The sequence below is a fragment of the Paraburkholderia sp. BGA-UO-ETr-F12 genome, from assembly GCF_059567945.1.
Genome location: NZ_JCAQOZ010000024.1, coordinates 1 through 55,839, shown reverse-complemented (window position 1 = coordinate 55,839; position 55,839 = coordinate 1). Strand labels below are relative to the sequence as shown.

Below are 55,839 nucleotides of genomic sequence, written 5' to 3'. Positions count from 1 at the left end.
CGCGCGGCAGTCGCCGCGGGGGTTTCAAAGGGGCGCTCGCCCCTTTGGCACGAGATATTTTACTCAATGCGTAGCGTTGTGTAAACATATCCGACGTGCCTCGCTTCGATATCAACTTCGTTTAGATACTGCTAACATAACGCGAAACTGCGCAAATAGCTTCCAGGAAAACGCGAACTATTGCGATCACACGCGAAACTGGTTGAAGCACACGCGAAACCCCGATAATCTTCTGGCAATGTGGTCACTGCCCCCGGTCATCCCATGAAAACCGCCGAATATCTCAAAAGCATCAAACCCGGATCGCATCTATCGTCCCTTCGGGCCTTCCACACAGACATCGTCGAACTACGCGTGGCGGGATGCACGCTTGCTCAAATCGTCGAATTTCTTCGCCTTAATGGCCTGACCATCACGCTCTCCAGCGTCGGCAAGTACCTTCAGAAACACGCTGTCGCTGCAACGTCACCATCAGCCCCGCCTCGCGCGCTTCCCCAAAACACCCGAACACCGCCCGCCGCCCAGCAATCCGGGCCGCATAATCTAGGCGCTTCCGAACCACCCGGCTTCAAAAGCACCGAACAGTTGAGGGCGGAGAATCCAACCCTTCCCCGTACGCAGATCAACAAGCTGTACGCGCAGCAGTACAACCAGCCTGTACTGACTGCCGACGAGATAGAAGACCTTAAAAGGAAATATCCACCGCCCGCACCCCGGACTGCGGGGACATGAACCGTATCGCCCCGCCGCGCTGCGTCGGGGCGGGCCGCTCCCCACGCCTACCGGCGCAGGTCCCCGTGGCCCTCGATCCGGGCGCGCAGGCGCGCGCCAACGTGTCCGGCGGTCACGACGCGCCTCAGAAAGCTGGCAAAAAGGGCGGCATTCAGGCATGCGCGGCCACGCCGTTAATACAGGAAGCCGGCTGATCGCCCGATCCGTCGGCGTGTGTTTGCGCAGCCAGGCCGTGACCGGCCTCGGCTGCCTTTTTGCCCACACACGCAGAACGCAAAAAACCGCCCAGGCCTGCGCCCGGACGGCTTCATGCGCGATGACTACGGTCGCTTACGCGGCTTCGGCCAGCCCTTCGTCGTCGCCAGCTTCGGGCCCGGCATCATCCGGATCCTCGCCCGCTTCACCGTCTGCATCATCGCCATCCCACACATACGACCGGAATTCCGGCACCGCGCGGTTCGCGAGCACTTCCGGCAGCCAGCCCGAGTCGGCCATCCGCACTTCGGCGGCAGCCGCCGCCGCGTCCTTCTTCATGCCCTGCACCTCGGCGGCGGCCTGCGGTGAAACGTGCTCGCGCAGCACGTCCGCGATGCGCGATTTCGATACGTGGTCGAAGTAGCTCGCGCGCGTGGGCTTCCAGTAATACGACAGGTCCACATTCAGCACGTCAGCAAGGCTGTTGACGGCGTGTTCGCCGTCACATCCGTCGATACCATCGACGGTGGCCGCCACGCAGAACGCAAACAGGTTCGACTGGATATCGGAACCCTGGTCAAGCAGCCACGGCAGCAGTGCATCCGCGCGCGCCGGAAGCATGCGCATCCACTTCGCGCGCTCGGCCTCGGTCTCCTTCCACGCCACGCTGTCGGCCATGTCGTCGGCGTGCTTCACCAGGGCGTTGCGTGACGTGCGCAGGTCAACCTGGATCGCGTGCTCCGGATACTGCCGTTCATAGTGTTCTTCGAACACGACCGGAATCATGCGGCTCATCAGCACCGCGAGCGCGACGTTCGGATGTCTCGCCAGTTCGGTCTGGATCGCCGCCGTGCGGTGTGCTGTCAGGCGACGGCACAGCTTTTCGTTGTGCAACGGCGTCACACGCGCAGGCTTGCCGGATTGCTCCGTTGCCGTCACCGGCAAGGCATCGCCACCGCGTGCGGCGGCCCTCTCCTCGGGCCGGATCAGACCGCGCTCGATGGTCACGAAACCATCGTCATCGAGATAGACAAACGCCCCGGCGCGCTGCGTGTCCTCCGGCGTGAACACTTCGAAGCGTTCGGCGTACTGGTCGACCGCGTGCGTGGCAACATCGACGGCCGTACTCAGGTGGTCGTGTCGTGCCTCATCTTCCTCGCCGTCTTCGTCGTAATAGGCGTTCAGTTCCATGTGCGCCGCGTCGCGTGTCGCGACCAGTGCCGCAAGCTCGGCCTTTTCATTCTTCGTCGGCTTGCGCGTGGTCGAATGCACGCGACCATAGCGGATCAGTTCGTTTGCGTCGCCTCGGGTCCGGGTCTCTATCCAGTTCCAGCCCTGGGCGGCGACGGCCTGGGAGATTTCAATCAGGCGGTCGGTCGCGAGCCGGTGCAGCAGGTCGGCATCCGCGATGTATCCGGCGTTATCGCCGTCGCTAAACAGGTCCCGACGAACGAACCCGCCTGCCGCCTCGTACGCGTCCAGCCCGACGAACTTCGCGAGCGCATTGTCGCGTGCATCGATTTCGGCCTTCGTGATCGCCGCGCGCAGCTCGGACGGGCGGCGTTGCCACGCGTTGTGCGCGTCGTTCCACACGTGCTCCTGCGTTGCGTGATCGTCGGCCAGTGCAAGCATCTTCGCCTGTTCGTAGTCCAGCTTGTCCTCGCGCAGCAGATCGAGCAGCACCGGCGACAGGCTTGCGATCTTGAGCGCGCGGCGCACGACCATTTCCGACACCTTGAACAACGCCGATACGTGCGCAATGCTTTTACCCTCCTCGGTGAGTAGCCGGAAAGCGACGCTTTCATCTGCGATCGACATGGCCTCCCGCTCGCGGTTTTCGATCAGCGACACGGCCACCGCCTCGCCCTCGCTGACGATCAGCACGGGCACCTGGTAGTCCTTCGTAATCCGCCCCTGCGAAAACAGCAGGTCCAGCGCGGCGAGCCGCCGCTGTCCGGCGCATACGCCGAGCTTCGGCTGCTTGCCACGGCCCTTCATGGCGTGCACAACGAGGTTCTGCAGGATGCCTTTCTGAAGGATCGTTTCGGCCACCGCCTCAAGGCCAGTCGGCGCTTTGCGGCGCACGTTCAGATCAGAACGCTGCAGGCGCGCATACGCCACATATTGAATGCGGATCGCGGCAGCGGAATTATCACGGTTCAGTTCAAGCTTGTTCACAGAGCTTCCTCCGGTTGGAGCCTCAGCAACGTGCTGGGCAATCAAATACAGTATAGGTGTTTTAAACCTAAACATCAATAGAAAATATTCTATATTTTTATTTTAAATTCACTTGCACATTAGGTTTAAAACACCTAATATAAAAGCGTTGCCCGGCACGTTGCTGAGGCTCCAACCGGAGAAAACCGTGAGTACTACTGATCTCAAGATTACTTCCAGTGTCGTCCCTGAAGAACTGCGCCTGAACGTGCTGCCCCGCTACCTGGGCCGCCACTACCTGACTGGCGAGTCCTACGTCTATGACTGGGCGGCTCGCCTTGACCGCAGCTATCAGGGCGGCCTGTGGCACTTCTTCACGCTGTCCAACGGCGGCTTCTACATGGCCCCGGCTGACGCCTCGCGCGTGCATGTGCGCTGGCATCTGAACGGCTACAGCGACATGATGGGCGCGGACGCCTTCGGGATCGTCGTCACGCTGTTCGCCCTGTGCCATCTGGCGGAAAAGTGCGGCGATGACAGCATCATCGAGCACTACCACGAACTGCGCGCCTACGCGACGCAGCACGTAGAGGCCGCGAACATTCTCCGCGCTATCGACTAATCAAGCAGCCCCGGCCTGCGGGCTGGGGTCTTTCGCTCGACCTGAAAATCAGTGAGGAAGAAATGGACCTGACGCAAATTCGCCCAACCTGGCTGACCGCACTTCTGCCTTTGCTGGCCGTCTACCAGTACGGGGACCGTGAAATCGTACGTGCTGAACTGTTCCGTATGGCGCTGTCGGCGGATGCGGCGGCGAAGACAGCCGACGCGCTGCACCGCATCGCCAACATGCTCGACCGGGACGGTCATGCGATCGACATGCACCGCGAAGAGCTTCGCGCGATCGCGCGTGCCGCGCTTTCGGAGTTTGACCGCGTACCGCCCCGCGCACCTCTGGTAGCGGTTCACGAAGCAGTCCGCCGCACTCGCGAGCGTGTCGCATGACGACAGAACTGAAACGGGGTTGCGACCTGAAGCGCGGCGACGTGCTGCGTACATGGTTCGGCAACCAGACGATTCTTCAGGTGCTGCCGTACAGCGGCCCGTTCGACTTCATCTGTGGTGTAGCGAAGTTCCCGGGCGCTGAAATGTCGATTGTCCGCGCCGGGCGTTACGAAGTGCTGTTCACCCGATAACCGGAACTGCCCGCGCGTACCGCGCGCGGGCTATGGAGCCTGACATGCCAACCTTTACAATTGCCGAAATTGAGCAGGCGATCAACGTGTGGCGAAACCGCCAGGCGTCAGGAGAAGACGCGGCGCTGTGTCCGAAAGCGCGTCGCCTTGCCGATATCTATGGCGAGATGATCTATACGCACGCAACGACCATTGACGTGTCCTCGCTGTCTGCCGAGCAGGTGGAAGCTGTGACCACTGCCCTTTATCAACAGGAATTGCCGCTATGACCGACGAATCGAAGTTTCCCCCCGAAGTGCTCGAACAGTTTCGCCGCGAGCAGGAGGAAAGCGACGCCCACTTTACTACCGCGCCTGCGCGGTTTTTTGAGGCATGGAAACAGGCTGTCATGCTGGCCGGTCCCGTATATTTCGGCGATGGCACCAGAGAGGCCGTTGAGAACGCTAAAGACAAATGGGCGCTCGCGCCCAATGGCGCGGTCATTCTCGACGTCTTCGGTGTTCTCAGCAGCGGCGAGCGGACCTTCCTTGCCGCGCTGTATTCGTTCTACAACACGCACGATAGCGTTCTTCTGTGGGAGAAAGCGGGCATCAGGGGCTTCGCCGATCTGTCGGGGCTGGACCTTGTTCGCCGCAGGCTAATCGCGGAGCTTTTGCTCAACTACGTTGGCTGGTGATGGCCCGGTGTGTCTGTGTTCGAGGCTGACAGGCTCCCCCTCGCCAGTCTGATTGCAGACACCTGTGCCGAGCCCCCTTCCTGCTAAACCAGGACTCGTAATTGACCGGGAGCGCATCGCGCGCGCCTGCGCGCCCGGATCGAGGCGCACGGGGACCTGCGCCGGTAGGCGTGGGGAGAGCGCCGGCGCGGCGCAGTGGCGCCGTGACGATCCGGCTCGGGCGCGTGCGTACCGCTGGCCGGGGTCGTCAAGCGCCGTCAGGCGCGTGAACTCCCTGCGGCGAAGCCGTGGGGACTGGATAACAATGAGAGGAAAGCAATGAGTGATCGACAAGTTGTCGAAATCCGCGAGGAATGTCTGCGACCGGCAATCCACTGGAGCAAACCAACGGGTGCGGAAGTGCAGGAGGTTTTGCAGCGCGCGGGGTTCACGGGCAGGCTCGCGGCCGATTATCTTGACCTCGCCGACAAGAGCGGGCGTCAGATTCGCAAGTGGATTAGCGGAGAAACAAGGATTCCGTACGCCGCATGGGCACTCCTTTGCTACGCAGCGGACCTGGGCAACATATGGGAAGTGGAAATAGACGAAATGCGCGCGTTCAGACGCGCGCATCCCGTTGAAAAAAAACTTCTCGACGGGTCCGAGGATAGCGACAATACGACCACCCCTTGACGTCGCCGGCCGCTCAGGCGCTCCGGTCATGCGTCTAGCTATAGCGGACCGCCCTGCCCGTCCATCATGCTTCATTCCCAACCGCTGCCGATGTTCGCGAGCCGCGCATTCACTTCGGCGACGCGAAACGCATCCGGATCGAACGGCCCGCCGAGCCAGTCGAGCAGCTCGCGCCGGGCGCCCGACCTCCGGCCGGCGAGCGTACGCAGCAGATGCGCGTAGCCGGGCGGCCCGCCACAATCTTCCGGCGGGCAGGCGCGCCGACCAGCGACGCAGCGCGGATACCTGATGCGCGACGAGGGCTGCACTTCCGCCTCGATCTCGACCGCGTGATGCCAGTCGTCGCCCATGTCATACGTGTAGCCGATCGTGTCGCCCGGCTGACAGACGTTGAGCAACCGCACGCCGTCGGCGCGATCGACGTCAAGATCGACCCGGTCGAGGAAACCGTACAACCCGAATCCGTACCGGTGCATGTCGCCCCACCCCATCGCTGCCTGGAGAATCCCGTGCAGCCCGGCCAGACTGGTATCGGCGGGGATCTCGATGCGCCGCCAGATCTCCGGCGCGACGCCGAGCAGGCTCACACGCAGCCGCCAGATGCGCGGTGGCGACACCGCAGGCTTCCCTGATTCCGGGAACGGGATCACGTCTATACAGGGGGACTTCCTGCGGGGCCCGCTGTCGACCGTTCATCAGGCAACCCGGAGTGCGTCCAGCGGCGCTCGCCCCACTGCGCGTTGATCGCGCAGGTGCAGTTCCGGTCCTGCGCCTCGATCGAGATGTCGTCCAGCCACGCCTCGACTTCCATATCGAGCAGGATCTCCTGCTCGTAGGGGATCGTCAGCAGGACCACGCCCGGTTCGACGGTCTCGGCATCACCGACCTCGAGGATCCAGCGTTCGAGCTCGCCGCGCACTCGCCCGGCCCGACGATCGGATGACGCCTGAACCTGCAGCGTCATCCGGATCTTGGCAATCGGTCCGGCGACCGGAGGAAGTCCCTGCGCCGCGAAGGAAGTGCCCTTGGGGCATGGGACCGGCCCGGTATCCCCGGCTGGAGCCGCCGGTGGTGGTGGCGTTGCCTCGTGGCCCGATGCCAGCGCGTCTTCCACGGATCCGGCCGTCGCCGTCGCCGATGTCGTCAGCGCCTGCATCTGCTCAAAATACCCCGCCAGTTCGCGCCGGACCCGCCGCGTCTCGGCCTGCGCATAGATCGTGGTGGTCGCGAGCGACGCGTGGCCCAGTACTTTCTGCGCGACATCGAGCGGCACGTTGGCCGCGACCGCCTGCGTGCCGAACGTGTGCCTCAGCGCGTGCGGCGTCGAACTGGCCAGGTGCCGGCGCTCGTCGTCGGTCAGGTCGAGCGTTCCCTGCAACTGTCCGAACGCCCAGCTCACCAGTCCGCGTAGTCCATTGCTCGAGTAGCCGGCCGGGTTCGCCGACCCGACATCGTGCCGGCGCCGCGCGGCCGGCGTCGGCGGAATGTCGACCGGTTTGATCAGCGGCGCCGTCGCCGGCGGGTCATTGAAATTGAGTCCGCGGTCGGCCCAATGCGCGCGCAGCGCGGCCAGCGTCGCGGTGCTGACCGGCACGCTGCGCTGCTTCCTGCCTTTCCCCAGCACACCCAACGCCCAGCCGGCGGGCGTATCACCGTCGGCTGGCAGGTAACCCAGGCGTTCACGGCGTGCGAGCGTCGCCTCGGTGATCCGCAGCCCCGAATCGCCCATGAGCAGGATGGCCGCTTTTGCGGCACGCCATTGCGAACCAGGCGACCCCAGGCTCTCGCTGCGGTCGTCGAGGCCCACGCGCACTTTCGTCCAGAGCTGCAGCGGCAGCGCCCGATCGATGCGTATCGCGTATTCCGGCGTATCGGTGGCCGGGTCGGTCACGGCCACCCACGGATTGCCGGCCAGATAGCGGACCTTCACGAGCCAGTCGAACGCAGCGCGTAGCACCAGGACCGCGTACTTCTGGCTGCCCGGTGTCAGCCCATCCGGGGCAAACGGGCGCCAGCGCGGCGAATTTCGCGCCGTGCGCGGTCCGGTGAAGCGTTTGGCCGGCGCGGCGAGGAACGCCTTGTACGCGTCGCAGTCGTCGACGGACAGCGACGACAGTGCCGCGCCGCGTTCCGTGACAGCCCACAGCAGCAGTCGTTCGAGCTCGCGCGTATACGCGCGCAGCGCCTGCGGCCGGTCGGTATAACGGTGCAGATACGAGCGAATGGCATCCAGGTCGTGCTGCGCCTGCAGGTAACACAGGCCCGGCGCGCGATTCACGCCGGCGGCGCCGGACAGCAGGTTCGGTAATTCGATCCGTTCGAGCGGCGCGAGCGGGCCGGATGATGGCCCCGCCGGGCCGGCGGGCACGAGCGCGACGTGGGTGGCCATCGGCGCGGCGAGCGGTTCGGTGGCATCGACGTCGGCGTCGACCGTGACCGCCAGCGAGCCGGCGTGCCGGCGCAGCCAGGCGACCAGGATCCGCGCGCGCAGGAGGCCAATGCGCGGCACCGGGCGCCACCAGCTGCCGCCGTGCCGGTTGCAGAACGCAACGAGCCCGCCGAGCGTCGTAATGCCCTCGCCTGTGAGCCGCCTGGCGATCAGCGGCCGGAACCACAGCCCGACCGGGTGATGCGCGAGCGGCACGGCCACGGCAAGCCGTGAGGCCTGCTCGACCATGCGCAGGCTCACGGCGGTCAACTGCGCGCTGCCGTGCCGGCGGATCGACGCCTTGAGGTGGTCGGCCAGCACGGATGAACCGTGCAGCAGTGCGAGCTGCACGAGCCCATCGCGCATCGTGCGCAGGTGGTGTTCGAGCCGGGCGGGATCGTCGTGGTACGGCGTCGTATCGGAATCGAAGTACAGGCGCGCGATCGTCGGCAGCGGCACGCGCTGCACCCAGGCGCGCAGCGCCGCGAAGTCGGTGCGCGTCCAGGTGCGCAGGGGTGGCTGGATCAGTTGCTCGGCCATGTCGGATCGGCCCCGGCTCAGCGGAAACCGCGGAAAGGCGCGCGGGCGACGCGTGCCCAGCCCGGCGCGTCCGCGAGGCAAACCAGCCGGGCGAACGTGCTGCGGCCAGCGGCCGTGATCTGCGCGACCTCGGCCGGCGCATGGTAGAACGCCGAGTCGGGCGAAGACAGCTGCTGCGAGGCGCGCACGGGCTGACGGGTCCATTCGATCAGGCCCAGTGCGTGCAGGGCGTCGAGCACCCTGCCGTGCCGGTAGCGGACCACCTGCCGTTGCCGCACGTGGCGCAGCGCGTCCAGCACCGCGGTGTGGGTGACGGTGATTGAACGGGGCCCAGGCGTCTCAGCCATCGCGCGCATGGTCAGTGTGCCCCGCTATTCGTCGAACAGATCGGCGTGCGTGCCGGTGCGCTCCAGACGCAGCACGCTACCGTCGATCTTGTAGAGCAGCAGCCAGTCCGGTTCGAGATGTGCATCCCGGAAGCTGGCCCATTCTCCCTTGAGCGGGTGATCGCGATAGGGCGCCGGCAGCGGGCCACCCGCGAGCAGCAGGGTGATAAGCGCCTTCAGCTTTTCCATGTCCTTGCGGCGTTTCTGCGCGCGCTTCACGTCGCGGTGAAACTGGTTTGAATAAACCGGTGTGCGCATCAGATGCCGAGTTTCTGGAACAGGTCATCGGCGTCATCGGCGCGGTTCAGCTCCTCGCCCCGCTCGCTCCTGCGCAGGGTCTCGGCGGTCACGGCATTGGGCACCTCGACCGCGAACGGCACGGCCCGGTCGCGCGCGACGCGCACCAGGGCCATGCGGATGTAGTCGGACACCGATAGCCCCATTGCGGCAAGCGCATCGGCCGCCTCGCGCTTGAGTTCGGGCGAGACACGGGCGCGCACCACGGTATCGGTGGGCGCGGCGGAATGGGTGGAGTGGACGGACATGGCAGCCTCCATGGGCGATGATTCGCTTATTGTAGCTACAAACGGCCACAAATTCAACTCGCGGCGGCGGCGCAGCGCGATTTCACGGATTCTGGCCCATCAACCACAATGTTGCTAATAGCAATTAGCAACATTAATAAATAAGGGCCTGAAACATGCGCGCGACCAGATGGCGTCCGGATTTCACCAGATGCCGCGTTCGTCGACGCGGACCATGCGATGACTGCGGGCTGCCGCCCTGTGACGCAAGCCGCGCTGCGGCCCGGCCACCCGCCCGCCGGCGGCGTCCGGACGGCAGAGCCATCGAGCCGGGCGACTGGCGTCAAGCATCGCGCGATGAACCGGGCACCCGCCCTGCCCCGCCGGGTTCGCGCTCCGCGCCGGTCGTGCCGGACCTCTCCGTCGGCATGCTCATGCACGCGCTGGCGCGGTACAACGGCCGGGGCCAGCTGGCGTGGGCCGGCGCGCGCCGACCAGCCGCGCGAGGATGCCCAGCTGGGCGTCGCCGACCCGGCTCAGCACGCGACTATCCGGCTGGCTGTCCTGCGGGGCGATGGCCGGCGCGTGGGCCCGCTGGTGCTCACGACGCTGCGCGGCGAACTGCTCGTCGAGCTCGGCCGTCGCTGGCTGCAGCCGGCCGGCGCGCAGCGCGTCGATAAAGCCGGCCTGCCAGGCGCCGGCCATCACCCGCGGCTGCGCTTCACGGACGTCGTGCGTGGTCGAGACGTCCGCGGCAATGACGATCCGGCGGGTGCCGGTCGCATCGAAAAAGGTCTGGCCGGTGCAGCGCGACAGCGCGGCCTGCACCTCATGCGCGTCGTGTTGGGCCTGCTGCACGGCGGCGATCGCGGCCTGGCGGGCACGGCGCTGGTGCGCGAAGTCGGTGGGCGTCGTGAGCAGCCTGCGCAGGTAGTTGATCGGCCGGTGGGCGGCCTTCAGGTGCTCCCACACCACGGCGACCACGTCGGAGAGCAGCTTGCCGTGCTGGCGGGCTTCCTTCATCAGCCTGAAAATCAGGAATTCATGAAAACCCAGGGACCGCAGGCGCTGGAGGTCCGCTGGCAGTTGCCCCGGTTGTCTCTTTTGAAAAGCAGCAGGGAGAAGATCCTTATATATAGCACCGTCTGCCATGCTGGCAGACGGTGCCGGCAAGGAAAGGTCCGCCGTGTTGTCTGCCGCATGGTGCTCCGGTGCCGGAGCTTTGCTGACGGTGCTCGCGGGCGGCTCGGTGAACCCCAGGAGCTGGGCCGTTTTTTCGCTAAGGTGAAGGTAGGCGCGGCCAAACAGCCCGGCCTCGCCATAGCGTTTCTGCGGCGGGCGAACGATCAGGCCAGCGGCTTCGAGATCGTCGAGGCTGCGGTAGAACGTGCGCATCGACTGCATCGCACGGCCGGTCAGCAGCTCGCGGCGCGCGAAGATTGCCGCATACGGATGTTGGGCGTCGACGGTGCGGGCCAGGGCTGCGAGCAGGGCGCGCGCCCGGGCCGGCACGCCAGAAAGATGCGCGGCACGATGCGCGGCGCGGAAGATGATCCACGGCAGGTTCGTGGTGTCGCAGGTGAAGTCGGCGAGTGCGTCGGCATCAGTTCTGATGTCAGCCGGATCAGCCGGGTGAGGGCGAATGCCCTCCTCGCCGGCAACGAAGTGTTGCGCGATAGACATGTCGAGCGTCCATTTCGAAAAAATGGAAGACACACGCTTGACTGCCGTTCGCGTTCCGCTACACTTCGAGGTGTTGAGGCCTAACCCGATTGCCATCGGGGAAGTGCAGCAGTTGGGCGAGCGACAGCAAGCCCAGTATTCAAAAGCCTTCGGTTCCAGCCGAAGGCTTTTGTTTTTCCAGCGTCGTCGTTAGCTTCTCATTGCACGTTCCCGATTGCTAAGTCGTTGATTTTCAAGAGGGCTCTACTAGAGCCCAACTTTCTGTCGACCAGCAGCTCCGCTAAGTCGTTGATTTATAAAAAGGCTCTACTAGAGCCAAAGAACTACTCCCCTTCCCGGGCAGCCATGCTTGAGCGAATAAACTCGGCGATCCTTTCACTCCACTGCGAAGTCGTCTCGCCGTCACTTCCGAAGAATCGGACGCCAACTACTCCATTTCGAGACGACACTTCACAGAATTTCTTCTTGCCGGCTTTGATCACAGTCGGGGCCGCGGAAGGAGGGCTCTTGGGCTTCGTCGGCGTTGCCACGGCGATCGCCTTCTCCTGGGTGAAAGCATCGTCGTCAACCAATTTTCTTACCGCGGCGATCACTTGTTCCGCTGCGCCGCTCTGAGCCAAAGAAGCAAGCTTCTGCGCAGCGTTGCTTCCGAGTCTTTCAGGGCTTTCAGCTAGCGCAGCTTTGGCTTCTTCCGGGAGCATGTCGAAGGAGAAAATGCGAGTAACGTGGGCCTTACTTAGGCCTGTGACCTCAGCAATTTCGTCGCGCGACAAGCCGGAAAGATCTTGGAGCCGGATGAAGTGCTGATACTTCTCGAAATCGGGCAGCGACGGCGCGAGCAGATTAGAGAACAAAGCAGCAAACTCAATCTGCTTCGTGTCCCCCTTGAAGGCCACGCCTCTGATCTTGGTTCGGCCAAGCTCGCGATATATACCGACGCGGTTATAGCCTGCGATCAGCTCTCTCTTGCCGTTCCCGAGCGAGCTGTAGAGAATCGGCGTCGCAAGCTCGTTTTGTTCGAGGTTCTTACGCAGTTCAGCGTAGGCTTCGGATGAAAGTTTTCTGCGCCTGCCGGGTACTTCGACAAGCGTATCGATGTCGATCTCGTCGCCTTCTTGACCGACGACTTGGGCCTCAAGCTCCTTGATCCTCTGTTCAGCATCTTTCCATCGCTGCTCAGCATCCTTCCATCGCTCATCTGCCTGATTAATTCGATTTTGAGCATCCATGAGCCGGCCAGGCGATGTTCTGGCGTTCTCGGATTTTTCGCTGGGCCGAACCTCCCTGGCCTCAACGTTTGCTGTTTTGGCAAGAAGTCGATCACCGATTCCCATTTACGCCTCCGTCCTTATCCATGCGCGAATGAACTGCGCGTCGAGATGCTCCGCGAGCCGGTCCAATGGCTCTTTGTAGCGGTGGTACGCAGCTGCGCTCCCGTCGGGCCTCGACAGATCGTAGACAGTCGAGAGTTGGGCAGATGCGCCCTTGGGCACGGATGATTCCGGGATCTCGAACGGCAAAACGCGTTCGCCGTAGGCTTTATGGAGCCAACCCTTGACAACGCGGGAAACGTCATCGTTTTTGGACTTCGTCAACACTACATTGACGAAGTCATATCGCTTGGTTTGGAGGACGCCGGGCAGCTTCTTTGCAATGTCAGAAAATAAGTGCCAGAACTGAGTTGAACTCGCAAAGTCCAAACCCTCGGGTGGGCAGGGGAGAAGAATCGCGTCGGACGCAAGGAGTGCATTGATCGTCAGGTAACTGAGTGCAGGTGGTGTATCGATGACAACCACGTCATACTGGGCGGTCAGTGGGCGAAGTCCTTTGTTCATGATTTCCCAAAACTCGAAGGTGCTGTCCTTCAACACCTTTGCGGGAATTTCAAACTCTGCGTCGAACAGAGACGATGAAGCTGGAATTAGATCTAGGTTGTGCCAATACGTCGACTGAACGGCGTAGGACAGATCGGGCTGATCACCGTAAATTAGCGGTAGCAACGTTTGTTCGTCGGTTATCTCGGCATCCGGCGCCCACCCACACAGCTGCGTAGTCGTCCCCTGTGGGTCGCAGTCAATTACCAGGACTCTCCGGCCCAACAGGGTCAGCGCCTGAGCGACGGATACTGCCGTCGTAGTTTTTGCCACGCCGCCTTTAAAATTTGCCACCGTCAACACGCGAGCCCGCGCGGCAGCCGGTCGTCTGGCACGCGTGGACGTTCCGCTTACCCACAAAATCGCTTCTTCGAGTGTGAACTCCTTACTGCGACCGCTTCCGCGTGACCTGCCCGCAGGGAGATCCCCCTTGGTGGTGAGATACTGGAAACGTTGTTTGTCCAGTCCGCAGAGCGCTGCCACTTGAGCACTTGTGAACGTCGGCGCGTGTTTGCGCGGATACGGTTCCAGCATAGCATCGCGGATTTGACTCAGGATATCTGTGGCCTGAGCCGCGACGCCCAGAAGGGTTTCGATTGAGACGGATTGATCGACCTCTGGAAGTCGCGCACTAAGCATGGTATTAGCGGACACAGTTCTATCCCGGTTACTTGAGAATTCTTCGGTTTTTGCAGAAACCACGGCTGACCGAAGAATAAACGGGGTAGCAGTTAACTTCAAGTAAACTCTTAAGTTCGCAAAAGGAACACGATGCATCGTCGTTCCGTCGCCACAGGAACATTCGCAGGCCGAGCACTGCGTTTCTGAGCCAAGCAGCGTCAGGCTGCTTGGACGCAGGCAACGTCTGCCGCTGGCGGCCCCACCATGCGGAGGTCGGAAGAGCCCATCGAAGCAACAGAGCGGTTAATTCTGCTGGCCGGTCGGATGGCTGGCTATTTGGTATCATCTGGCCTAAGATTGAGTATCAATTGACGCAACCGGAGAGGGTCATGGTGCTGGTGCCTGCCGAAAAGATTGCTGCCGTGATGGCGCTTACACCCCTGCCGCGCTCGGTGGCCGAACTCGATGCGAGGGTGCGCGAGGGCTTGCCGAAATCGGCGCTGCGCGAGGGCGTGGGGCACGTGAGCCGCACACCTGAGGAGCGCCGCGCGCTGCAGGCGCGCATCGTTCCGGAAGCCACCTTCAAGCGCCGGCGCGAGCGGCTGAGTCCCGACGAATCCGAGAAGACCGAGCGGCTCGCGCGCATCTTCGCTACCGCCGACTACGTGTGGGACAGCGAGGACGACGCTCGGGAATTCCTCAACAGCGCGCATCCGCTGCTCGAAGGCCGCACGCCGCTCGAGGTCGCAATGTCCGAACTGGGCGCCCGGCGCGTAGAAGAGTTGCTGTGGCAACTCTTCTACGGGCTGCCCGCCTGATGCGGATTTTCCGGATCGCGGACAGTCGCCACCCGGTCTGGAGCGGCACCGGTGCGATGCTGGTGGGCGGCCGATTCAACAGTCCGGGACGGCTCGTGATCTATGGCGCGCTGACGTTTGCCGGCGCCATGCTCGAGGTGTTGGTCCACGCGCGCATTGGCAAGGTGCCGCGCCATCACGTCTGGGTCGAGGCGGAGGTGCCGGCGGATCTCGCGGTCGAACGCCACGATGAAGACGCACTGCCCGCGGGCTGGGATGCGCCCGACCCGCGGGTGGCGCGCGCCTTTGGCGATCAATGGCTCGGCGAAGGGCGCTCGGCCGTCCTGCTCGTGCCGTCGGTCGTCGCGCGCGCTGAGTGGAATGCGCTGGTCAATCCCGCCCATCCTGCCGCGGCGCGCATCGTGGCCGGCGAGGCCCGTCCGGTCCGCTGGGACCAGCGCCTGTTCGCGGCGCCTGACTGACCTGTACCCCGCCATGGCGAATCGTCCGCAGACGCTGAACGTCTCTCCCCGCACCTGCCTACACACCGGCTTCGTGCCATCCGTACGACGAAATGAGGGACAATCGGTACGGACACGTCAGCTCCGGGAAATCGCATGCGCATCATTACGCTGGTCCTGAACGCCGCGGGCGAACCGCATTTCCAGGCGAAAGACGCATTCGACGCGGCGAAGATACTTAAGCTGGCCGCAGCGCGCGCGCCAGCGGCACGGCGGGAAGGCGCGGAGGGGGCCGCAGCGGCCATCCCCCGTCTCGGGCAGCAGCTCGTGGAGGCCGTCAACAGCGGCGAATACGACGATGTGGGCCGCGCCATCGTCAGCATGACGATGGCATGTTGGCTGCTCGACTCCATCTACGGCGGCATGGCGGCAGAGGCGTTCGCCCGTTCGGACCTGCGCTTCGTCGTGCGCCACGACGGCGCGGTGTCGCACACGTACGTGCCGGCGGGCCTGCCCGATCCCGGGATCGAAGGCATGGCTGAGGTCGACTGGCCCGATCTTGCCGGGGGATCTGCAGCGGCGTCCATGCGTGATGAGCCGAACCCTGCCACAACCGTCTGGCCGCCCGGTCATCCGTTTGCGGACCTCATGCCCACCGATGCGGCAGAGAACATCTACTACGCCGACCTGTTCCGGATTGAGGAGCGGACGTGGATGATCCTCGGCTACGGCAAAAGTCACGCGGCCCGGATCGCCTCGGGCGACGAACTCGATGCGATGTATGGCACCGACTCAATTGCCCTGCTTCGCCGCGAGGGTGAGTTGTGGGCCCGGTATGACCCTGGCGCATTACCCCGCAGCACGCACAAGAAACCCGGGTTGTGGACGCCGCGCCGCGTCGACGCGATTGCCTATTGCCTGGACGAGGCCCAGACGCTGACAGCCTGCCCGCGCGGGGCGCATACCCTCATCCGGGTGGACGCCGGGCAGCTCGCGTCGCTGTGCGCGACCTATCCGTATCCGGCGTACATGGCGCCGCAATTTTTCTCCCAAACGGAGCTTGCCCGCCTGAACGACCGGACCCGAATGCAGCGGCGTTTTGCGGAACTGACCCGCGACGCCCGCAGCACGGATTTTCTGCTCGTTCCGCACATGCCCAGTGTCGAAGAAAAAGCGGCGCTCTATGTCCAGCACAGGTTCGGTGACGCGGTCTGAAGTCACTCGCCGACGCCCCAGTACTTTCATCGTCACGCATTGTTGTGCATTGTGTCCAACGTCCGCACCCCCGCCTGCGTCGTCTCGCTAGTCGGCGCACCTCCGACAAATGGATTTTCCGCACGCCAAGGAGAGGCAGGGTCGCGTTCCCCCGCTGTCGCTGCGGGCCGTGCACGCCGCTACCGGAATCCATTTATCCAGCATTAAATCTGTTAATTCGTGTCATGAAGCTGTCTTGAAATCGAGCAGGGCTGATATGATCAGACGATATTCTCCCTGTTTCGTGCCCGTGTGCTCGCCGGAAATGGCCTATCCATATTTCATCAAACGTACTGCATGGCTTGGAAGCGTGACCAGCGTCATTGAAACGTCGTATCCGGAATCGACATAGCCGGTAATCGGTCGACTGCCCGGTCGCGAAAAATCCTCTGTCGCCCACGACAATAAACACGTTAAAAGTACCTGGGGTGGAAATGAATGCGCAGGATATTGTTAGAGCCATTCAAAGCGGGCTGATCCAGCAGGACCGTTTGTTGAAACTGGATACGCCGCTCGGGAGCAGTGTGCTGTTACCGCAGCGGGCGGTGGGCTGGTCGCGAATCGGGCGACATTTCGAGTTCACGCTCGACGTCCAGTCAACAAACGGCAATATCAAGCTTAAAAAACTGATCGGCCAGCCGGTGACCCTATGGCTTCAGCAGGCGGATAAATCCTATCGCCCCTTTCACGGCTATGTATTCGGCGTGCGGAGACTGGTGTGAACGGCGGTCAGAATCCGACACCAGATGGCGGCGTCGATCAGAAACGGGAAGCGGGTCTGATGTTCGGAGCTGCTTCGTGATGACTAGTGCGGGCCCCGATGGGCGGTACCGGGTGCGTCGGAAGGAGCCCGAAGGGCGAGTGCAGGCGCACCCGGCGCGGCTCGCTTCAGGAAGGGGTGACGCAGGAGTCTGGATGCGGTAGAAGAAGGTTTACCTACCGCCGAAGAAACAGGCCCGACACAGGCACAAACCGCCAAGTTCACTCCGGTGTCGAGCCCAACACGCGCACGACAGGGTACGGGTGCCCGCCAAGTATGGCACCCCCCGTCAGCCCTGTCGATATCGCATCGGCATTGACGGGGATTGCCGATGCCGGCCACAGGCCGCCTCTTTGTGTGCGCCCGCTGCCGGGCGCAGGTCTTCGTTTGCCGCCGTTGCGACCGCGGCCAGATTTACTGCGACGGCGACTGCTCGATGGCCTCACGTCAGGCCAGCATGCGCGTGGCCGGCCAGCGCTATCAGCGCAGTCGCCACGGCCGCTTTGCACATGCCGAACGAATGCGCCGCTATCGTAGTCGCCAGAATAAAGTGACGCATCAGGGTTCCGCCGTGCCTGCCGCCGATGCTCTACTGGCACCGACTTCGACGACGTCGGCGGCCAGAGTGGCGGTACCCGCCACCGCCCCGTTTGTGCCTGAGCATTGCCACTTCTGCCACCGCGTCTGTTCGGGCTTCGTGCGCCTCGGGCCACTGCGCCGTCGGGTCTTCCGTGATGTTGGGGGCCGGCCAAGATCCGGCCAAATTGCTATCATAAGCCTTGGGGTTATGAATTTGCTTCCGCTTATGCTGTCATGGCATAAGGGATTCAGACGGTAAATGCCTCCCCGAACTGCCGTGCCCGCTTTATATCGTCGGTATGCAAGTAAATCGACGTGGTCGAAATCGACGCGTGACGCAGGTTGTCTCGCACGGCGCTCAGCTCGACCCCTCTGGCGATCGCGTGGGTCGCATGCGTATGCCTCATCCAGTGCGGCGAGGCCAGATGCATTTTCTCAGCCAGCACCGGATGGTCGTTCTCGATAATCTGCGCGACGAGCCGAAAAAACCGGCGCATGACTTCCCACAGACGCAAGGGCTTGATGCCGGCATCGACATCGTCCAGGCTGCCAATCAGGGGCGTGGTTGGATTCCAGTGAGCGCGGCTGACAGGCAGTCCCCGCTCCTGTAGATACCGGTCTAGCGCTGCGCGCGCTAGCGGCGTCAGGGTAACCCGGGCTGGCTTGCCGCCCTTGCCGACCACGTGCAGCCAGTGATCGCCGGCGGCGTCGACCTCGATGCTGCGCAGTGTTGCATCAGCCAGTTCGCTGATCCGCAGTCCCGTTGCGTAGCCGAAATCCAGCATGAACCGCAACCGTTGCGCAGCGGGCGTCTGCCAGCCGTACGACCACTCGAGCCCGTTGGCGATGGTGCGCGTCAGCATCCATTCTCCTTCGGTGAAAGCGTGTGAGGTTTCCATGGCCATGGCGCGCTTGCTGCCGCGCACCTTGATGCCGGAGAATGGGTTAGCCACGACGTAGCGCTGCTCGACCAGCCAGCGGAACATGGCACTGAGCACGGCAAGCGCATGGGCAATCGAACGGGCCGAGAGGTTGTCTGCAAACGGGCGCCAGTCCGGTGATGTGCGCGGCCGCGGTGGCCCGACCCAGCGTTCGCGCGGTGTAGGTCTACGCAGAAACGCCCTGTAGTCGGTTGCATCTCGCGTGGTCAGCGAAGACAGCGCCTTGCCGCGAGCAACGATGCCCCAGAGAATCAGCCGTTCGGCTTCCTTGCGGTAGGCGCGCTGCGTGGCCGGGGATTCGTGCAACGCAAGCCATGCCTGGATAGCGTCGTAATCGTTGTCCACGCCCAGGATGCAGGCCGACACCGGTGCGCGGAAGGCGCCGGCGGATCCGTCGACCTCGTGCGGTAGCCGTAGCTGCTCCCAAGGTGTCACGACTGACTGCCGATCCGCGATGATCAGTGCGCGGGCTCGCTGCGTGAGCGCCAGGTGCGCGGCAAAGAAGGCCTCGATCCTTCTTGCACTGGCCAGCCCGAGACCCGGGATGACGGTCCACCACTGCCGGCGACGCGGAATCCGTACCGTGAGATCGGCCAGGGTCCGGATCCCGGCTGCGTGCAGGGTGCGGACAGCGCGATTCGGCAGCCAGTGCGCAATGTCGTCCGCGATCTGCGGGGCTGGCGCGGGCATGATGCGCAATAGCTCGACAGCCTGCGTGGTGGCGCGCGCATGATGCATACGCTTTTGGGCCGGGCATTCGAACAGCGTGGCCAGATCTGCCCGCTGTCGGTTACGGGCATAAAGTGCCAGTTGCCGGCGGATCTGGCCGATGACGCCGCGGGCTGACTGGCGGAGGCTGAGTCGATCGTGCAGGTACCGGTGTGCCGCCTCACGCGAGGATGCGCCTTCGTACCAGGCACGCAGCGCTGCCAGTGCATCCGCATCAGGAAAGTCGGTCGGGATGTCGACGGCGGACGGGATCGTGAGGCGCGTTTTCATGTCATCGAGTTTAATATGAAAACAATGCTACAGAGATAATAAAGCTTATCTCTGTAGTGGTCGTGAAAACCAGGCCTTCCGGCATCTGGTACGACGCGTCTGCGTGCTAAACGGCCTCCAGGACCCGTTTCACAAAGTCGGACTGCGGGGAGAGGCCGGAAGTCTGCGAGCGAATCATCTCCCTGACAGATTCAGCATCGACGCCAGCGTGCACAGCTGCCTGCAACGTTGCGCGGCTTGCGTTAAGTACATCCATCTCCGTGATCTCGTAGCCGTGGCCCCGCGAGATCCAGCGCAGTGCTGCAAGGCCTGCAGCCATGGCGAATGCCGGCTGCTTCTGTGCAAAGTCCCTGGCGGCGCGCGTCAGCGTCCGCGGATCGGTCGGACTGGTGTTGGCAAGATCGATGGCGAGGTCGAACAAGCCGGCGTCCTTGGCCGCCGCGAACCACTTGCCCGGTTCACCTGGCGACGCGGCAACCAGATCTCGCAGGATGGTCTCCGGCGCGATGTGCGGGTACTTCTTTGCGATGGCACGGAATGTTGCTAGGTAGGTGGTACCCTGGTTGGCTTCGCGCGCATAGCGCCGGTATGCCTCGTCAGCAAGCCCCGATGACAGCAGGATCGCTTCGCAGACCTGCGCGATCTGCCCATCCGGCTGGTTAAGCCCACGCGTTGCTTCTGCATAGGCAAGCGCTTCCGCCTTCTTGCCCATCGCAACCAGTGCCTTGACGCCCCAGCAGCGGTAATGCCACGACTTGAAGGGCGCCAGATCTATCAGTGCAATGAGTTGTGCATACCGCCTTGCCGCATACAATGAAGCCAGACAGATCGGAGTCCCTGCGAAGTATGCACCCGGACCATCCGCCCAGACGCGCTCAACCAGCGACAGAAAGCGGTCGGCCCACGTATTGGCGATCTCCTTCGTCGCGCACAGTTTGTCCCATTCGTCCGCCAGGGCCTCGATATAGGGGACGCCCTGATCCTGAATCGCCTCCCATAGCCGCTCGAGCCAGCGTTGACGCGTGGTTGCATCGACCGGCGCGCCTGCGATGAGTGGTACAAGCACCTCGATCGCCCGGTTCACGGCCGTACCGAGCGCACCGGACGAGCTGTCGACGTGTTCGAGCGCAGGCGAGACTTTCTCCAGAAACTTTACTGCGCCTTCAGCGGCGAGCGCCGGATCGCTGCGCGCCATTAGCCTGATCTCAGCGAGCGCCTCCTTGATGCGCTGGATCGGTGCGTCCGAGCGCCAGCCGAAAGCATTTCGACGAAAGCGTTGGGCGAATTGCCATTTGTACGCGGCGAGCTTCATAGTGGATCGTCAGTCTGGGATCGCAAATCCTGCAGGGGGCGCAGGGCGAGAATCATCCGCTCGAGTACCGTCATCCAGTCTTCCAGTTCCTCGAGAACGCAATCGGCTTGCTCCACCAGCGTGAGGTCATCCGTTGAGTACGACAGGCTCGCGCCATTGATCACGGTATGCGCCATGCCGTGCAGGCGCAACAGATCGTCGCGCAGCCCATCGGGGCCGCAGCGAACCCGGATCGTGTCGAAGAGGTCGACTGCCTGCTGGATGACGAGCGTGTCGTAACGCTGCTGCAGCGATTGCAACGCGTCGACATCGACGGCGCCATAGGGAGTCTCAATGTCAGGCATGGTGTATGGGTTTCCTAAGGGAGCGGGCCGGGCCGGCGAACAGGCTCTCGCGTATCCAGCCCTCGACGTGCCCGAAATCCAGTTCATACTTGCCAAAGCGCTTCAGGTTGCTCGTGAGATAGGGGCTCAGGAATCTGATGTCGTCAGGATTGACCTCGATGCCATCCTTCACCATCGAGCGCAACGCCTGCATCATGTCTACCGTGTTTTGCAGGATTGCGGCCGACGCCATCAGGTCGTTATAGCGCAGGCGCTTCTGCTGCTCGTCCGGGTCGTTGACCGGCAACACGTCTCCACCAAATGAGAACCACTTCGCGAAGCCATTGTAGGACTCAACCTTGTTGGTCGTGGCGGTAATCTCCTGCCGAAGCTCACTGCTGCCGAGCCATTCAAGCAGGAATACCGTGCGCACGACCTTGCCAAGCTCTTCCGCGGCGAGAGACAAACGATTTCGTGGACTGGCCGCACCGAAACGGCGCAGCAGCAAGGGCGACGAAATCGCTCCCGACTGGATCGACAGGGTGAGTTGCATCAGATCTTTCCAGTGTCGCTCGATGAGCTCCCAGTCAACCACTTCCGTGAACAGGCCGTCGATGTGCTGGTATTGGGTCGCGGCGTCCACACGGTACAGCTTGAGGTCCTGCCAGTTGCGAATCCGCGGCATGAGCTTGATTCCCAGCAGGTAGGTGAAGGCGAACACTGCAGCCGATTGTCCCTGGGTATCGGCGTGCACCGTATCAGCCTGGACGCTCAGGTCGGCCTTGAGCAGGCCTTCGATGACGTAGATTGCCTCCCAGATGCCTGGCGGAATGAAATGCCGGAAAACCGCGATGTAGTTGTCGGCGACGTGCCGGTATGCGACCGCCCCCATTTTCCGGTAGCGGAAGTGATAGCCAGCCAGCAGGTTATTGTCGTAAAAATCGTACTGCGTGCCGTCTGCGGCCACCGTCTTTCCATCGCCCCAGTGTTTGGGCAGATCCAGCCGCAGGTAAAGCTCGATCAGTTCGCGCTGCGCGGTCTCCAGTCGTTCCAGGCTCAGGTGCCGGTGGTTGACGAACGACATCATATGCGGCGTGATCTTGTCCCCCATGTGGCGCGCTGCCTGGGTCGGGCCCAGATTGCACCCCATCGCGAAAATTGTGAGCAGATACCGCTCGGCAGCATTGCGGATCTTCGGATCGTTGCCGCTGAGCGGGCCGAAATACCGGGTGAAATTTGTCCAGTGCTCGATATTGGTCAGCACGTCCAGCAGATTGCGCACTGGCATGCGTTTGACCATCGCCTTGTGCAGCGCCACCGCGCTTTCCGGAATGATCGTGGCGACAGTGCGACGCACGACAACCTCGCCGGCCTTGTTGATGATCACATGTTCAGACTTCTCAGGAAAACGCTCGTCCAGTTGGCGAGCAGCATCAGAGAGCCATTTTCGTAAATGGGCCACGAAGCCAGCGCCGCTGTCCGGCATGCCAAACTTCTCGCAGTAGACCGGCAGACGTTTTTCGCATTCATTCCACGGTAACAGGTAATCGCGGTAATCAGCAAAGGCGTCCGAGCCGGCTACGCACAGATCTCCGCTGCGTAGCTCCTTCGCCATGCAGGACAGCACGCATAGTTCGAGATAGCGCCGGTTTGTTGGCGCGCCCTTCTCACGCGGGCGGCAAACCAGCTTGCGCCAGCGATCCGAGGCAAAGCTGAGGTCAATCTCAACATTGAGCCATTCCCGATGAAGCGACTCACTCTCGAAGACGGCTTCCAGTGCGCTCAGCAAGGTTTGCGATTGCGTGGTCGAACCCCACGCCAGTGCACGCGCCAGGCGTAGCAGTACTGAGCGATGCGCCTTGAAATGCCGCCACAGTAGTGGCAGGTAGTTCCTGCCACTGTACGCCCGGACCTCAGCACAGCTTTCGCGCAAGGATTCCAGGCTGCCAGACGGCGCCAGATACTGGCGAACCCGCGCACCCAGTTCGGCATTGTCCTGGTGCTCGTCGACAATATTGACGACGCTATCGAGCGTATCAACAAGGCTTTCCATCTGCTCACGCTGACGTGCCTGGATCTGATCAAGCTCCTCCCTGGCCCGCTTGTGGATTGCGCCCATACGGCGAATAAACATCTCGGCCAGGTCGTCGCGGGCTCGCACGCGCATTTGATGCAGCAGTGCGACGATGAGGGTATATCGCCGCTCGGGCAAAGTCTCCTTCAGATTCGCGGCATCCAGACTCATCGCTTGCGTCGACAGGGAACGCAGCTTTGCGGTGGGGATACCCTCGAGTACGTGGGTATAGTCGCCAAAACCATCGAGCCAGGCAAGATGTTCGATCAGCAGGCTGATGTGCTTGCGCGATGGCCGTAACGCGTTTCGCTTGATGGCGTTGTACGCCGTCTGGCGCTGGTTGAATTCACGCTTGAGCAGCCGGTCCAGCTGGGTCCTGTCCTCGTCAGTGAGGCGACGCGAGGCACGCCGGAACAGCGCCGTTTGAGTTCGGGCGTGAACCTGTTCGACGATAGCATCGAGCGTCGAGAACGCAGGCAGTTCGACATGCTGCTGGATCAGGCTATCGATGGTCGCATTGATAATGTCCACCGGCTGGTCCATCGTCTCGGCGGCCTCGTGTGCCGCACGCACCGCGATTTCATTGGCATCGGTGCCGTAATAGGACTGGATGCCGAGGAACTCCCGGATCGCTACGTAGTGACGAAACAACGCGGGCGATCTGGACCTGTCGTAGCTAAACTCGGCCTCCGCCGCGATGTCCGCGCTCGACCGGATGTGCTCGATGACGGCGGCGGGGATAACATCGACGAAGGGGAAATAGTGCATCTGCTGAAAGACCTTCAGCAGAACCAGCAGCCCCAATCTCGAAGATTGCCCCCGCGCGTTGCGACGCACCCACTCCAGCTCTTCAACATCCGGCGTATAGAAGGCTTGCAACTCCGCAGCCGAAAAGACCTTGGGGAAGCGCGGATACGCAGTGCGTTCGACTGTGGCCATACCGGATTTTCAAATTCGAATGGGCCGGCCAGTGTAGCGCAAAAGAAACTCAGCAAAACCATCGCACCGTCGCCGATTTATGCAATAAATTTGGGATCTTAAAAATGCGATGCCATACAGACATCCCAGCGCGGCGAACTACGCACTCGTGGGCCCGTCCCAGCAGCCCGCTATAATTTGCGAATTCAGAACCGGAGCGAAGGGTGCGGAAAAATGGGCAAAGCCAGCCACCGAAAAACATCGTCACGTGCCCGCAAGCTGGGTGCGCGTGACCTGGAAGCATTGCAACGGGAAGCGGTTCAGGCTGGGCTCTCTGACGCTATTGTTCTCGATCGCAATGACCTGCCACCGGAACAGAAAATCTCCTGGCCCCTGGCCCAGATGCTTCAGGAGGAGGTATCTGATGGTCCAACTCTGGAGGAATGTCAGAGCGCATTGACGGCAATTGTGTCGGCATGGAATATCAGCCTCCTGCCCGAGGACGAGCGTAGCGAAGCACTGGGCGAGCAAATCAGATTCGACAAAAGTGTCCCACCCGAAATACGACGTGAAATCACACAAGGCATCGAGCGTCTGATCGGTGAAAAATTGGCCCGGTTTCCGCATGACCGCCGCCGCATCGTTTCGTGGGAGGCAAGGCTCGAAGGCGACATGCTCCGCGTCGTCGCGGCGGCGGCTGATGGTCCCCAGCATGACACGCTGGAAGACGTCATGCTGGCTTTGCTGCGAACAATGACCGGGTGAGAGGCCACGCGCTCAAACCTTCCGGCAGTTTGGGCAACCAATCACTGCCTGAACGCTTTATACCTCAATCGAATAAGTCGAAGCGCTATCATAACTACGAGGCTTATGATAGCAATTTGACCGGATCTTGGTCAGCCCCCATGTTCGTACTGTTACTCACTGCACAGGACACGACCCATGACCATCGGAGTTGAACTCGAAGCGCAGATCCTGCGCTACTACCATGTCGAGAAGTGGCGCTGCGGCACCATCGCGCGCCAGTTACACGTACACCGCGGCACCGTCCAGCGCGTACTGGCGCAGGCCGGACTGCCCAGAGTCGGCGCGGTGCTGCGGCCCTCGCAGATCGATGCCTACCTGCCGTTCATCCATGAGACGCTGAAGAAGTTTCCGTCACTCACAGCCAGCCGTCTGTATGCGATGGTCTATGAGCGTGGCTACCGGGGCAGTCATCATCACTTCAGGCACCTGGTCTCGCTCCATCGTCCGCGTCCGGCGGCCGAGGCGTACCTACGACTTCGCACCTTGCCTGGAGAAGAAGGCCAATGTGACTGGGCGCACTTCGATCATCTCCAGATCGGACGTGCGCGCCGGCCACTGATGGCCTTCGTGATGGTGCTATCGTGGTCCAGGCAGATCTATCTGCGCTTCTTCCTCGATGCGCGCATGGACAGCTTTCTGGCCGGTCACGCCGGTGCCTGGGCGGCATGGTCCGGGTTGCCACGTATCGTCCTGTACGACAATCTTAAAAGTGCAGTGCTCGAACGTCAGGGCGACGCGATCCGCTTCAACCCGACGCTGCTCGCGTTCGCCGCGCATCATCGTTACGAACCCCGTCCTGTGGCCGTGTGCAGGGGGAACGAGAAGGGTCGTGTCGAAAGAGCAATCAGGTTTGTACGCGAGAACTTCTTTGCCGCGCGCAAATTCGCTGACCTCGACGACCTTAATGCTCAGGCCGCACTCTGGTGCGCGGGTTCCGCCGCCGATCGTCCCTGCCGGGAAGAGCCCACGATCACCGTGCGCGAAGCCTTCGCCCGTGAACAGCCCAGCCTGCTCGCCTTGCCAGAGAATCCGTACCCGTGCGAACTGCAGCTGGCCGTGAAGGTTGGCAAGCAGCCGTACGTGCGTTTCGACCTGAACGACTACACGATCCCGCATACGCACGTGCGGCGCATGCTCACGGTGCGGGCCGATCCGCACCAGGTGCGCATTCTCGATGGTGCCGATCTGCTCGCCACCCATGTGCGCAGTTACGACCGCGGCGCACAGATCGAGATTGCCGCGCACATCGACGCCCTCGTCGAGCACAAACGCGAAGCCCGTCACCATCGCGGCCTCGACCATCTGGCCCGCGCGGCGCCGGCCAGCCAGGCGTTGATGCTGCGCGCCGCTGAACTCGGCGGCAATCTCGGCAACATCACAGCCAATCTGCTGCGCCTGCTGGACCGCTATGGCGCCGCCGAACTGCAGGCGGCCATCGAGGAGACCCTCGCCAGTGGCGCGGCGCCTCATCCGAATCCGGTCCGTCTGGCACTGGAGCGCCGGCGCGAGGCGCGCAAGCTGCCTCCGCCGCTGGCCGTCCCAATGCCCGAACACGTGCGCAAGAAGGACACGCTGGTAACACCCCACCGCCTCGACATTTACGACCAGATGTTACGGACCGGGCTATTCGAGAAGTTACGTACCGGGCTATTCGAGATGAAACGAAGCAGGCTGTCTCGCGCTGCGATGGAAATGCACATGATGAAGCAAAGCGCGAGACGAAGTTCACGATGTAGCGAAGGCAACCGGCACGTAGTGAGGGGCCGTCGGGCAACGTGTGCGTCGCAACGCAGACGGGAGCCGTGAAGGCTCCCGTGAAGTCAGAATGGATCGAGTGGATCGTCAAACGGATCGGGTGGATCGCCACCGGTATCGACGTCTTCGGGTGGACGATAGCAGCGCGCCTGGTCGCCGTAGACGGTGTCGAACCATAGCCAGAGATCGTCAAGAATGCTCATGATCATGAAGGCGGTCTCGTCGGTGAGCTCGATTTCGGCGACACCGGCGTTGCGGGTGAAGGCAAACATGATGGTTTCGCGGATGGTGGCAGGCGTCATGGCGGGCGGTGCGTTGCGGGTCATCGCACCTCCTCGATGGCGCACTGCAGGAGTTCGTCGGGGATGTGGTTCAGCCCTTTCGGTACGGCCAGGCGCATGGCGTTACGCAGGATGCGTCCGGCCTGACGGGGCACCCCGCGCGAGGCCTCGCGCAGCTGTTCGAGTGCGGAATCGGAGAGCAGCGTGTGGGTGCAGCCGGCGGCGTTGAGCGCGTGAGCGATGAGCTGGGAGAAGCGTTCGCGCTCCAGCACCGGCGTGAAGTGCACGCGTACCTGGATGCGGCTGTGGAGCGCGGCGTACTGCGCCCGGTCGAGCATGCTGGCCAGCGCGGGGTGGCCGACAAGCCATACGGTGATGAGATCCCTGGCGTCCTGTGAGAAGTTCAGGAACGACGGCAGATCGCGGAAGAACTCCGCTGCCAGGTGCTGGGACTCGTCAATGATCCATACGGGCACGATCTGGCGGTTCTGGGCGAGCTCGACGATGCGCTGCTTGATGTCGCGCCAGAGGTCCGCGCGCCGGTAGCTGGGCTCGAGCCCGAGTCCGCGCGCGAGCGCCCGGTACAGGTCGACGCGGCCGAAGTCGGTTTCGGCGGTGTAGATGACCTGATAGCGGTGCGGATTGAGCTTGCCGGTGATGTGACGCAAGGTGGCGGTCTTGCCCACGCCAGGCTCGCCGGTGAGCAGACCGACGCCGGGGCTGTCGAGCAGCCACTGGAAGCGATCGCGCAGATGGGTAATGGCGCCGTCGTCCCACAGCTCGATCGAGTCCTTGTCCAGCGGTGCACAGCGCAGGCCGAAGTGCTGACGGTACATGGGTTATTCCTCCGGGCGCAGATAGTGTTGACGATGGGCGAGCTCAATGAGGTTCGGGCCGGTAGTGGTTGGGGCGGTGGCCGGTTCGGCCGCCGGCCGCTGCCGCCGGCGCGTGCTGTTGGCGATGGCATCGAGCGGGGTGGCCATGCCGATGCATTTACCCTCATTGTTCTCGACGTGCATGACGGCACCGGTGTGTGGGTCGACCACGAGCTGGACGTGTTGGCCGGTGAGCTCGTACGGGACTTCGAACTGCTTGCCGTTGTACGAGACGGTGCCGTCACGGCGCACCAGGCGTTTAACGCGATGCCAGAAGAGCTCGTCGAGCTGCGCGGCCAGTGGCCCGAGCAGGCGGATGCGCGGCAGGTCCTGCTGGTAGCGCGAGAGCGGCGTATGCTCGCCAAGTGCACTGTGCTTGCTGCAGTTATAAATCTGGTCGATCCATGCCCAAAGGCGGGCGTTCAGATCGCCCAGATCGCGGACATGGGTCGTATCAAGTTCGGCGAGGAACTGGGAACGTAGCGTTCTGTGCCAGCGTTCCAGCTTCCCTTTGGAGGTTGGCTGGTAAGGCTGGCAGTGGACCAGACGGATGCCCAGGCGCGCGCAGATGCCCTGCAGGGTGGCGCTGCGGTAAGCCGAGCCGTTATCTACGACAAGCCTGGCAGGGATCCCCCGCCGCATTAACGCCTGCTTGAGCACGCTCTCGATCTCCAGTGCGCTCTCCGAGAGGCAGAATGCGCTGTGGGCGATGAGCCGCGAGGCATCGTCCATCAGCGAAACAAGATAGGCTTTGCGCCGCCGGCCATTGAGCGACAGCGTCGGACCGTGCAACACATCGCCATACCAGATCGAACCCGCGTGCTCGGCGACGAAGCTGCGCTTCTCGTCGGGCACGACAGCGGTAGTGGCGATACGCGACAGGCCGTTCGCCCTGAGCAGGCGGTGTACGGCGCTCTTCGAGAGCGAGTCGTGCGGCACGACGCCGGCGCCCTCGAGCAGCAGACGGATCTGACGGATGGAACGCCGCGGGTTCTCGCGCTTGGCGGCGATCACGGCGAGCTGCACCGCCTCGGGCAGCTTCGAGGCGCCGCGGTCATTACGCGGCTTGCAGGCGAGTCCAGCGACGCCCTCGCGCCGCCAGAGGTCGTACCAGACGCGCAGCGTCTTCTCGCTGATGTGGCGGCGTCGGGAGCCGGGAATGACGTACTCCTGCCGGGCGATCTGGTGCATGAGGCGAGCGAGTTCACCACGGGCGAGTTCGCCGCGGCTGACAAGCGGGCCGAGTACGCCCAGACGGAACAACGCCATCTCATCGATGGGATTCATGTGGGAAAAATCCTTCGTTTAGTTGAAGAATCGACATGAAAACGCCATCGCGATGCCGGCGGAAGTGGCCAGACTGTGTGGACAGCTTACCAATCCATGAAATGGCCCGTTGCGCGGTGCGCGGGATCCGACGGATTACGGGACAGTCAGGCCGTCGCCATCAAGCCAGGCCATTGCCTGGCACAACGGCATCAACCGCAGGCAGGCGCGCCAGAAGGACGCAATATCGGTGGTACGGCCCAGTTCTGGAAAGCGGCTACGCAGCAGGAACGCGAAGGTCTGCGTCTGTTCGCGCAGCCAGCGCCACCATCGGCGCACGGTGTGGCGGCTCAGACCGGCGACGGCCGCCGCGCAGCGCAGTGACAGGCCGAAGAGCAGTAGCGAGAGGACTAGTTGCTGCAAGGCCCAGCAGTACCATCGGCGCGGGCAGATGCACAGCGGCAGGCGTGAGCAGGTACGGCAGCATGCCGGACAACGGAAGCGTGGTACGGGTAGCGGATTGAGTGCGGCGTGGCTGCTGTGGTCGGCCTTGCGTTCGTAATAGCCGTGACTCCAAAGTTCGCCGGATCCGCAATGCGGACAGCGCTCGGGGCGATAGGACTGCGGGGTGGAGATGACAGCGCGAAGATGCTGTTCGAGAGTGAGGAATGCGCGTACGATTCGTCGCATAGGCTGGTCTGTTGTTGATTCGAGAGTTGGCTTGGAACCCATCTCACGATATCACGGCAGCACCGGCCTTCTTTACGCTCCTCGTGTCCCGCGCTGCGCGCGGTGAAGTTCAAAAATTCGTTCCCGACGTTCGCGGGAAAAACACCCCTCGCTGATCCTCGAATAGCCCGGGACGTCACACCAGATCGCGGGAGACACCGATGAGCGCGCCTGACGATCTGCAAAACCGCGCGCACGCGTTGCGCCTGTACGGACTGCTCGCACATTGGCCCGATGTGGTAGCCCAGCCGTGGCTCGCGCCATTGCTGCAATGGGAAGAGGACGAGCGCGGACGCCGTTCTCTGGAGCGACGTATCCGCGAAGCCCATCTGGGCAACTTCAAACCGCTGTGCGACTTCGACTGGGCCTGGCCCCGGCGGTGCGATCGCGCTGTCGTCGAAGAGTTGATGTCGCTTGAGTTCGTCAAGGACACTGCGAACGTCGTGCTGATCGGTCCGAACGGCGTCGGCAAATCGACACTGGCGCTTAATCTCGCCTATCAGGCAATCGTACATGGCCACACGGCCTTGTTCACTACCGCCGGCCAGATGCTCGGCGAACTGGCCGCGCTCGACAGCGATTCGGCCTTGCGCCGCCGGCTGAACCGCTATGCCTCACCCGACGTCCTGGTGGTCGATGAAGTCGGCTACCTCTCGTACTCGAACCGCCACGCTGATCTGCTGTTCGAACTCGTCAGCCGGAGGTACGGGGTCGCGTCGACAGTGGTGACGACAAACAGACCATTTGGAGAATGGCATGAGGTGTTTCCCAACGCCGCCTGCGTCGTCTCGCTTGTTGACCGACTGGTGCATCGCGCCGAGGTCGTCGTGATCGAGGGCGAGTCCTACCGTGTGAAGGAGGCGCGTGAACGTGCTGAGCAACGCACGAAGAAACGTAGCGCAGCTAAAGCCGAAAAGAAGACGTCATGACGCGCAGTCACCTACCTTCCGGAACCACGCAAGGGCTGGACTTCCTGATCTCAGACAACTGGTCGGCCGACCAGGCACTTGCCGTCGTTGAACTCCTCGACGATCTACGCGAGCGTATCGCCGCGCACTACCAGATTCCGCTCAATGAACTGCTGCACGAACAGCGCGCGCCTCCCGACAATCCTCACCCTCGCGACATCGACGATCCATTCTGATGACCATCGCCCAACAACAGCGGGCCATAACCGCCCCTGTTGTTGACGCTTTTACTCAACCTTGCGCCGCCGTTTAGTGCCGGGTTTGCACCGCCGCTAACAACTGGGATCAGATGGCGGATTAACCAGCTATTCGATCCGTTTTGCCTCGTGGATGAATTTCCTCAAATTCCGCCGCGACCAGCGCATCTGGCAGGATAAGTCCGCCGACGTCATCCTGACCGATGTGTTCAATGCCCACCCCCAGGCGAAAGGTCACTTCCAGTTCAAGCTCTCGACGCCGTTACCGCCGAGGTCTTATTGCACGCAATATGAAGACGACTGGAATTTTGCTCATCGGCTGATCGAAGAGGAAGGACTGTTCGGCTTCTGGACACAAGGTGAGGACGGCAAGTCGCATACGCTGACAATTACGGACCGGCTTGACACGTTTGAACCGCTCGCCCCGCAGACGGTGCAGTTTTCCCGCTACGGTACGAACAGCGAACTGGACGCGCTGGTTCACTGGTCGAGCGAACGCACCCTGCACAGCGCGGTACTGACAACCCGTACAGCCGACTACAAAAGCCCGTCGTCGCTCGCCAACCCGAAAGGCACCAGCATCCCCACGGTGTCGCACGAATTGCCGGACGAACTGGAAGTCTACGAATACACGGGACCCTATAGTTACCTGAAGCAGGAACGCGGCGAGCACCTGTCGAAGATTCGCATGGAGCAATGGGAGTCGGAGGCGAAGCGGTTTTACGGTGTCGGCGGCGTGCGCGGCATCGACGCCGGTCGCTGGTTCGAACTCACCGGGCATCCCGAGCACGACCCCGACGCTGCCGACAGGCGGCAGTTCGCGATCATCGAAACGGTGTGGCTGATTGAAAACAACATTCCGGCATCGAGTCATCATTCGAACTTCCCGCACAGCCTGCAAAACCGCTTAGCCGAGGCGCGTGAAAGTGTTCAGGACAGCCCGGCTTCCGTCGTGCCGCACGCGGATGGCTCGGGCGGTTTTTTCCGCGTCGAGATAGAGGTCCAGCGCAAGTCCGTGCCGTTCCGCAGTCCGTTCGAACATAACAAGCCGGTCATGCAGTTGCAGACGGTGACCGTGGTGGGACCGGGCGGACAGGAGGTCTATACGGACGAACTGGGCCGCGTGAAAGTGCAGTTTCACTGGGACCGCATCGGCCAGCGCGATGACCGGAGTTCGTGCTGGGTGCGCGTCGCGCAGCCGTGGGCAAGCGGCGGCTTTGGCGGTATCCAGCTGCCGAGAATTGGCGACGAGGCCGTCGTATCGTTTCTCGACGGCGATCCGGACAGGCCGCTCATCACAGCGCGCGTGGGCAACGGCGCGAACCGGCCGCAGTGGAACCTGCCCGACCAGCACATGCTGTCGGGGTTCGTCAGCAAGGAAATCGGCGGCAGCCAGAACAACGTCTGGCTAAAAGACGACACCACCGGCCAGGTGCAGACGCAGATTCGCAGCGATCACCTCGAATCTGGTCTGCACGCGGGATATATCACGCGGATAAGCGAACCCGCTGGTCGCGGCGAGAAGCGCGGTGAAGGTGTGGAGCTGCGCACCGACGGGAATGCGGCCGTGCGTGGCGCGCGCGGGCTGCTGCTGACGACTCATCCACGCTCAGGGGCAACCGGTGACGCGTTCAGCGTCGATGAGGTGAACCTCCAGCTGGCGAACGCCCAGGATATCGCAGCGAGCCTCGCGCAGTCCGCGCAAACGGCGGGCGCACAGGATGGCGAACAGAAGGCAGTCGCCAGTACGCTGAAAGCACAGGCGAAGGCCATCCAGGGTGGCGGTGCGCTGAAGCAGTTCGAGCAGCCGCATCTCGTGCTTGCGAGTCCCGCTGGTGTCGCCACCAGCACGCCGGAGCAGATTCATCTGAGCAGCGGCAAGACCACCTCGGTCACAACCGGCGAGCATGTATCGATCAGCACAGGCGGCGGCTTTTTTGCCAGCGCACGCAAAGCGTTTCGCCTGTTCGTCACCGAGGCAGGCATGCGACTGGTTGCGGCGGCAGGCGACATCGATGTGAAGGCGCTAAAGGACAGTATCAACCTGCTGGCGAAGCTGAACGTGACGGTGACCGCGACCAAGATCACGATAAGCGCGCAACAGGAGGTCGAGATCAACGGGGGCGGCAGCTATACCCGATGGACGTCCGGGCAGATCAAGCATGGGACGTCCGGCGGCTTCGAGGTGCACTCGGCAAGCCGGACGTTCGTCGGACCTGACAGCGTGAGCACGCCGACTATCCCGGCGTTGCCACCGGAGAAGGAACAGTTGCACTTCGCGTTGCGGGCGTTACCTGATGATGGACACCAGATTGTCAGTGCACCCTACGACCTGTACAAAGGCGCTGCAAAAATCGGTGATGGAGTGACCGACGAATTTGGGCGCATTGTCGTGGAGGATCACGAGCCCGGCACGCCTGCGTACACAGCCAAGCTGAGCAACGGTGCGGAATACGATTTGAACGTGAAGGATGCGCTCAATGGCGACCCTGATCACCTCGACCAGCGCACCAACCGTGGCGAACGGCACGTCTGAGCGCAGCGCTTATCGCTTTCATCATTGAGGATGCAGACGTGGCAGATTTTCCACTCAAGACCCACAAGTCATCGAAAGTTGCGGTCGATGAACAAACCCGGATGGCTAAGGGTTCGCTTCAGTGGCTGCTCGAAGGCAGGGACAAGATTCCGGTCACGCGCGGCAATACCCTGAGTTTTATCGTCAATTCAGAGGACGGATTCAAGACGATCGCGAAAGACCTGAAGGAAGCGAAAGCGACCGCCGACATCGTATGTTGGGGCTTTGATCCGGGCATGGAATTGGTGCGCAGCGGTGGCACCTGGCGACGCGGCCAGACCTATGGCGAGCTGCTCGACGAGATCACACAGCGCAAGGAAAACCCAGTTATGGTACGCCTGCTCGTATGGTACGAGCCGGACCCGGTCATCTGGTCAAATGCGAACAATATGCCGGGGTTCACAGATCACTCGGACTATTACCCCAATAAATGGATGTTGTCCTCGCCCTATGACAGCAAGGAGCGCCAAGACTACTGCGTTGACTGGTGGGCTAGAAATCTGCCGAAGGGGCGCAGCAACGCGGGGGCGAATCCGAACCTGCGAGTCGTCTTGCGGAGTGTCTCCCGCAAGGATGCGATTGCACTGCTCAGCATGCAAGCGCCGACTGTGAGGGAAGAAGAGGATTCGCGTGGGCGGGTCGAAGAGGTCGGGTTCGAGACGGCAGCAACGCATCACCAGAAACCGGTCTTGATCGACTACGACTATGATCAGGGCAGTAAGGCAATCGGCTACGTCATGGGCCTCAACTCGGTCACCGATTACTGGGACGGTTCGGAGCACAAGGTGGACGATGAGCGTCGAGAATGTTGGGTGCCTTCCGCGCTGAAGGGTGAGGCTGATCACCAGAAAGACGCCGAAGGCAAAACAAACGGCTCCGCCTACAAACATTCCAAACCTTTCCAGGACTATGCGTGTCGGATTCAGGGACCTGCGCTCGCGCAGCTGAAGTACAACTTCGAGAATGGATGGGCGGCAGCGCTCGAACAGCCACTGCCGTTCGACAAGCCACCGGCACCACCTGCGAAGATACCAACCGCCGCGGGTAGTCCCGCACACCTTGTCCAGATCGTTCGCACACAGCCACATGAACTCGAAAAGTCGATCAAGGAAATCTACTTCCAGGCAAGCAGCTGCGCTCACAACTATATCTACATGGAGAACCAGTATTTCTTCTACCCCGAGTTCGCGCGACACCTGACCAAAACCCGTAAAGAGTTCTGCGACGCGTGGATCGAGAAGTCCAAGAAGCCGGTTACAGAGATGCCGAAGCTGCACCTGTTCATCGTGATTCCTCATCCGGAGCGAGATCAGATGATTCCACGTACCTATGACACCCTGACGAAACTGGGATACGCGCAGAAGGTCGATGGTATCGAGGCGATGCCGGAGCAACGGGCACTCTCCGACAAAGGCAAGCTCGATCAGACCTATCCGGACTCTCACAAGGGGGCCAACGGGGGGCAGGTTCTCGACCGCCCAAGCGTGCAAGACCTCGAGCGGACCCTGGGACTCGAGGTGACCGTAGCCCGGTTACGTACTAGCGGCCCCGATGCTGAGGGCAACATGGCCTATCGTGAGATATATATTCACTCGAAGCTGATGATCATCGATGATGTCTTCATCACGGTAGGCAGTGCCAACCTGAATCAACGGAGCATGTCGGTGGACAGCGAGATCAATATCGCCGCCACCGGATCGCTGTACGCGGCCGATCTGCGCCAGCGTGTGTTCACGTTACATTCTGGTGGCGAAAATCAAGGTAGCGGCAACCCAGACGAGTTGCCTGATAAGTTCAAGCTCTGGAAAAAGACGATGAATGACAACCTGTCCAAGATGAAAAAGAGGCAACCGATGACGGGCTTCCTGCTGCCGTTCGAAGATCACCGTTCCACTACGTCGCTTATGGGATCGATCGACGCGCCGTCGTCAAATGGAACCGCGATCGCCTGATGAATGCGACCATGCAAACTCTGATTCGCGTTTTACGCTTCGCGGTGTTGATGCTGTGCTGCATGCAGACGTCTCTAGTGCATGCAGGACTTCTCGATTCAATGCCCCACAAAGTCACTGCCGCCATGTCCGACCTGCCCCGTTACGAAAAACTGCCCGCTTTCAATCCGCACCGGACGGAGTTCAGCTGCGCCTATCAGGCGCAGCGGGTTCCCGCCTTCGATCCACAGGCTGAGATGTGGTTTCAGCAGGCACTGGCGCTCGACGACCCGAACGCGAGGAACATCGACTACGCAAAGATGTACCAGTTGTACCAGCAGGCAGCTGAACGAAATCACTGGAAAGCGATGCTCAATCTGGCCTCCCTGATCCTGCGGGATGACCCCGGTGTGCCAGATCACGATCCGGAGAAGGCTATACGTTGGGTCGAAAAAGCAATGACGCTGGACGTACCCGATGCCTATGACCGGATGGGGGTGTACCACCTGAATGGTGTAGTTAAGGGCGGCAATGCTACGACTGCCTACGCATTCTTCCAACGCGCAGCAGATATGGGTAGCCCGGCTGCGATGACCTTTCTCGGCGACAAAATGTCGGGAACTTACGACGATCCTGACGGGGAATTCTGGGGCAATTTGCCGGTTGCTACCAAAATGCTCGAATGCGCCTTAGCCCAAGGGTATGGACTGGCCGCTGACAAACTGTCGTATATCTATCGCGGCACCACACCGGATTCGAAATCGCGTGCACTTCGCATCTTGCATGAAGGCGTCAAACTGGGTTGCGCCGAATGTGCGGATAACCTGTCGACAGAATTCAACGGGTTCGGACTGACACGCGGCGAGAACCTGATCGGTCATATCGACAAGGCGCGCGCTCAACGGTATAGCAGAATTGGTGACGTTTTGAAGCTTTACGATGGACGCCTGAAACTGCCGAACCTGGACAAGATTTTACCGTTGCCGCCAGCGGCACTCCCCAAATGGGATGGGAATGTGAAGACGCTGATCGACGCCGCGAAGCCGGTCAGCCCGCCAGCGACATCGGAGAAAAACAGCTTGCAGCAGGGACGTTTGTTTGTTCCAGACGACCACGCAGTGGCGTCACTCGAGGACGACGCACTCGCAGTCAACGGCGCTCAACTGGTCCCGAAGACAGGATACTGGCTGGCACTGTACGGTTCGTCGACGCAAACGGATGAACGGTTGGCGGCACGCTCCGGACTTCCCGAACGCTACGAAGCTGGGGAGCGATTCGGATCACCCGTTCACGACTGGCTGACGGTAGATCGTGTGCAATGGTACTACCTCGGCGAAGCGTATCGCCTTCCACCGCAGCGCAGAGATTTTTTGGCGAACCTGATCGGCACGGGTTTACTGAGGGAAGTCCCCTCGTCGCCACCGACACTGCAATGCACGGGGGACCGACGTTGCCCGGAATCAGGCATATGGGAGGGGCGAGTTGCAGACGACCACCCGATGGCGGTGCTGTACAACCGGTGGGACCAACAGGCTTTTGTCGAAAAGGATCAGGCTTTTCCACCCGCCGGGGATCGTTTCATTGATGTCGCCGGAAGGGATGTGCAATGGACATATATGGGTAGTCCAAATGCGGAAACTGGCATGTCCGGTATACGCGAGATCGATCTGTAGGCAGTCTGATAGCACGCATCACTTGAGGCGCCCATGATCACCCCCATAGCAATTCTTTTGCTCCTGGTTGTCGGCCTAGCCGCTGTAATCAGGTTCTGGCACAACCCAGTAACGCGCGTGATCACCATGGTTGTAGGTGTTGTCGCAGCGATAGGTTGTGCGTGGTTGGCGTATTACGCTATCGCGTTGTCTTCGGTCAAATGTTTAGGGTCGTGTGGTTTGATGAGACGCTTGCAGGAGAATGTTGAGAACGGCGCTGCATCATGATTCGGGTATTTTTCGTGGGATGAACAGATGGCTTGTCAGGTCATTGTCGTAGGCGATACGCTGACCCCGCACGGCGGCACCGTTACGACCGGTTCGAATGCCGATATCGTGGACGGCAAACCGGTTGCCCGCATGGGCGATACGGTCGAGTGCAAGGAGCACGGTACGCAGACGATCGCGGAAGGTGACGGAAACAGCATGATCGGCGGCAGCCCGGTGGCCCTGCATGGCCACCGGGCTGCCTGTGGGTGTGCGCTCGTAAGCCGCGGTGCTACCTTGTCGATGGGGTAGGCTGTTGAACCCAGCCGACGCTGAACAAGCGCATAAGGTCCATGCAACCGGATTTACGACGCGCATCAATTGAGGCTCTTATGCAGGATGCGCTCCTGAACGGTGCGGAACAGTTCATAAATCAGGCACACGACGGGCAGGTCTTACTGGCCAGTGGCGATGGCATGGAGTTCTGCGAGGGCGCGCACGTCACGGTTCCCGATGGCTCCAGTCTGAGTACCGGACGCTTGGCCTCTATTGCAATTCTCGGCTCGATGACGCTCGCCGGGAAACCCGTCCGCTGCTCAGGCGTGGTCCCGGGCGTCACGATGCTGGTCAGCACCGGCGCACTCCAGCCACGGGATGGCGATGAATCGGAGCAGCTCATCGGCGATATCTGGGAAAAGGTTCGCCCGGGACTGGTCGACTGGTTGACCATGCGCACCTCGCCGGCCGGTATGACGATGACGCTCGGTTCTGATATCCGCCTTGAATTTGGCTGGGACGACCGGCATCGCGTGCGCGACGGCGCAATGGAGATCGATGTCGAGCACGATCCAACGTTTGCAGCCGCGTACATGAAGCGGCGCAGACAGCACCCGCTCGTCGAGCGGACGCCGGAGCCGGGGGACGGGGCACGCCAGCAGGAAGCGCAGTTGCGCGGTCTGCTCGTCACCGCGCTGGAAAAGAGCATCCAGACCCATGACGCCCTGTATGCCCGATTACCTGCTTCTGTGCGATACCGGGCGACCGGTGCGCTTACCGCGTGGCACGAGTTCCGGAGAGAGGCGGAGGCTTTCGCACCGGCCAGCCTTGCCGCGATGCTGCAATCCGATCCGCCGACAAAGCTTGTTCGGGACTTTGCGGAGATCACGCGCCGGATGTTGCCGCATGGAGTTGAGGGTGTGCCACCGGAGGATCTGGCTGTCCATGCCTCGCATAGCGTCATCTGGCAGGCATTCGACGCACGGCAGGGCGCACTGTATGAGCCTACCCCCCCCTTGCACCGGCTGCTGGAACAGGCGTACATCGCGGATGACGTGCCGGTCGGTGCACTCGAACTGCCGGCCGCGACCCTGTGCATCATTCCGGAACCGTCGCGCTGGGCGCAGCCTGGTGAGAGTGAGGCGATCGCGCTGTTCCGGGGCGCAAAACCAACCAGCCAGGGCACTTCCCAAATCATCACCTTCGTGACGTGCTCGCGCCGCGCGGATGCCCGGCGGTCCGTGGTGATCGACGCGTTGGACATGTCTCTGGACGATCCCGGCAGGACGATTCGCGAACTGCTCGACGATGCATTCGCCGAACCTCAACCAGGTGACGAGGAAATCCGGCAGCACTGGCGGCATGCGCTCGATTATGCGATCAAGATGCTGCTTTACCTGACCGCACGTGATGCACATGTCGTTCACAATCGAGCCTATACGCAGGCCCCCCGCGAATTTGGCGGCCTCGGCAAACGTAGGCGTGCCGAACTTCTTGCCCAGATCGAGCAATTGTACGACCGACACGTTGTAGGTCCGGCAATTCTCGATGCAGAGTCGACGGATCCACTGTCGGCAGACGGCGCACATCATGCGGTCCGGGGACACTGGCGTCGACCACACTTCAGGATGCAGCCGTACGGACCGAATTCTTCTTTGCGCAAGCTTGCGTTTATTGGGCCGACGATCGTGAGGCCGGATCGCCTGGGCCTGTAGACGTCAGTCTGAAATCGGCTTAGCAGAGTTTAGATTTCCTTTTGTGAAGCCACCCCAACTAAAGCGCTAACACTATCACTTCTCCTGTCTGCAGCTAAAGCTGTCAATGATCCATTTCAGGGTATCGCGCGTGACCGGTTTTTGAAGAAATGAATCAAACGGCCACGATTTTCCTTCAGCATTCGTTGCTGAAGCACTAAATGCGACGAGGCGCGAATCCTTGTTTGGACCGCCCCCTCTTCGCGTTTCAGAAGCGAGCTCAAATCCATTCTTGATTGGCATGTCCAGATCCACCAGTACAAGGTCGTACCGTCGCGCGGCAAGAAGGTTAGCTGCAACTGCGGCCGACCGCGCTTTCGCGCACGTGTGACCCAATCCGAGTACAACACTTTCAAGGGAGTCGAGGACATCCTCGCGGTCATCAACAATCAGGACATGACGTCTACCAGCAGCATGCGGTGAATCCTGCGCATCGGCATCTGCGGCGGGAATCAAGACCCGGAAGCTAGTGCCAACGCCTTCCTCGCTTTCAACCATAATCTCACCGCCGAGATGGTCCACGATCATCCGAACAATTGCCAGGCCGATACCGGAACTCTCACGGCTTCTATCCAAGGTGGCAAAACGGTTATATGGTTTGAATAATCGAGGAAGAAATGCTTCCGGGATTCCCTGGCCAGTATCCTGGACTTCGAAGCATACAGTTCCTGCTTTAGCATCATAGGGATGAAGCGTCACCGATATCTGGCCATGTGCCGTGTACTTGATTGCGTTTCCCACAAGGTTGCTTAGAACCTGGGAAATGCGTGTGGGGTCTGCGACAAGGTAAACTGGCTCTGAAGGCAGGGTAAGCTTCACGCCCAGTCGCTTTTGTGACGCCTCCTCGCTATGAAGGTCGATCACATCGCTGACCAACTCTTTTGCCTCGAAGGGCTCCGGGAATATCTCGAGCTTTCCGGCCTCGCCTTGAGCGAACGTGAGCAAGTCTCTTAGCTGGATAGACAACGCATTCGACGCTCTTCGGATCCTGCGTACAAATTCATTCTGGTTGTCCGATGGCCGCAATTCCAGCATGTCGAGCGCAGACAGGATCACCTGGAGAGGACTCTTTAATTCGTGGCTGATCATGCCCAGGAAGGTACTCTTTTCGCGCGCGAGATTCTGCGCTATGTCAATCGCCTTTCGCTCCGCCTGCAGCGCGATCTCCCTTTGCTTGACGGCCGCGGCATCAGCAACCTTTATGCGATAACCAAGTGCGAGCGAAAAGAAAAAGGCTTCCCATACCGCACCGGCCTGAACGACATAATCATTCACCACATCGATTGACAGAACGCCAAGTAGTTTCAGGCTGTACGTAACGATGGCTAAAGCGAAAACCGCCCAACCCAGGCAGAACTGTTTCGCCGGCGCAAAGCCCTGGCGCCATCGCTGGATTCCAGCATATAAAACTGCAGGGATGACGGCCAGGATAAAGAACACAGAAGTCCGATACGCCAACCCTACGGGAAAGAAACATGCGGAGACTGCCCCTGCCATGAGCGGCCACTTGATATGCTTCAAGTACGCGTCAACCTTTGAAAGGGATGGCTCAAGGTTAAGAAAGTAGCGCGCGAAAAGTGTGATTCCATGCAGGGTGCCATAGACACACAGCACAAAAACCGCTTCCATTGCCGGGGGAATATGAAAGACGAGGGAGCTGAATCCATTCAGATTGACAAAGATCGCGATGAAGCAACTCAGATAGTAGCAGTAGAAAAGGTAGGCGTTATTGCGGGTGTATAAATAGAGAACGCCGTTATAGATAAGCATGATCAGCAGCGCGCCAAAGAACAGGCCAATCCATCCCTGATCGCTCTGTATGTGATTGATTAGCGCGACTTCGTTGCCCAGCAGAAGATTAACGTGTAACAGATGGCCGCGCGGGTCGAACCGCACATAGTATGTAGCGGTCCTGCTGTCAGGTGTGGGTGTCCTGAAGATGTAATCTCTTGATCTGTATTGGCGACCATGGAGATATTCGTTTTCATCGATCGTCGTCGATGAGAAACCGATGCCATTTGCGTCTGGAAAGAACACTGTGATTGCGCCGATATTCTCGTAGTCCTTCAGGAAAAACAGCTCAGTGTTCCTGTAATCGGAAAGATTAACGCGCAATCGAACCCAGTAGATCTTCCGGGTATACCCCGCGTACGGCATGTTCTTCACCGGATGCCATTCGTCGGAACGGCTTCCTGCAATGGCATTGACGTTCAATTTTCCAGCGGGATCGACAAGATAATCCATACACTCCTGTGCAGAAAGCATTGTGTCGTCGCTGGGCTTGCAAGAGGGTTGCGGCTGAACGGCGACGGCGGTCGACCCGATTGCAAGCACGAGGATAAATAGCACACATCGCAGGGCCGTAGCTGCTGCAAGCATTGGAGCTCCGTTCGGACAGGCGGGAATCACTCCCGCCCACGTTTTGAAGAATGTGGTTGCTTCGCCGTGACGCTGCGATTCAAGCGTCCCTAAACCTTCAGGTCGGGGGCCTGTACATCAAGGATTCGTTCGATCTCAGCTGGAAGCCGCGGGCGCCCATTTTCTGCGACCGCCGTGCCGGTCACCTTGGCCTCGGCAATCAACTTCTGGTCGGATTTCCGCCTGATCGTCTGTATGAATAGAACCCTGAGCCTTGATACCCTTTCCATAGTGGTGGAGACGGTGAATTCGTCGCCGCTTATAAGCGAAAACCTGAAGTCTATTTCGAGGCGTGTCACGATCAGACCGATACCCTGCTTTGCATACTCTGCGAAATCTATTCCGATAGACTTGATGTACTTGTGCCTTGCATGCTCAAGGTAATTGGCATAAACCGCATTGTTCACGCCTCCGGCGAGATCACATTCGTAATCCCGGACTTCCATTTCGACGGTGAATACTGAACGATCCGATTGCGACAAGAGTGGCTCCTTTTGAAGTAGTGAGATGGCTTACTGTTGGCCCGGAAGGGAGCGAAGGGCCTCCGAAAGCTTGGCAACGATAATCGGGGATTGCGCTGGTTTCTCGAACAGGATGGCATGGCATTCCGCAAGCGCTGACGCCAGTTCGGCGACGCCGGCCCCGCCTGACCTTGCCTGCCCCGTCAGGATGAGGATTGGACAGGAGGCGTCGCGTGCACGTATCTTTGCGAGCAGAGGTCTCGCGGTCTTTCCTGCGATAAGCCAATCGACAACGTACGCGTCGAAGGGCTGTTCTTCCATCGCCCCCTCGAGGGCGCGAAAGTCCAGATAAGCCTCGCTCTCGAATCCCATTGCCCGCAGGTAGTCGGAGAGGGAATTAGCTACATCGGGATTGTCGTCAACGACTGCAATCCGGCGCGGCTTTTTCTCGGGCAACAGTTCCAGAATCAACTTCCTTATTGAGAAAACTGCTTCTGACATGGAACTGGCTGACGGTTTGACAAACCAGCCAGTCTTCCCGCGTATTGCGACAAGAGAAGGTTTTGAGTGAGGGGGAAGGGCGGGCCCAAGCCATATCCGGCATTGTTCCTGCACCCCGCCGACTATGAACGTGGCCGGCAGCGCCTCGTCGATGTCTACCGACGTGACAAGATCGCCTAGCGATTCGTCGTAGTGAGCGGCAACGATGGAAACTTCTTCGATCGTCCAGGGCAGGAGCCCTGAAACGCGTCGATGAGCTGCGTGATACGAAAGACCGAGAACCTTCTCTACGATCTTCGACCTCTCTCGTTCCGGGACGCCGTGACGTTCAAATAGCGCGCGAACAAGTTGCGCGCCGAGAGATTTACCCGCTTGAGTGGTCTCGACGCGCCCACTGTCTGGCGCATCTTTGTATTCATCTCGCATGAAATTGCGTACCGAGCAAATATATCGGTTGAAAGTGAAATATACGTATGGCAAAGTTCGTGTAGAGCAACTTTTGTGTGGTTGGATTGCTCTCGGAGCTATTGTATCCGTCGAGCACCTGGCTCGCAGCGCTTTCGACGACCACAATTACGCCCAGCGCGATAACGGAGCCAAGTTCTATGCCGCATCTGCCTCCGGACGTCGACGTAAGTCAGGCCTAGGCCTGCGGCTGGCGGTAACGTCCTCTGGACTCTAGCGGCGCCAAAGCCATGTTCGAGGCGTTTCAAACTGGAGGTACATGGTGCACATCGAAATGCCGAGTACTGCACCGGTCGCCGCGATCACGGCATCGCAGAATTTCGGAACCCTTGCGAAGCAATGCGCGCCGAACGTCCACCCCACGACACTTCGGGCGGTCGTGAGGACTGAGTCCGGCTTCAATCCGTACGCGATCGGCGTTGTCGGTGGCCACCTTGTTCGTCAGCCGCGTGACCGTGCTGAAGCAGTGGTGACGGCGAAAGCGCTCGAGGCGCAAGGCATCAATTTCAGCATGGGGCTTGGACAGGTCAACAAGACCAATCTCGCCCGCTACCGTCTGACCTATGAAACAGCCTTCGACCCGTGCGAAAACCTGCGCGCGGGCAGTGCCATCCTGCACGACTGCTATCAACGGGCGGCCGCTGCACTGGGGCAGGGCGCACTGGCGTTGCGAGCCGCGATCAGCTGTTACTACAGCGGTAATTTCACGCGCGGGGAGACAGTCGAAGGTGGCGGCACCAGTTACGTACAGCGCGTGGTGGCCAACGCCCAGACGGCGGCAGGTCCAACCAGTGTCGTTCCTGCGATTCCTGTTGTGATGGACAGTCCCTCGCGCAGGCCACCGGGCGCCGCGGCGCCCGATGCCAAAACATCATCCGCGCGGCGCGGCAGCCCCAGACAACCACCGGACGCACCGCATCCGTCATGGGACGCATTCGGCGATTCCGCCTGCAACGACGATTGCAACTGATCTGAGCCGCGACGGCGCGGGCTGATCTCGACTACGAAAGGAGAAGACACATGTATCGCAACAGGAAGCTCTCGACCATGCCATTAGTACAACTGAAAGGTTACTCATTTCGCATATTGACACGGCGGATCGAAACCTGTCTGTTCCAGGCGGTAACGTTGGGTATTGCTATCGGTCCGGAACTCGCATTCGCGGGTGGCGGGCTCGATTCGGCAACGCAGGGCGCGATCACCTTCAAGATCTGGCTCTATTCGTTCCTCGGCGTCGTCGCGGCCTGCGTGCTGATGTGGAAAGGGGCGGAGTGCTGGGCCGATCGCGCGCACTGGAGCGAGTTTGTGACGCTGTCCGGCAAGGTGGCGGCGGTGGGCTCGGTGGTCGGCGTCCTCGCACCATATCTGTGGAACATGTTCAGCTGAGCACGCCATGTCGGACGAAAAAACCCGCTACCCCGGATTCAACGGCCTTGGCCGCACGGCTGCCATCTGGGGCGTTCCCTACATGGCGATGCTGGTTGTCGTCGTCGCGTCGATGTTTGTCGGCGTGCTGATTTCCTTCTTCGTCGGACCCGGCGGTCTGCTGTTTGTCTTCCTGGGCTTTCCGGTGCTGCTGTATTTCAAGCACATCTGCGAAACCGACGACCAGGGCCTGCGGATCATGTGGCTGGAATTGCGCTGCCGCTTCTACTTCTGGCAACTGCGGGTCCGCGCGCGGCTAAATGCCGGGCGAGCCGCCCCGCGCTTCGGCAACACCGCTACGCTCGCGCCCCTGCGATACGGACGGCAACGCCGCGTCTACCGCGATTTTTTCAAACCGTTGTCCAAGGGTGAGCGCCGACTGCGTGAGCTCGATCCGGAGGCATGATGCAGAGCAGACCCGCCGTCACCAGCGACATCCTCGGCGCGATCGGCGCCCTGGAAGACTGGATTCCGAAGTACGGGCATCCGGTCACGAAACACGTACAGCACCTTGAGGGCAACCGGTTCATGGTGACGCTGGCCATGCGCGGCGTGCCGTTCGAGGTGCACGAGAACGTCGTGATGGAGCGCATGTTCGATCGCGATACGGAAGCGTACAGCAAGCTGGGTCGCGACCTGGGTGGCCGCCTTGGCTATCACGCAACGTTCATGCGCCAGCGCGTGAGTTTTGACCGCGTGTACCGGTTCAAACAACGCTTCATGCAGTGGTTCGTGAGGGAGTACATCGAACGACGTTTCGGAGCCGAAAAGTTCTTCGAGAACCGCTACTACCTGTCGCTGATCCTGAAATACGAGGACTTCGATGACGGGCTGAAGGAAATAGGCTCCCTTGCAAAACAGGCGCTGCTGCAGTTCGCCGAGTATGAAGCCGAGTTGCTTGAAGTGTACGAGCGCAAGCACCTGAACGGCACGAAGATGCTGTTCTCGCCCTTGTACGGGTTCGTCAGTTATCTCGTCAATGGGAAGACCGGCGATCTGCCGGTCGCAGCGGAACCCGGCACCGATGTCATCCCGTCGAGCCACCTGCATTTTGGTTACAACACGCTCGAGATAGCAGGAAGCGATGTGCCGGCGTACCGACGCGTTGCCACCTGCCTCGACCTTCGCAGTTGCCCCGAGAAGCCGGGCTGGGGACAGCTCGACCCGTTGATCACGTTGAACATGGAATTCACGATTACGCATACGTTCAACTGCATGACAGGCTTCGAGTCAAACCGGACCATCGATTCGGCCATCAACAAGCTGGAGTCGGCCGGTGACAAGGCGAAGCATCAGGTCAAGGAATTGCGCGACGCACAGGGTTACGTGAACACGGGTGAACTGTCGTTCGGCGAATATCACGGCGCCGCGGTTATCTACGGCGAAACAGCGAAAGAAGCGCTGGAGAACGCCGACAGGTTTGCGTCCCGTTCGCGCAACGAGTGTGGGGTTGAATGGTCGCCCGCGACGGGGTCTGCCCCGTTCACGTACTTCTCGCAGGTCCCGGGCGCGCGAGTCAAACCGCGACCGAAAGTGCAGTCCTCGCGCAATTTTGCGGCGATGTACACCTGCCATGACTACTCGTCAGGCAAGGCGGAAGGTAACCCGATCGGTGACGGGTCGGCCGTCATCCCGTTTCGCTCGGATTCGGGCGTGTACAACTACAGTTCGCACGCGAGCCGGCTGGGGGACATCAATGTCTCGGAGAAGGTGGCCGGGCATTTTGAAGGGAAAGGTACGACGGGCAGCGGCAAGTCTACGGTCATCGTAGCGGTGACCGGCATGCTGTCCCGCTTCGATCCGATGCTGTACGTGCTGGACAAGGGCCGGGGCTGGGAAGTGTTCATCCGGGCGATGGGCGGCGCCTATGTCTATCTGGAGAAAGGCAAGCCGACCGGATGGGCGCCGTTCGAGCTCGCCGACACGCCAGACAATCGCGAATTCCTGTACGGGCTCGTCGAACTGTGCGGCCGGAAGAACGGTGTCGACCATCAGGGTAAGCCAATCAGGATCGACCTGACGGCCGGCGAGAAGATTCAATGCCGCAACGCCGTCGATGCGGTAATGGGCGTTGATGACGTACGGCTGCGCCGCTTCAGCCTGCTGCTGGACAGCATTCCGGACGAGGGCGACGACAGCCTGCGCGCACGTCTGTCGCTCTGGTGCAAGTCGGAGGATGGCCGGTTCTGGTGGGTGTTCGATAACCCGCCTAATCTCTCATTGAACATGAGCGAGCAACGTTGGATCGGTTTCGATGTTGAGGCATTTCTTGTCGAGAACTACGAGCCGTCGGAGCCTGCATTTGCATACCTGTTCCATCTCAAGAAACTGATGCGTCGCGAGGGCACCCTGATGCAGACGGTGATCGAGGAGTACTGGCTGCCGCTGCGCTTCCGCACGATCCGCGAGCAGATCGAAGAAACCCTCGCCAGCGGGCGTAAGGAAGGCGAATTCATGGGACTCATCACGCAACAGCCGGAGCAGGCGCAGCGTGCAGCGGACCTGTTTCCCGCGCTGCGCAGTCTGGTCGCGACGAAGCTCTGGCTGGCTGACCCGGCGGCTGAAGAAGAAGCGTATCTGCGCGACGGCATGACTCGCAAGGAATTCAGGGAGTTCAAAAAGCTCACGCCACAGTCGCGCCGCTTCCTCATCAAGCAGGGCAACCAGTCGGCGTTCGCCAGTTTTGACCTGACCGGGCTCGAGGACGCGATTGCGGTGTTCTCAGGTGACCGCGAGAACGTGCTGATTTGCGACGCGGTGCGTGCCGAGTTGGGCGACGATCCGGACGTCTGGTTGCCCGTCTATCTTGAGCGCGTGTTCGAACGCAAGCTGCGCACACAGCTCGCGGCGAAGCACGGCACCGATGAGCGGCTGTGGATCGGGGAGCTGCAGCGCGGCCTCGAACGCAAGCGTGCCGAGCTTGCGCAGATTTATCCACCGGTTAATCAGCCGGTTGACGACGAAGTTTTTGCCTGATGTGCTGCAACCCAAGGAGGGAAGGATGAACAGCACCGATGTCTATCCGGCCGTGCGCCGGCCGGTTGACCCAGCAATCGGGAACCTTCGCGAGGCGCTGCGGGCGCGGTCAACGCGCGCCGGCATGGGCGCCTTTGCCTATCTGCCGGGAATTACGCTTTGGCCGCGACGCAGTCTGGTCGCGTTGTTGTGGGCCTGTGCGTTCTCGCAGGCCCACGCGCAGGGTGTGCCGACCATCTCACCGGCGGAGCTCGCGCAACAGATGGTGCAGGTCCAGCAGCTGTTCCAGCAGATACAGAATCAGGAAGACCAGTACCGTGCGCTCACTGGCAACAGCAGCTTCGGCAACATCATGAACGATGCGTCGCTGCGTAACTACCTTCCGGAACAGTGGCAAAACATTTACGACCAGGCGAAGAACGGCAGCCTCTCCGGCATCAGCTCAACGATGCGCTCGATCGAGCAGCAGGAAGGCATGACCGGCGCAAGCACGCCCGGTCAGCAGCGCTATTACGACACACTGGCGGCCAACAAGGCGATGAACGAACAGGCGTACAGCGCGACCATGGCGCGCCTGAACAACATCCAGGCGCTGATGCAGCAGTCCAACATGACGCAGGATCCTGCACAGAAGGCGGATCTGCAGAACCGCATGGTGGCGGAAGATGCGTTGGTCACGAACGACCAGACGCGCCTGCAACTCTCTGCTCAACTGCAGCAGGCGGAACTGAAGCTCGCTGAAGAGCAGCGCGAGCGCGAATTCAACAACGCTCTCATGGGAACGCAAGATGGCCAATAAAACACTCCTCGGTTCAATCGTCGCCCTGCTGGTCGTGATCGCCGGCTACCTCGGTTACCTTGCATGGGACCGTCATCAACACAACCTTCAGGAGGAACAGCAGCACCGTAAGGAGGCCGACTTCAACCGGTACATGTTCGGTCCGTCTTCGTCGGACGCTGAAGAGCAGCGCAGAGAGCAGGCTGACGCTGCAGCGGAAAGCTCGGCGGCCAGCGCCGCGGGTCTGAAGTAGTCGTTTGATAACGCTTGGAGCACGCGATGGCACCGACACATTTTTTTTCCTCCATGTCCAGCTTCTTCGATAAGACAGTGACGAACACCATCAATACGGGATCGGAGCACATGATTTCGACGATCACGCCGTTGATGACGGTCTGCTTCAGCATCTATGTCCTGCTGGTCATGTGGGGCTACTGGGAAGGTCGCATCGATGTGCCCATCAACGATTTTCTGATGAAAGTGGCCGCGTGGGCTTTTGTGCTCACGTGCGGGATGAACATCCAGTACTACAGTGAATATGTCGTGCCGTTCTTCCAGGGACTGGGGGACCAGCTGTCGGCTGCGGTGACAGGGGGAGGCAACGTCGTCAACGGGCTGGACAATCTGCTGGACGCCTATCTGAACATGGCACAGACAATCTGGAACAAGGCGAGTGGCTTCCAGACGATCGAGGCGTTGCTGGTCATCTTTCTGATGTTCCTCTACTCGGCTCCGTTCATGGCGATTGCTATTGCATATCTGACGCTGGCCAAGTTTGCGCTTGGCGTGTTGCTCGCACTGGGACCGCTGTTCATCAGCACGGCGCTGTTCCCGGTTGTCAGGCAGTTTTTCTGGAACTGGGCCGGGCAGGCGCTGAACTACTCGTTTCTTGTTGTGCTGTTTGGCGCCTCGATGGGTCTGGAGACGAACTACGCGATCGACTTCATTTCCACATCCGCGAAGGGTCTGTCGTTCGTTCCACAGACCTTCGAACTCGGAATCATGGGCGTGAGCTTCTGGATTATCGCGCTGAATCTCCCGTCGATTGCTTCGGCACTTGCCGGTGGGGTCGGCATTTCGACGATGACCGGAAAGCTTGGCACGGTAGCAAGAGCAATGGCCTCAGCCGGATCGGGTTTCGGCAGGGGTGGTTCAGGCGGAAAGATCAGCGCTTGAGGAGCCGGAGATGAAAGCACTCTATGTAAAGCTGAAAAACTGGTGGCTGCTGGCAATTGCTACCTGCCTGGCACTGCTATTCCTTTACGGCGCCCTCAACAGTCTTTGGCATAACTGGAGCTCGATTCTGTCTCGATGACACAGGAGTGGCATCGGATTATCGAAGATCAATAGTCAACGTTTCAAAAGGAAGATGAGATGCAGAAAACAGAGAGCAGCCACTCCCTCAGGACGGTCACTGCACGATCCGTCGTTGCGCGCATCGCGACAGGCATGGCCGTAGATATCTTCCTGATCGCGTTTTTCTGCGAAGTCGCCTGGGTATTTCTCACGCCGTTTCGCAGCCAGATCCAGCACATGCTGACGCAGTTTGATCTGGCGTATGTTGAAGTCACGATTTTATGCCTCGTCCTGTGTGTCGTTGCGATACAGCTGTGTCATGTGCGGCTGGTTTTGATGCACATGGCCTGGCGTTTCGTGCAAGCGCGCCGTGACCGTACCGGCAATTGAAGGGGGCGCCATGAAAACAAGCCTTGCAATCCTGCTGGCTACTGTCGTCCTTCAGGCCTGCAGTTCCCCGCCGAAACCACCCGAGCCGACTGGCCAGTGGGTGCCTGTCAATCAACCGTTGGCCCAGCAATCGGGCCATACGGAACCGAAGTGAGGAACAGGATGGCATCGACTATCAGGCAATGGTTCGCGTCGGGAACGAACGCGCGCAAACGTAAGGAAAGCCCGGGCGGGTCGACCACGCGCGCAGACGCGCCGGTGAGCGGTGTTGAGTCGGGTGAGCGCGACGCGGTCAGCTGGTACCTGAAACAGGCACAGGCCTTCGAGAAGTCGAAGGTCGAAGCAGCGGAAGAGAAGGCCCGTATCGCGGACCGGCGCTCGGTGCTCTCGGGCGTTGTCGCTCTCGCCGCTGTTTCTGGCATGGGGGCTTTAGGACTCCTAAAGCGGCCGAACCCGCCCGCTGTGCTGCGAGTGGACTCGTCGACCGGTAAGGTCGACGTGCTGCCGACAACGGCTAACGGACACGTTACGTTTTCGGAGAAGACCGATCGCGCGGATCTGCACCGTTACGTCGAACTGCGCGAGAGCTACGACTGGGAGACGATTTCGGACACGCACGCCGCGGTGATGTTCATGAGCGACGACCACGAGAAGGAAGCCTATGACGGGCTGGTGCGCGGCCCGGTGGGCCCGCTCAAGCTTCTGAAGGATCAGGCGCGGGTCATCGCACACGTCGGCTCGATCACGTTCGCGCCCGCCGCACAGGTGTTCTTCTCGCGTCAGCTGGTCCCGCTGAATCCCGCAGCGAAACGCCCGGATCCGACGTACTGGATTGCGACGGTCGCATTCGAGCGTGTGAACGTTCCGGAAAAGCAGGATCAGCAGGATCTCAACGCGGACGGTTTCCGCTGCACGAGCTACGAGGTCACGCGAGACTGGACCCGGGCACCCGCCGATGCTGCGCCGGCGTCGGGCTCTGCGGCAGCCGGAGGTGGAGCATGAAAGGACGAACGATCCGGATGTCAGCAGGCGCAGCGGCGGTCGCACTAAGCTTCGCGTTGGCGCCGATCCACGCGCGAGCGCTCGAAACGCCGCGCAGCTGCGGTTCAGACCCGCACATCCAGTGCGCGACCTACGATCCGGACCAGGCCTATCGTGTGGCGACCATGCCGGGGCGTGCGGTGATGATCCAGTTCGAGCCAGGCGAACACATCATCAACAGCGGCGAGGGCATCGGAGACGGCAAGGCCTGGCACGTGGCCATCAACGACAGTGGCGCGATGCTCAAACCGGGTGCGCCGCAGCCGGAAACCAATCTTCTGCTGGTCACCAACCGGCGCACCTATCCGCTCTCGCTTGTTGACGTGTCGGCCGCACAGCCGGCGACATGGATACTGCGTTTCGACTATCCGGACACGCGTGCCAAAGCGGCGAGCGCGCAGCTGCGCCGTCAGCAGGCGGTAAGCGCTGCGCTGGGCAGTCAACAGGGCAATGGGCCGGCTATTCCCGCATCGATCGTGAGCGTGGGCGCTGCGAAATCCACGCCTGTGGCGTCGGTTCCCGCGGCCAATATCCAGTACATGATGCGCGGCGATCGTGCACTCGCACCGACCGCCCTGTGGGACGACGGCCGATTCACGTACTTCAAGTACGCAACCGCGCGTGACCTGCCGACGATCTTCACGAAGCTTCCCGACGGTGGCGAGGCGACGGCGAACTTCCACATGGAGGGCGATACGGTCGTCGTGCACGAAGTGTCGAAGTCGTTTGTCATCCGCTACGGCCAGTCGGTGCTGGGTATCCGCAACGACGGTTATTCGCCTGATGGTCATTACAACCGTGCGGGCTCGTCGGTACCGGGCAGCGCGCGCATCGCGCGTGACCATACCGATGCATCGACGAACTGATCAAGGGAGCGAACAGGGTATGACCGAACGAAACGAAATGGAACATGCGGCATCGACCGACGTCGGCCCGCAGCCTTCGCTCGACCTGCCGGGCCGTCGGAAAACGCGCGTGGGCAAGCTGCGTCTGGTGCTGGTCGCGCTCGCCGTTATTGCGCTGGGTGCATCGGGCGTCACGATCTATCTGCAGCGCCTGTTCCAGCAGCATCAGGACGCGAAACAGGCGGCGCTGACAAAACCGAAAGACAGCGGCGCGAGTGACGCCGGTGCGGATCTGGAGACGCAGAAGGAACGTATCAAACGCGCGGAAGACCAGGCCCGTGCAGCGTCGGAGGCTGCGGTCGCCGCTGCCGCGAATTCTCACCTCGCAACGCCGGCCGGCGCGGCATCGCAGACGAACGGACAGGCGGTGACCGTGAGCAACCAGCCGCGGCCGCTCACGCCGGCCGAGCGCCGCCTGCAGGGCAGCGTACTCGTCGCGAGCGGCAACAACGATTCCGGCCAGAGCAAAGATGGTCCCGTGGCATCGAATGAAGCCGCTGGCGACAGCGACAGTGGCAGCACTGGAGCCGTCGGCCACGATGCCGATGGTCTGGCAGGTTTGGCGAAGTCGATGGGCATGTCAGCGCTGCGCGGCGGAAGTGCAGGCGGTGCGCCCAGATCAACCAGCAAGGCGGACGCGGGCGACGGCAAGGGCTCCGCGATCGACCAGTCGTTGCAGCCATCGAAGCTGCAGCCGATGCAGGCCTCGTTCCGGCCGAACCGGCATTACCTGCTTAGTCGCAACACCATGATCCGCTGTGGTCAATCGACGGCGATCCGTACCGACCGGCCGGGCCTGATCGGGTGCCCGATCGCGCAGGACGTGTGGTCCGACGATGGCACGACGCTGCTCGTTCGCAAGGGTGCGATGGCGAAGGGCGAGCAGCGCGATGCGGTGATCCAGGGGCAGGGCGTGATCGGCGCGATCTGGGACGAGATCGACGACGGCGACGTACACATTCCACTGAACTCGCCGGCTACCGATCCGTTGGGTGCCGCGGGCATTCCAGCCTATGTTGATGAGCACTTCTGGCTGCGGTTCAAGGGCGCGCTAATGGTCAGCCTGATTGGCGACTTCGGCCAGGCGCTGGCCAACAAGGCGAGCGGCAGCGGCAACCAGATCACATTCTCGAACAGTTCGAACGCCACGCAGGATGTGGCCGCGGAGACGCTGCGTAACACCATCAACATCCCGCCGACGGCTTATTCAAACCAGGGCTCTGTGATCAATATCTTTGTGGCACGTGACATTGACCTGACTGGCGTGTACGAGAACGTCGACGCGCAGGGCAACCCTGTTGGCCAGAACGGGCAGCAATGAGGAACCGACACATGGACCTGAAGATCACCTATCCGGACGATTTCCCGCTGCATGGCCTCGATCGCGACATGTTCGAGACCAAACTACGGAACGCACTGCGTTTCTGTTTCTACGGCACGACGGTTCGGCAGCTGGCCGAACGGGTCGATGCACGCCGTGCGCTTGCGGTTCCCGATGTCTTGCCACTGCGTCAGATCGCCGACGAGCACACATTTGAGGATTGCATGGCGCTCGACGGGTGCCGGATCGACGATATGTCAGCGCCGCTGCGGCGCAGCCTGCTGCGCAATGTCGGGGCGCGTATCGGGCTGACGCTTTCGGAATGGGGCGATAACGCTTTGCCATCGCTCGATGAACCGGTCAATCACGCAATGGACGTGCACGCAACTAACCGTCAAACCGTCGAAACCCCGGCAATCCGCGATCACCATGTGCCGCGCATCTCGCGCATCTGGCTTGTAACGGGACTATGCGCGGCTGCGGCAATCGGCGGTGCGGGCTGGAAATTGACCCGGCCGGCCGTACCCCTGAGTGCAACCGTGGTTTCCACGTCGCCGGCGCAAACGCTCCGCGAGCTTGCCAGCAGCGTGCTGGACGATCGACGCCCGTATCGCGTGTCAGTGCAGATCGAGCGGCAGGATACGGGCACCACGCCTCGCTGAACCTGCGCGGCACTTTGATTAACGGATGTGACCCTAAACCAGAAAGGAGTGCGAATGAGCGCAGTCGTAATCGATGTGATCGAGAAGGGCACGATCGCCCGCAGCTTCCTCAAGCAGATGGGCATCTCGAACTTCTTCGACGGTAGCCTCACCGAGGTCGCGATCAACCGTCCCGGTGAGATCTGGACGCAGGGGAGTTCCGGATGGCGGCGGCACGATGCACCGGCCTGCTCGCTGGACGCGTGCTTCAAGCTCGCGAACGCGCTGACGGTGATGAAGGGCGGCAAGTTCTCCACAAAGGAACCGATTCATCCGGTGGTCCTGCCCGAGGGCCAGCGCGGACACGTGCTGATGCAGCCGGCCTGCGAGCAGGACACGATCTCCATCACGATCCGCATCCCGTCAGACGTGCGCTTCTCGGTTGCCGAGTACGAGCGCAACGGCTGGTTCGAGGGCTATCGGGACGTGTCGCCGCGCCGCGACATGTCGGTATCGCTTGACCTGCAGCCGTTCGAGACCGAGATGCTGGAAGCGAAAGGTCAGCGCAACGTCACGCGCATGCTCGAACTCGCTGTCGCCAACCGGCTGAACATTGTGCTGGCCGGCGGCACCGGCTCCGGCAAGACCACGCTGAACAAGGCGCTCTCGGACCTCGTGCCGTCCGATGAACGGATCGGGACGATTGAGGACACGCCGGAACTGTCGCTGCCGAACCATCCGAACCGCGTACACATGTTCTTCAGCGACACGCTGCCGGCGAAGGAACTGGTGCGTTCCACGCTGCGCATGAAGTTCGACCGCGTGTTCCTCGCCGAGCTGCGCGGCGACGAGACGTGGGACTACATGACGCTGCTGAACACCGGCACGCCCGGCGGTATCACGACAGTGCATTGCAACGATGCGCGTTCGGCACCGTCGCGCATCGCGACGCTGGTCAAGCAGAGCGCGGTCGGCCAGACGCTCGACTGGCAATTCATCATGGAACAGGTACGCGTAACGGTTGATCTCGTCCTTTTCATGCGCAACAAGCGGCTCACCGAGATCTGGTACGACCCGATTGGCAAGGCGCAGCTGCTGGGCTGTGTCTCATGAGCGCCGATGCCGCGGCGCAGATGATCGAACAGATCGCGATCAGCCTGTGCGGTGCGCTCGCCGTGTTTCTGTCGCAGGACCGGCGTGCGCACTGGCGGCGCTGGGCCTGCATCTTCGGGCTGGCCGCGCAGCCTTTCTGGTTCGACATGGCGTGGCGAGCGCATCAGTACGGCGTGCTCGCGCTGTGCTTTGTCTACGCGGCGTCGTGGGCGCGCGGTTTCACGGCGCACTGGCTCGTACGCAGGGAGAACGGCTTATGAATTTCGCGATCAGCGATATCGAGGCGGCGATCGAGGGGTGGCGCATGCGTTCGTCGTCGGATGAAGCATTCGCTGGGAGCGCAGAGGCCCGCGCGCTGGCCCGGCTCTACGGCGCCGTGATCGCACACGGCTGCGAGGGCGTCACCGACGCCGGGCTGGACGACGCGCAGCGCGATGCACTGCGGATCCTTTCCATCCATGCAGCCGGAAGGCGCACGCAATGAAGGCAGATCTCCCGATTCCCGATGCACCGGCAGCTTGCATTGCACGAAATGGAGTGAGTGATGGGTAGAACCACGATCGAATGGACTGACGAAACCTGGAATCCGCTGCGTGGGTGCAGCCGCGAGTCGCCGGGCTGCATGCACTGCTACGCGGAGCAGGTCGCGCGTCGGTTCAGTGGCACGGGCCAG

General features: G+C 61.3%; 57 protein-coding genes and 1 pseudogene. 38 read left to right on the top strand and 20 right to left on the bottom strand.

The features are described 5' to 3' along the window. Positions 1-264 precede the first annotated feature (264 nt). The gene (locus tag AC57B6_RS09340; protein WP_496421062.1) at positions 265-732 is read left to right on the top strand and encodes an HMG-box domain-containing protein; all 468 of its coding nucleotides are present in this window, start codon (positions 265-267) and stop codon (positions 730-732) included. Beyond that, positions 729-926, top strand: coding sequence for a hypothetical protein (locus AC57B6_RS09335; protein ID WP_496421061.1), 198 nt, complete (start codon positions 729-731; stop codon positions 924-926). Before AC57B6_RS09340 ends, AC57B6_RS09335 begins: the two co-directional genes overlap by 4 nt. 136 nt (positions 927-1,062) lie before the next feature. On the opposite strand, the gene AC57B6_RS09330 is transcribed toward AC57B6_RS09335, so the two are convergent. Continuing rightward, entirely contained in the window at positions 1,063-3,105 is a 2,043-nt protein-coding gene (locus AC57B6_RS09330; RefSeq protein WP_496421060.1) for a ParB/RepB/Spo0J family partition protein, read from the bottom strand. 187 nt (positions 3,106-3,292) lie between these two features. Here AC57B6_RS09330 and AC57B6_RS09325 point away from each other — a divergent pair, with 187 nt between their 5' ends. The 6 genes from AC57B6_RS09325 to AC57B6_RS09300 all read left to right on the top strand — a co-directional run bounded on the left by AC57B6_RS09325 (position 3,293) and on the right by AC57B6_RS09300 (position 5,628). Then, positions 3,293-3,706, top strand: coding sequence for an antirestriction protein (locus AC57B6_RS09325; protein ID WP_496421059.1), 414 nt, complete (start codon positions 3,293-3,295; stop codon positions 3,704-3,706). A gap of 62 nt (positions 3,707-3,768) precedes the next feature. Then, complete coding sequence (locus tag AC57B6_RS09320; protein ID WP_496421058.1) at positions 3,769-4,089, top strand: hypothetical protein; 321 nt, start codon at positions 3,769-3,771, stop codon at positions 4,087-4,089. Continuing rightward, positions 4,086-4,280 (top strand): hypothetical protein, encoded by a 195-nt coding sequence (locus AC57B6_RS09315; RefSeq protein WP_496421057.1) that lies wholly within the window; start codon positions 4,086-4,088, stop codon positions 4,278-4,280. Before AC57B6_RS09320 ends, AC57B6_RS09315 begins: the two co-directional genes overlap by 4 nt. Positions 4,281-4,324: 44 nt before the next feature. Then, a complete protein-coding gene (locus AC57B6_RS09310; protein WP_496416802.1) occupies positions 4,325-4,549 on the top strand; it encodes a DUF3717 domain-containing protein in 225 nt (74 codons plus the stop codon). After that, positions 4,546-4,956, top strand: a complete 411-nt coding sequence (locus AC57B6_RS09305; protein ID WP_496421056.1) for a hypothetical protein — start codon at positions 4,546-4,548, stop codon at positions 4,954-4,956. The genes AC57B6_RS09310 and AC57B6_RS09305 overlap by 4 nt, the downstream gene beginning before the upstream one ends. Positions 4,957-5,274: 318 nt before the next feature. Further along, complete coding sequence (locus tag AC57B6_RS09300) at positions 5,275-5,628, top strand: XRE family transcriptional regulator (protein ID WP_496421055.1); 354 nt, start codon at positions 5,275-5,277, stop codon at positions 5,626-5,628. 71 nt (positions 5,629-5,699) lie between these two features. Here AC57B6_RS09300 and AC57B6_RS09295 read toward each other — a convergent pair whose 3' ends face one another. From AC57B6_RS09295 to AC57B6_RS09260, 8 genes are all read right to left on the bottom strand, one after another. Continuing rightward, entirely contained in the window at positions 5,700-6,245 is a 546-nt protein-coding gene (locus tag AC57B6_RS09295; protein WP_496421054.1) for a plasmid pRiA4b ORF-3 family protein, read from the bottom strand. Positions 6,246-6,280: 35 nt separating this feature from the next. Beyond that, on the bottom strand, positions 6,281-8,596 hold the full coding sequence (locus tag AC57B6_RS09290) for a site-specific integrase (protein ID WP_496421053.1): 2,316 nt from the start codon (positions 8,594-8,596) through the stop codon (positions 6,281-6,283). 17 nt (positions 8,597-8,613) lie between these two features. Next, positions 8,614-8,943 carry a hypothetical protein gene (locus AC57B6_RS09285; RefSeq protein WP_496421052.1) on the bottom strand — a complete coding sequence of 110 codons (330 nt, stop codon included), beginning with the start codon at positions 8,941-8,943 and terminating at the stop codon, positions 8,614-8,616. A gap of 24 nt (positions 8,944-8,967) precedes the next feature. After that, the gene (locus AC57B6_RS09280) at positions 8,968-9,240 is read right to left on the bottom strand and encodes a type II toxin-antitoxin system YafQ family toxin (protein WP_496421051.1); all 273 of its coding nucleotides are present in this window, start codon (positions 9,238-9,240) and stop codon (positions 8,968-8,970) included. Continuing rightward, the gene (locus AC57B6_RS09275; protein WP_496421050.1) at positions 9,240-9,527 is read right to left on the bottom strand and encodes a type II toxin-antitoxin system RelB/DinJ family antitoxin; all 288 of its coding nucleotides are present in this window, start codon (positions 9,525-9,527) and stop codon (positions 9,240-9,242) included. Before AC57B6_RS09275 ends, AC57B6_RS09280 begins: the two co-directional genes overlap by 1 nt. A gap of 411 nt (positions 9,528-9,938) precedes the next feature. Then, positions 9,939-11,189: a Replication protein O gene (locus AC57B6_RS09270; protein WP_496421049.1), complete on the bottom strand. Its 1,251-nt coding sequence runs from the start codon at positions 11,187-11,189 to the stop codon at positions 9,939-9,941. A gap of 323 nt (positions 11,190-11,512) precedes the next feature. Next, entirely contained in the window at positions 11,513-12,523 is a 1,011-nt protein-coding gene (locus AC57B6_RS09265) for a ParB/RepB/Spo0J family partition protein (RefSeq protein WP_496421048.1), read from the bottom strand. Beyond that, a complete protein-coding gene (locus AC57B6_RS09260; RefSeq protein ID WP_496421293.1) occupies positions 12,524-13,702 on the bottom strand; it encodes a ParA family protein in 1,179 nt (392 codons plus the stop codon). A gap of 371 nt (positions 13,703-14,073) precedes the next feature. Here AC57B6_RS09260 and AC57B6_RS09255 point away from each other — a divergent pair, with 371 nt between their 5' ends. From AC57B6_RS09255 to AC57B6_RS09240, 4 genes and pseudogenes are all read left to right on the top strand, one after another. Further along, the gene (locus tag AC57B6_RS09255) at positions 14,074-14,502 is read left to right on the top strand and encodes an Xre family toxin-antitoxin system antitoxin (RefSeq protein WP_496421047.1); all 429 of its coding nucleotides are present in this window, start codon (positions 14,074-14,076) and stop codon (positions 14,500-14,502) included. After that, positions 14,502-14,963, top strand: coding sequence for an RES family NAD+ phosphorylase (locus AC57B6_RS09250; protein WP_496421292.1), 462 nt, complete (start codon positions 14,502-14,504; stop codon positions 14,961-14,963). The genes AC57B6_RS09255 and AC57B6_RS09250 overlap by 1 nt, the downstream gene beginning before the upstream one ends. A gap of 135 nt (positions 14,964-15,098) precedes the next feature. Further along, the gene (locus tag AC57B6_RS09245; protein WP_496421046.1) at positions 15,099-16,157 is read left to right on the top strand and encodes a hypothetical protein; all 1,059 of its coding nucleotides are present in this window, start codon (positions 15,099-15,101) and stop codon (positions 16,155-16,157) included. Between the two features lie 473 nt (positions 16,158-16,630). Beyond that, positions 16,631-16,912: pseudogene (locus tag AC57B6_RS09240) on the top strand (contractile injection system protein, VgrG/Pvc8 family); the annotation flags it as partial. Between the two features lie 871 nt (positions 16,913-17,783). Here AC57B6_RS09240 and AC57B6_RS09235 read toward each other — a convergent pair. The 4 genes from AC57B6_RS09235 to AC57B6_RS09220 form a co-directional block, all read right to left on the bottom strand. Next, positions 17,784-19,475: a site-specific integrase gene (locus AC57B6_RS09235; RefSeq protein ID WP_496421045.1), complete on the bottom strand. Its 1,692-nt coding sequence runs from the start codon at positions 19,473-19,475 to the stop codon at positions 17,784-17,786. Positions 19,476-19,581: 106 nt separating this feature from the next. Then, on the bottom strand, positions 19,582-20,787 hold the full coding sequence (locus AC57B6_RS09230) for a hypothetical protein (protein WP_496421044.1): 1,206 nt from the start codon (positions 20,785-20,787) through the stop codon (positions 19,582-19,584). Next, entirely contained in the window at positions 20,784-21,131 is a 348-nt protein-coding gene (gene tnpC, locus AC57B6_RS09225) for a Tn3 family transposase post-transcriptional regulator TnpC (RefSeq protein WP_496421043.1), read from the bottom strand. Before tnpC ends, AC57B6_RS09230 begins: the two co-directional genes overlap by 4 nt. Further along, complete coding sequence (locus AC57B6_RS09220; protein WP_496421042.1) at positions 21,124-24,123, bottom strand: Tn3 family transposase; 3,000 nt, start codon at positions 24,121-24,123, stop codon at positions 21,124-21,126. The genes tnpC and AC57B6_RS09220 overlap by 8 nt, the downstream gene beginning before the upstream one ends. A gap of 213 nt (positions 24,124-24,336) precedes the next feature. Here AC57B6_RS09220 and AC57B6_RS09215 point away from each other — a divergent pair, with 213 nt between their 5' ends. Further along, positions 24,337-24,867: a hypothetical protein gene (locus AC57B6_RS09215; protein WP_496421041.1), complete on the top strand. Its 531-nt coding sequence runs from the start codon at positions 24,337-24,339 to the stop codon at positions 24,865-24,867. A 177-nt stretch (positions 24,868-25,044) separates the two neighbouring features. Beyond that, positions 25,045-26,715 (top strand): IS21 family transposase, encoded by a 1,671-nt coding sequence (istA, locus tag AC57B6_RS09210; protein WP_496421040.1) that lies wholly within the window; start codon positions 25,045-25,047, stop codon positions 26,713-26,715. 14 nt (positions 26,716-26,729) lie between these two features. On the opposite strand, the gene AC57B6_RS09205 is transcribed toward istA, so the two are convergent. From AC57B6_RS09205 to AC57B6_RS09190, 4 genes are all read right to left on the bottom strand, one after another. Continuing rightward, positions 26,730-26,990, bottom strand: a complete 261-nt coding sequence (locus tag AC57B6_RS09205) for a hypothetical protein (protein ID WP_496421039.1) — start codon at positions 26,988-26,990, stop codon at positions 26,730-26,732. Then, entirely contained in the window at positions 26,987-27,781 is a 795-nt protein-coding gene (locus tag AC57B6_RS09200; protein ID WP_496421038.1) for an ExeA family protein, read from the bottom strand. Before AC57B6_RS09200 ends, AC57B6_RS09205 begins: the two co-directional genes overlap by 4 nt. A gap of 3 nt (positions 27,782-27,784) precedes the next feature. Next, positions 27,785-29,107, bottom strand: coding sequence for a DDE-type integrase/transposase/recombinase (locus tag AC57B6_RS09195; RefSeq protein WP_496421037.1), 1,323 nt, complete (start codon positions 29,105-29,107; stop codon positions 27,785-27,787). A gap of 135 nt (positions 29,108-29,242) precedes the next feature. Then, complete coding sequence (locus AC57B6_RS09190) at positions 29,243-29,776, bottom strand: DUF6431 domain-containing protein (protein WP_496421036.1); 534 nt, start codon at positions 29,774-29,776, stop codon at positions 29,243-29,245. Positions 29,777-29,976: 200 nt separating this feature from the next. Between AC57B6_RS09190 and istB the strand changes: the two genes are divergently transcribed. The 7 genes from istB to AC57B6_RS09155 all read left to right on the top strand — a co-directional run bounded on the left by istB (position 29,977) and on the right by AC57B6_RS09155 (position 39,396). Next, positions 29,977-30,744, top strand: coding sequence for an IS21-like element helper ATPase IstB (gene istB / locus AC57B6_RS09185; RefSeq protein WP_496416262.1), 768 nt, complete (start codon positions 29,977-29,979; stop codon positions 30,742-30,744). Further along, the gene (locus tag AC57B6_RS09180) at positions 30,741-30,959 is read left to right on the top strand and encodes a hypothetical protein (protein WP_496416263.1); all 219 of its coding nucleotides are present in this window, start codon (positions 30,741-30,743) and stop codon (positions 30,957-30,959) included. The genes istB and AC57B6_RS09180 overlap by 4 nt, the downstream gene beginning before the upstream one ends. Before the next feature lie 103 nt (positions 30,960-31,062). Beyond that, a complete protein-coding gene (locus AC57B6_RS09175; RefSeq protein WP_496421291.1) occupies positions 31,063-33,516 on the top strand; it encodes a type VI secretion system Vgr family protein in 2,454 nt (817 codons plus the stop codon). A gap of 38 nt (positions 33,517-33,554) precedes the next feature. Continuing rightward, a complete protein-coding gene (locus AC57B6_RS09170) occupies positions 33,555-35,507 on the top strand; it encodes a phospholipase D-like domain-containing protein (RefSeq protein WP_496421035.1) in 1,953 nt (650 codons plus the stop codon). Between the two features lie 11 nt (positions 35,508-35,518). Further along, a complete protein-coding gene (locus AC57B6_RS09165) occupies positions 35,519-37,159 on the top strand; it encodes an SEL1-like repeat protein (protein WP_496421034.1) in 1,641 nt (546 codons plus the stop codon). A 294-nt stretch (positions 37,160-37,453) separates the two neighbouring features. Further along, entirely contained in the window at positions 37,454-37,717 is a 264-nt protein-coding gene (locus AC57B6_RS09160; RefSeq protein ID WP_496421033.1) for a PAAR domain-containing protein, read from the top strand. 80 nt (positions 37,718-37,797) lie between these two features. Beyond that, a complete protein-coding gene (locus AC57B6_RS09155; RefSeq protein WP_496421032.1) occupies positions 37,798-39,396 on the top strand; it encodes an AcrVA2 family anti-CRISPR protein in 1,599 nt (532 codons plus the stop codon). A gap of 75 nt (positions 39,397-39,471) precedes the next feature. Here AC57B6_RS09155 and AC57B6_RS09150 read toward each other — a convergent pair whose 3' ends face one another. From AC57B6_RS09150 to AC57B6_RS09140, 3 genes are all read right to left on the bottom strand, one after another. After that, positions 39,472-41,814, bottom strand: coding sequence for a hybrid sensor histidine kinase/response regulator (locus AC57B6_RS09150; RefSeq protein WP_496421031.1), 2,343 nt, complete (start codon positions 41,812-41,814; stop codon positions 39,472-39,474). Positions 41,815-41,903: 89 nt separating this feature from the next. Beyond that, positions 41,904-42,335, bottom strand: coding sequence for an acyl-CoA thioesterase (locus AC57B6_RS09145; RefSeq protein WP_496421030.1), 432 nt, complete (start codon positions 42,333-42,335; stop codon positions 41,904-41,906). A gap of 30 nt (positions 42,336-42,365) precedes the next feature. Next, complete coding sequence (locus AC57B6_RS09140; protein WP_496421029.1) at positions 42,366-43,241, bottom strand: helix-turn-helix domain-containing protein; 876 nt, start codon at positions 43,239-43,241, stop codon at positions 42,366-42,368. Between the two features lie 298 nt (positions 43,242-43,539). Here AC57B6_RS09140 and AC57B6_RS09135 point away from each other — a divergent pair, with 298 nt between their 5' ends. The 17 genes from AC57B6_RS09135 to AC57B6_RS09055 form a co-directional block, all read left to right on the top strand. After that, a complete protein-coding gene (locus tag AC57B6_RS09135) occupies positions 43,540-44,250 on the top strand; it encodes a lytic transglycosylase domain-containing protein (RefSeq protein ID WP_496421028.1) in 711 nt (236 codons plus the stop codon). Positions 44,251-44,300: 50 nt separating this feature from the next. Continuing rightward, positions 44,301-44,666, top strand: coding sequence for a hypothetical protein (locus tag AC57B6_RS09130; RefSeq protein ID WP_496421027.1), 366 nt, complete (start codon positions 44,301-44,303; stop codon positions 44,664-44,666). 7 nt (positions 44,667-44,673) lie between these two features. Further along, on the top strand, positions 44,674-45,111 hold the full coding sequence (locus AC57B6_RS09125) for a VirB3 family type IV secretion system protein (RefSeq protein ID WP_115783676.1): 438 nt from the start codon (positions 44,674-44,676) through the stop codon (positions 45,109-45,111). Beyond that, positions 45,108-47,681, top strand: a complete 2,574-nt coding sequence (locus AC57B6_RS09120; RefSeq protein WP_496421026.1) for a VirB4 family type IV secretion system protein — start codon at positions 45,108-45,110, stop codon at positions 47,679-47,681. The genes AC57B6_RS09125 and AC57B6_RS09120 overlap by 4 nt, the downstream gene beginning before the upstream one ends. Positions 47,682-47,706: 25 nt before the next feature. Continuing rightward, a complete protein-coding gene (locus AC57B6_RS09115) occupies positions 47,707-48,480 on the top strand; it encodes a TrbJ/VirB5 family protein (protein ID WP_496421025.1) in 774 nt (257 codons plus the stop codon). Beyond that, the gene (locus tag AC57B6_RS09110) at positions 48,470-48,712 is read left to right on the top strand and encodes a hypothetical protein (protein ID WP_496421024.1); all 243 of its coding nucleotides are present in this window, start codon (positions 48,470-48,472) and stop codon (positions 48,710-48,712) included. Before AC57B6_RS09115 ends, AC57B6_RS09110 begins: the two co-directional genes overlap by 11 nt. A gap of 26 nt (positions 48,713-48,738) precedes the next feature. Further along, the gene (locus AC57B6_RS09105) at positions 48,739-49,635 is read left to right on the top strand and encodes a TrbL/VirB6 family protein (RefSeq protein ID WP_496421023.1); all 897 of its coding nucleotides are present in this window, start codon (positions 48,739-48,741) and stop codon (positions 49,633-49,635) included. Positions 49,636-49,645: 10 nt separating this feature from the next. Next, entirely contained in the window at positions 49,646-49,774 is a 129-nt protein-coding gene (locus tag AC57B6_RS09100; protein WP_496421022.1) for a hypothetical protein, read from the top strand. 59 nt (positions 49,775-49,833) lie between these two features. Then, on the top strand, positions 49,834-50,145 hold the full coding sequence (locus AC57B6_RS09095; protein WP_496421021.1) for a hypothetical protein: 312 nt from the start codon (positions 49,834-49,836) through the stop codon (positions 50,143-50,145). Positions 50,146-50,307: 162 nt separating this feature from the next. Continuing rightward, a complete protein-coding gene (locus AC57B6_RS09090; RefSeq protein ID WP_496421020.1) occupies positions 50,308-51,147 on the top strand; it encodes a VirB8 family type IV secretion system protein in 840 nt (279 codons plus the stop codon). Between the two features lie 17 nt (positions 51,148-51,164). Continuing rightward, positions 51,165-52,052 carry a TrbG/VirB9 family P-type conjugative transfer protein gene (locus AC57B6_RS09085; RefSeq protein WP_496421290.1) on the top strand — a complete coding sequence of 296 codons (888 nt, stop codon included), beginning with the start codon at positions 51,165-51,167 and terminating at the stop codon, positions 52,050-52,052. Positions 52,053-52,071: 19 nt separating this feature from the next. After that, positions 52,072-53,412, top strand: coding sequence for a TrbI/VirB10 family protein (locus AC57B6_RS09080; protein WP_496421019.1), 1,341 nt, complete (start codon positions 52,072-52,074; stop codon positions 53,410-53,412). Between the two features lie 11 nt (positions 53,413-53,423). Continuing rightward, a complete protein-coding gene (locus tag AC57B6_RS09075) occupies positions 53,424-54,074 on the top strand; it encodes a hypothetical protein (RefSeq protein WP_496421018.1) in 651 nt (216 codons plus the stop codon). A 54-nt stretch (positions 54,075-54,128) separates the two neighbouring features. Beyond that, complete coding sequence (gene virB11, locus AC57B6_RS09070) at positions 54,129-55,166, top strand: P-type DNA transfer ATPase VirB11 (protein ID WP_496421017.1); 1,038 nt, start codon at positions 54,129-54,131, stop codon at positions 55,164-55,166. Beyond that, the gene (locus tag AC57B6_RS09065) at positions 55,163-55,426 is read left to right on the top strand and encodes a hypothetical protein (RefSeq protein ID WP_496421016.1); all 264 of its coding nucleotides are present in this window, start codon (positions 55,163-55,165) and stop codon (positions 55,424-55,426) included. Before virB11 ends, AC57B6_RS09065 begins: the two co-directional genes overlap by 4 nt. Beyond that, the gene (locus tag AC57B6_RS09060; protein WP_496421015.1) at positions 55,423-55,650 is read left to right on the top strand and encodes a DUF3717 domain-containing protein; all 228 of its coding nucleotides are present in this window, start codon (positions 55,423-55,425) and stop codon (positions 55,648-55,650) included. The genes AC57B6_RS09065 and AC57B6_RS09060 overlap by 4 nt, the downstream gene beginning before the upstream one ends. A gap of 60 nt (positions 55,651-55,710) precedes the next feature. Beyond that, a partial coding sequence (locus AC57B6_RS09055; RefSeq protein WP_496421289.1) for a DUF5131 family protein occupies positions 55,711-55,839 on the top strand: 129 nt, incomplete at its 3' end.

What these genes read in the sequence shown, in the direction of transcription:
- AC57B6_RS09340 (WP_496421062.1), top strand. Translation starts at nt 265, where the DNA reads ATGAAAACCGCCGAATATCTCAAAAGCATCAAACCCGGATCGCATCTA.
- AC57B6_RS09335 (WP_496421061.1), top strand. Translation starts at nt 729, where the DNA reads ATGAACCGTATCGCCCCGCCGCGCTGCGTCGGGGCGGGCCGCTCCCCA.
- AC57B6_RS09320 (WP_496421058.1), top strand. Translation starts at nt 3,769, where the DNA reads ATGGACCTGACGCAAATTCGCCCAACCTGGCTGACCGCACTTCTGCCT.
- AC57B6_RS09315 (WP_496421057.1), top strand. Translation starts at nt 4,086, where the DNA reads ATGACGACAGAACTGAAACGGGGTTGCGACCTGAAGCGCGGCGACGTG.
- AC57B6_RS09310 (WP_496416802.1), top strand. Translation starts at nt 4,325, where the DNA reads ATGCCAACCTTTACAATTGCCGAAATTGAGCAGGCGATCAACGTGTGG.
- AC57B6_RS09305 (WP_496421056.1), top strand. Translation starts at nt 4,546, where the DNA reads ATGACCGACGAATCGAAGTTTCCCCCCGAAGTGCTCGAACAGTTTCGC.
- AC57B6_RS09300 (WP_496421055.1), top strand. Translation starts at nt 5,275, where the DNA reads ATGAGTGATCGACAAGTTGTCGAAATCCGCGAGGAATGTCTGCGACCG.
- AC57B6_RS09290 (WP_496421053.1), bottom strand. Translation starts at nt 8,596, where the DNA reads ATGGCCGAGCAACTGATCCAGCCACCCCTGCGCACCTGGACGCGCACC.
- AC57B6_RS09285 (WP_496421052.1), bottom strand. Translation starts at nt 8,943, where the DNA reads ATGGCTGAGACGCCTGGGCCCCGTTCAATCACCGTCACCCACACCGCG.
- AC57B6_RS09280 (WP_496421051.1), bottom strand. Translation starts at nt 9,240, where the DNA reads ATGCGCACACCGGTTTATTCAAACCAGTTTCACCGCGACGTGAAGCGC.
- AC57B6_RS09275 (WP_496421050.1), bottom strand. Translation starts at nt 9,527, where the DNA reads ATGTCCGTCCACTCCACCCATTCCGCCGCGCCCACCGATACCGTGGTG.
- AC57B6_RS09270 (WP_496421049.1), bottom strand. Translation starts at nt 11,189, where the DNA reads ATGTCTATCGCGCAACACTTCGTTGCCGGCGAGGAGGGCATTCGCCCT.
- AC57B6_RS09265 (WP_496421048.1), bottom strand. Translation starts at nt 12,523, where the DNA reads ATGGGAATCGGTGATCGACTTCTTGCCAAAACAGCAAACGTTGAGGCC.
- AC57B6_RS09260 (WP_496421293.1), bottom strand. Translation starts at nt 13,702, where the DNA reads ATGCTTAGTGCGCGACTTCCAGAGGTCGATCAATCCGTCTCAATCGAA.
- AC57B6_RS09255 (WP_496421047.1), top strand. Translation starts at nt 14,074, where the DNA reads ATGGTGCTGGTGCCTGCCGAAAAGATTGCTGCCGTGATGGCGCTTACA.
- AC57B6_RS09250 (WP_496421292.1), top strand. Translation starts at nt 14,502, where the DNA reads ATGCGGATTTTCCGGATCGCGGACAGTCGCCACCCGGTCTGGAGCGGC.
- AC57B6_RS09245 (WP_496421046.1), top strand. Translation starts at nt 15,099, where the DNA reads ATGCGCATCATTACGCTGGTCCTGAACGCCGCGGGCGAACCGCATTTC.
- AC57B6_RS09235 (WP_496421045.1), bottom strand. Translation starts at nt 19,475, where the DNA reads ATGAAAACGCGCCTCACGATCCCGTCCGCCGTCGACATCCCGACCGAC.
- AC57B6_RS09230 (WP_496421044.1), bottom strand. Translation starts at nt 20,787, where the DNA reads ATGAAGCTCGCCGCGTACAAATGGCAATTCGCCCAACGCTTTCGTCGA.
- tnpC (WP_496421043.1), bottom strand. Translation starts at nt 21,131, where the DNA reads ATGCCTGACATTGAGACTCCCTATGGCGCCGTCGATGTCGACGCGTTG.
- AC57B6_RS09220 (WP_496421042.1), bottom strand. Translation starts at nt 24,123, where the DNA reads ATGGCCACAGTCGAACGCACTGCGTATCCGCGCTTCCCCAAGGTCTTT.
- AC57B6_RS09215 (WP_496421041.1), top strand. Translation starts at nt 24,337, where the DNA reads ATGGGCAAAGCCAGCCACCGAAAAACATCGTCACGTGCCCGCAAGCTG.
- istA (WP_496421040.1), top strand. Translation starts at nt 25,045, where the DNA reads ATGACCATCGGAGTTGAACTCGAAGCGCAGATCCTGCGCTACTACCAT.
- AC57B6_RS09205 (WP_496421039.1), bottom strand. Translation starts at nt 26,990, where the DNA reads ATGACCCGCAACGCACCGCCCGCCATGACGCCTGCCACCATCCGCGAA.
- AC57B6_RS09200 (WP_496421038.1), bottom strand. Translation starts at nt 27,781, where the DNA reads ATGTACCGTCAGCACTTCGGCCTGCGCTGTGCACCGCTGGACAAGGAC.
- AC57B6_RS09195 (WP_496421037.1), bottom strand. Translation starts at nt 29,107, where the DNA reads ATGAATCCCATCGATGAGATGGCGTTGTTCCGTCTGGGCGTACTCGGC.
- AC57B6_RS09190 (WP_496421036.1), bottom strand. Translation starts at nt 29,776, where the DNA reads ATGCGACGAATCGTACGCGCATTCCTCACTCTCGAACAGCATCTTCGC.
- istB (WP_496416262.1), top strand. Translation starts at nt 29,977, where the DNA reads ATGAGCGCGCCTGACGATCTGCAAAACCGCGCGCACGCGTTGCGCCTG.
- AC57B6_RS09180 (WP_496416263.1), top strand. Translation starts at nt 30,741, where the DNA reads ATGACGCGCAGTCACCTACCTTCCGGAACCACGCAAGGGCTGGACTTC.
- AC57B6_RS09165 (WP_496421034.1), top strand. Translation starts at nt 35,519, where the DNA reads ATGCAAACTCTGATTCGCGTTTTACGCTTCGCGGTGTTGATGCTGTGC.
- AC57B6_RS09160 (WP_496421033.1), top strand. Translation starts at nt 37,454, where the DNA reads ATGGCTTGTCAGGTCATTGTCGTAGGCGATACGCTGACCCCGCACGGC.
- AC57B6_RS09155 (WP_496421032.1), top strand. Translation starts at nt 37,798, where the DNA reads ATGCAGGATGCGCTCCTGAACGGTGCGGAACAGTTCATAAATCAGGCA.
- AC57B6_RS09150 (WP_496421031.1), bottom strand. Translation starts at nt 41,814, where the DNA reads ATGCTTGCAGCAGCTACGGCCCTGCGATGTGTGCTATTTATCCTCGTG.
- AC57B6_RS09140 (WP_496421029.1), bottom strand. Translation starts at nt 43,241, where the DNA reads ATGCGAGATGAATACAAAGATGCGCCAGACAGTGGGCGCGTCGAGACC.
- AC57B6_RS09135 (WP_496421028.1), top strand. Translation starts at nt 43,540, where the DNA reads ATGGTGCACATCGAAATGCCGAGTACTGCACCGGTCGCCGCGATCACG.
- AC57B6_RS09130 (WP_496421027.1), top strand. Translation starts at nt 44,301, where the DNA reads ATGTATCGCAACAGGAAGCTCTCGACCATGCCATTAGTACAACTGAAA.
- AC57B6_RS09125 (WP_115783676.1), top strand. Translation starts at nt 44,674, where the DNA reads ATGTCGGACGAAAAAACCCGCTACCCCGGATTCAACGGCCTTGGCCGC.
- AC57B6_RS09120 (WP_496421026.1), top strand. Translation starts at nt 45,108, where the DNA reads ATGATGCAGAGCAGACCCGCCGTCACCAGCGACATCCTCGGCGCGATC.
- AC57B6_RS09115 (WP_496421025.1), top strand. Translation starts at nt 47,707, where the DNA reads ATGAACAGCACCGATGTCTATCCGGCCGTGCGCCGGCCGGTTGACCCA.
- AC57B6_RS09110 (WP_496421024.1), top strand. Translation starts at nt 48,470, where the DNA reads ATGGCCAATAAAACACTCCTCGGTTCAATCGTCGCCCTGCTGGTCGTG.
- AC57B6_RS09105 (WP_496421023.1), top strand. Translation starts at nt 48,739, where the DNA reads ATGGCACCGACACATTTTTTTTCCTCCATGTCCAGCTTCTTCGATAAG.
- AC57B6_RS09100 (WP_496421022.1), top strand. Translation starts at nt 49,646, where the DNA reads ATGAAAGCACTCTATGTAAAGCTGAAAAACTGGTGGCTGCTGGCAATT.
- AC57B6_RS09095 (WP_496421021.1), top strand. Translation starts at nt 49,834, where the DNA reads ATGCAGAAAACAGAGAGCAGCCACTCCCTCAGGACGGTCACTGCACGA.
- AC57B6_RS09090 (WP_496421020.1), top strand. Translation starts at nt 50,308, where the DNA reads ATGGCATCGACTATCAGGCAATGGTTCGCGTCGGGAACGAACGCGCGC.
- AC57B6_RS09085 (WP_496421290.1), top strand. Translation starts at nt 51,165, where the DNA reads ATGTCAGCAGGCGCAGCGGCGGTCGCACTAAGCTTCGCGTTGGCGCCG.
- AC57B6_RS09080 (WP_496421019.1), top strand. Translation starts at nt 52,072, where the DNA reads ATGACCGAACGAAACGAAATGGAACATGCGGCATCGACCGACGTCGGC.
- AC57B6_RS09075 (WP_496421018.1), top strand. Translation starts at nt 53,424, where the DNA reads ATGGACCTGAAGATCACCTATCCGGACGATTTCCCGCTGCATGGCCTC.
- virB11 (WP_496421017.1), top strand. Translation starts at nt 54,129, where the DNA reads ATGAGCGCAGTCGTAATCGATGTGATCGAGAAGGGCACGATCGCCCGC.
- AC57B6_RS09065 (WP_496421016.1), top strand. Translation starts at nt 55,163, where the DNA reads ATGAGCGCCGATGCCGCGGCGCAGATGATCGAACAGATCGCGATCAGC.
- AC57B6_RS09060 (WP_496421015.1), top strand. Translation starts at nt 55,423, where the DNA reads ATGAATTTCGCGATCAGCGATATCGAGGCGGCGATCGAGGGGTGGCGC.